General features: G+C 74.1%; 56 protein-coding genes and 3 pseudogenes (2 of these 59 only partly in view). 34 read left to right on the top strand and 25 right to left on the bottom strand.

All coding sequences use genetic code 11. The features are described from left to right. Window positions 1–595, top strand: partial view of an alkaline phosphatase family protein gene (locus ACZ6Z8_RS18095; RefSeq protein ID WP_465610844.1) — the 3' portion only. 314 nt of this gene lie to the left of the window's left edge; 595 of the gene's 909 nt are visible here — the last part of the coding sequence; its start codon lies off the left edge, out of view; its stop codon occupies window positions 593–595. Between the two features lie 11 nt (window positions 596–606). Here the strand turns inward: ACZ6Z8_RS18095 and ACZ6Z8_RS18100 are convergent, their stop codons facing one another. Continuing rightward, window positions 607–1,857, bottom strand: a complete 1,251-nt coding sequence (locus tag ACZ6Z8_RS18100) for an MFS transporter (protein WP_465611139.1) — start codon at window positions 1,855–1,857, stop codon at window positions 607–609. A gap of 171 nt (window positions 1,858–2,028) precedes the next feature. Between ACZ6Z8_RS18100 and ACZ6Z8_RS18105 the strand changes: the two genes are divergently transcribed. Then, a complete protein-coding gene (locus tag ACZ6Z8_RS18105; RefSeq protein WP_465610846.1) occupies window positions 2,029–2,553 on the top strand; it encodes a MarR family winged helix-turn-helix transcriptional regulator in 525 nt (174 codons plus the stop codon). Between the two features lie 240 nt (window positions 2,554–2,793). Further along, window positions 2,794–3,396, top strand: coding sequence for a hypothetical protein (locus tag ACZ6Z8_RS18110; protein ID WP_465610848.1), 603 nt, complete (start codon window positions 2,794–2,796; stop codon window positions 3,394–3,396). Here the strand turns inward: ACZ6Z8_RS18110 and ACZ6Z8_RS18115 are convergent. Together ACZ6Z8_RS18115 and ACZ6Z8_RS18120 are read right to left on the bottom strand one after the other, a co-directional pair. Next, window positions 3,384–4,448, bottom strand: a complete 1,065-nt coding sequence (locus ACZ6Z8_RS18115; RefSeq protein WP_465610850.1) for a TolB family protein — start codon at window positions 4,446–4,448, stop codon at window positions 3,384–3,386. The genes ACZ6Z8_RS18110 and ACZ6Z8_RS18115 overlap by 13 nt on opposite strands. A 158-nt stretch (window positions 4,449–4,606) precedes the next feature. Next, a complete protein-coding gene (locus tag ACZ6Z8_RS18120) occupies window positions 4,607–5,077 on the bottom strand; it encodes a nuclear transport factor 2 family protein (RefSeq protein ID WP_465610851.1) in 471 nt (156 codons plus the stop codon). Between the two features lie 102 nt (window positions 5,078–5,179). Between ACZ6Z8_RS18120 and ACZ6Z8_RS18125 the strand changes: the two genes are divergently transcribed. Beyond that, window positions 5,180–5,758: a TetR/AcrR family transcriptional regulator gene (locus tag ACZ6Z8_RS18125; protein WP_465610853.1), complete on the top strand. Its 579-nt coding sequence runs from the start codon at window positions 5,180–5,182 to the stop codon at window positions 5,756–5,758. 28 nt (window positions 5,759–5,786) lie between these two features. Here the strand turns inward: ACZ6Z8_RS18125 and ACZ6Z8_RS18130 are convergent, their stop codons facing one another. Together ACZ6Z8_RS18130 and ACZ6Z8_RS18135 are read right to left on the bottom strand one after the other, a co-directional pair. Then, on the bottom strand, window positions 5,787–6,272 hold the full coding sequence (locus tag ACZ6Z8_RS18130) for a chitosanase (protein WP_465611141.1): 486 nt from the start codon (window positions 6,270–6,272) through the stop codon (window positions 5,787–5,789). Further along, on the bottom strand, window positions 6,239–7,450 hold the full coding sequence (locus ACZ6Z8_RS18135; protein ID WP_465610855.1) for an alginate lyase family protein: 1,212 nt from the start codon (window positions 7,448–7,450) through the stop codon (window positions 6,239–6,241). Before ACZ6Z8_RS18135 ends, ACZ6Z8_RS18130 begins: the two co-directional genes overlap by 34 nt. Window positions 7,451–7,647: 197 nt before the next feature. Between ACZ6Z8_RS18135 and ACZ6Z8_RS18140 the strand changes: the two genes are divergently transcribed. Together ACZ6Z8_RS18140 and ACZ6Z8_RS18145 are read left to right on the top strand one after the other, a co-directional pair. After that, entirely contained in the window at window positions 7,648–7,791 is a 144-nt protein-coding gene (locus ACZ6Z8_RS18140; protein ID WP_157846596.1) for a hypothetical protein, read from the top strand. Further along, window positions 7,781–7,978: a hypothetical protein gene (locus tag ACZ6Z8_RS18145; RefSeq protein WP_465610857.1), complete on the top strand. Its 198-nt coding sequence runs from the start codon at window positions 7,781–7,783 to the stop codon at window positions 7,976–7,978. The genes ACZ6Z8_RS18140 and ACZ6Z8_RS18145 overlap by 11 nt, the downstream gene beginning before the upstream one ends. A gap of 4 nt (window positions 7,979–7,982) precedes the next feature. Here the strand turns inward: ACZ6Z8_RS18145 and ACZ6Z8_RS18150 are convergent, their stop codons facing one another. Further along, window positions 7,983–9,296 (bottom strand): DUF5685 family protein, encoded by a 1,314-nt coding sequence (locus ACZ6Z8_RS18150; RefSeq protein ID WP_465610859.1) that lies wholly within the window; start codon window positions 9,294–9,296, stop codon window positions 7,983–7,985. 178 nt (window positions 9,297–9,474) lie between these two features. Between ACZ6Z8_RS18150 and ACZ6Z8_RS18155 the strand changes: the two genes are divergently transcribed. The 3 genes from ACZ6Z8_RS18155 to ACZ6Z8_RS18165 are packed head-to-tail and all read left to right on the top strand — an operon-like array spanning window position 9,475 to window position 12,225. Beyond that, a complete protein-coding gene (locus tag ACZ6Z8_RS18155) occupies window positions 9,475–10,038 on the top strand; it encodes a helix-turn-helix domain-containing protein (RefSeq protein ID WP_465610861.1) in 564 nt (187 codons plus the stop codon). Beyond that, window positions 10,035–11,510, top strand: coding sequence for an MFS transporter (locus ACZ6Z8_RS18160; protein WP_465610863.1), 1,476 nt, complete (start codon window positions 10,035–10,037; stop codon window positions 11,508–11,510). Before ACZ6Z8_RS18155 ends, ACZ6Z8_RS18160 begins: the two co-directional genes overlap by 4 nt. Before the next feature lie 28 nt (window positions 11,511–11,538). Next, window positions 11,539–12,225 (top strand): alpha/beta fold hydrolase, encoded by a 687-nt coding sequence (locus tag ACZ6Z8_RS18165; protein ID WP_465610865.1) that lies wholly within the window; start codon window positions 11,539–11,541, stop codon window positions 12,223–12,225. Window positions 12,226–12,320: 95 nt separating this feature from the next. Here ACZ6Z8_RS18165 and ACZ6Z8_RS18170 read toward each other — a convergent pair whose 3' ends face one another. Both ACZ6Z8_RS18170 and ACZ6Z8_RS18175 read right to left on the bottom strand, forming a co-directional pair. Then, window positions 12,321–12,944 (bottom strand): hypothetical protein, encoded by a 624-nt coding sequence (locus ACZ6Z8_RS18170; protein WP_465610867.1) that lies wholly within the window; start codon window positions 12,942–12,944, stop codon window positions 12,321–12,323. A gap of 5 nt (window positions 12,945–12,949) precedes the next feature. Next, window positions 12,950–14,362 carry a DUF2252 domain-containing protein gene (locus ACZ6Z8_RS18175; protein WP_465610869.1) on the bottom strand — a complete coding sequence of 471 codons (1,413 nt, stop codon included), beginning with the start codon at window positions 14,360–14,362 and terminating at the stop codon, window positions 12,950–12,952. A 143-nt stretch (window positions 14,363–14,505) separates the two neighbouring features. Here ACZ6Z8_RS18175 and ACZ6Z8_RS18180 point away from each other — a divergent pair, with 143 nt between their 5' ends. Further along, window positions 14,506–14,919 carry a ribosomal maturation YjgA family protein gene (locus tag ACZ6Z8_RS18180; RefSeq protein WP_465610871.1) on the top strand — a complete coding sequence of 138 codons (414 nt, stop codon included), beginning with the start codon at window positions 14,506–14,508 and terminating at the stop codon, window positions 14,917–14,919. Window positions 14,920–14,926: 7 nt separating this feature from the next. Here ACZ6Z8_RS18180 and ACZ6Z8_RS18185 read toward each other — a convergent pair whose 3' ends face one another. Then, on the bottom strand, window positions 14,927–15,709 hold the full coding sequence (locus ACZ6Z8_RS18185; RefSeq protein WP_465610873.1) for an SGNH/GDSL hydrolase family protein: 783 nt from the start codon (window positions 15,707–15,709) through the stop codon (window positions 14,927–14,929). 302 nt (window positions 15,710–16,011) lie between these two features. On the opposite strand from ACZ6Z8_RS18185, the gene ACZ6Z8_RS18190 reads away from it, so the two are divergent. Further along, complete coding sequence (locus ACZ6Z8_RS18190) at window positions 16,012–16,893, top strand: MBL fold metallo-hydrolase (RefSeq protein ID WP_465610875.1); 882 nt, start codon at window positions 16,012–16,014, stop codon at window positions 16,891–16,893. A gap of 178 nt (window positions 16,894–17,071) precedes the next feature. After that, on the top strand, window positions 17,072–17,896 hold the full coding sequence (gene ddaH / locus ACZ6Z8_RS18195; protein WP_465610877.1) for a dimethylargininase: 825 nt from the start codon (window positions 17,072–17,074) through the stop codon (window positions 17,894–17,896). A 9-nt stretch (window positions 17,897–17,905) separates the two neighbouring features. Here the strand turns inward: ddaH and ACZ6Z8_RS18200 are convergent. The 4 genes and pseudogenes from ACZ6Z8_RS18200 to ACZ6Z8_RS18215 form a co-directional block, all read right to left on the bottom strand. After that, a pseudogene (locus tag ACZ6Z8_RS18200) lies at window positions 17,906–17,998 on the bottom strand (LUD domain-containing protein); the annotation flags it as partial. Window positions 17,999–18,029: 31 nt separating this feature from the next. Beyond that, window positions 18,030–18,149, bottom strand: a pseudogene (locus ACZ6Z8_RS18205) (heterodisulfide reductase-related iron-sulfur binding cluster); the annotation flags it as partial. A 44-nt stretch (window positions 18,150–18,193) separates the two neighbouring features. Beyond that, on the bottom strand, window positions 18,194–19,375 hold the full coding sequence (locus tag ACZ6Z8_RS18210) for a globin domain-containing protein (RefSeq protein WP_465610879.1): 1,182 nt from the start codon (window positions 19,373–19,375) through the stop codon (window positions 18,194–18,196). 88 nt (window positions 19,376–19,463) lie between these two features. Further along, entirely contained in the window at window positions 19,464–19,907 is a 444-nt protein-coding gene (locus tag ACZ6Z8_RS18215; protein ID WP_465610881.1) for an RrF2 family transcriptional regulator, read from the bottom strand. 282 nt (window positions 19,908–20,189) lie between these two features. Here ACZ6Z8_RS18215 and ACZ6Z8_RS18220 point away from each other — a divergent pair, with 282 nt between their 5' ends. The 3 genes from ACZ6Z8_RS18220 to ACZ6Z8_RS18230 all read left to right on the top strand — a co-directional run bounded on the left by ACZ6Z8_RS18220 (window position 20,190) and on the right by ACZ6Z8_RS18230 (window position 23,735). After that, window positions 20,190–21,839: a YVTN family beta-propeller repeat protein gene (locus ACZ6Z8_RS18220; protein WP_465610883.1), complete on the top strand. Its 1,650-nt coding sequence runs from the start codon at window positions 20,190–20,192 to the stop codon at window positions 21,837–21,839. Between the two features lie 114 nt (window positions 21,840–21,953). Then, window positions 21,954–22,598, top strand: coding sequence for a helix-turn-helix transcriptional regulator (locus ACZ6Z8_RS18225; protein ID WP_465610885.1), 645 nt, complete (start codon window positions 21,954–21,956; stop codon window positions 22,596–22,598). 6 nt (window positions 22,599–22,604) lie between these two features. After that, window positions 22,605–23,735 (top strand): aminotransferase class I/II-fold pyridoxal phosphate-dependent enzyme, encoded by a 1,131-nt coding sequence (locus ACZ6Z8_RS18230; RefSeq protein ID WP_465610887.1) that lies wholly within the window; start codon window positions 22,605–22,607, stop codon window positions 23,733–23,735. 76 nt (window positions 23,736–23,811) lie between these two features. On the opposite strand, the gene nagB is transcribed toward ACZ6Z8_RS18230, so the two are convergent. Both nagB and ACZ6Z8_RS18240 read right to left on the bottom strand, forming a co-directional pair. After that, the gene (nagB, locus tag ACZ6Z8_RS18235; protein WP_465610889.1) at window positions 23,812–24,594 is read right to left on the bottom strand and encodes a glucosamine-6-phosphate deaminase; all 783 of its coding nucleotides are present in this window, start codon (window positions 24,592–24,594) and stop codon (window positions 23,812–23,814) included. 280 nt (window positions 24,595–24,874) lie between these two features. Then, entirely contained in the window at window positions 24,875–25,282 is a 408-nt protein-coding gene (locus tag ACZ6Z8_RS18240; RefSeq protein WP_465610891.1) for a hypothetical protein, read from the bottom strand. A 660-nt stretch (window positions 25,283–25,942) separates the two neighbouring features. Here ACZ6Z8_RS18240 and ACZ6Z8_RS18245 point away from each other — a divergent pair. From ACZ6Z8_RS18245 to ACZ6Z8_RS18255, 3 genes are all read left to right on the top strand, one after another. Beyond that, complete coding sequence (locus ACZ6Z8_RS18245) at window positions 25,943–26,704, top strand: serine/threonine protein kinase (RefSeq protein WP_465610893.1); 762 nt, start codon at window positions 25,943–25,945, stop codon at window positions 26,702–26,704. After that, complete coding sequence (locus ACZ6Z8_RS18250) at window positions 26,701–28,230, top strand: serine/threonine-protein kinase (protein ID WP_465610895.1); 1,530 nt, start codon at window positions 26,701–26,703, stop codon at window positions 28,228–28,230. The genes ACZ6Z8_RS18245 and ACZ6Z8_RS18250 overlap by 4 nt, the downstream gene beginning before the upstream one ends. A 91-nt stretch (window positions 28,231–28,321) precedes the next feature. Further along, entirely contained in the window at window positions 28,322–29,428 is a 1,107-nt protein-coding gene (locus ACZ6Z8_RS18255; protein ID WP_465610897.1) for a calcium:cation antiporter, read from the top strand. Window positions 29,429–29,727: 299 nt separating this feature from the next. On the opposite strand, the gene ACZ6Z8_RS18260 is transcribed toward ACZ6Z8_RS18255, so the two are convergent. Continuing rightward, a complete protein-coding gene (locus tag ACZ6Z8_RS18260; RefSeq protein WP_465610899.1) occupies window positions 29,728–30,783 on the bottom strand; it encodes an LPXTG cell wall anchor domain-containing protein in 1,056 nt (351 codons plus the stop codon). A gap of 359 nt (window positions 30,784–31,142) precedes the next feature. On the opposite strand from ACZ6Z8_RS18260, the gene ACZ6Z8_RS18265 reads away from it, so the two are divergent. The 4 genes from ACZ6Z8_RS18265 to ACZ6Z8_RS18280 all read left to right on the top strand — a co-directional run bounded on the left by ACZ6Z8_RS18265 (window position 31,143) and on the right by ACZ6Z8_RS18280 (window position 35,346). Next, a complete protein-coding gene (locus ACZ6Z8_RS18265) occupies window positions 31,143–32,456 on the top strand; it encodes a geranylgeranyl reductase family protein (RefSeq protein ID WP_465610901.1) in 1,314 nt (437 codons plus the stop codon). 302 nt (window positions 32,457–32,758) lie between these two features. After that, the gene (locus ACZ6Z8_RS18270; protein ID WP_465610903.1) at window positions 32,759–34,150 is read left to right on the top strand and encodes a sialidase family protein; all 1,392 of its coding nucleotides are present in this window, start codon (window positions 32,759–32,761) and stop codon (window positions 34,148–34,150) included. A gap of 100 nt (window positions 34,151–34,250) precedes the next feature. Continuing rightward, window positions 34,251–34,847: a GNAT family N-acetyltransferase gene (locus ACZ6Z8_RS18275; protein WP_465610905.1), complete on the top strand. Its 597-nt coding sequence runs from the start codon at window positions 34,251–34,253 to the stop codon at window positions 34,845–34,847. 106 nt (window positions 34,848–34,953) lie between these two features. Further along, window positions 34,954–35,346, top strand: coding sequence for a DUF6896 domain-containing protein (locus ACZ6Z8_RS18280; RefSeq protein ID WP_465610909.1), 393 nt, complete (start codon window positions 34,954–34,956; stop codon window positions 35,344–35,346). On the opposite strand, the gene ACZ6Z8_RS18285 is transcribed toward ACZ6Z8_RS18280, so the two are convergent. Both ACZ6Z8_RS18285 and ACZ6Z8_RS18290 read right to left on the bottom strand, forming a co-directional pair. Beyond that, window positions 35,343–35,732, bottom strand: coding sequence for a VOC family protein (locus ACZ6Z8_RS18285; RefSeq protein WP_465610911.1), 390 nt, complete (start codon window positions 35,730–35,732; stop codon window positions 35,343–35,345). The genes ACZ6Z8_RS18280 and ACZ6Z8_RS18285 overlap by 4 nt on opposite strands. Continuing rightward, entirely contained in the window at window positions 35,729–36,769 is a 1,041-nt protein-coding gene (locus ACZ6Z8_RS18290; protein ID WP_465610913.1) for a hypothetical protein, read from the bottom strand. Before ACZ6Z8_RS18290 ends, ACZ6Z8_RS18285 begins: the two co-directional genes overlap by 4 nt. Before the next feature lie 197 nt (window positions 36,770–36,966). Between ACZ6Z8_RS18290 and ACZ6Z8_RS18295 the strand changes: the two genes are divergently transcribed. The 4 genes from ACZ6Z8_RS18295 (at window position 36,967) to ACZ6Z8_RS18310 (ending at window position 38,789) form a co-directional block, all read left to right on the top strand. Beyond that, window positions 36,967–37,410: an HAD family hydrolase gene (locus tag ACZ6Z8_RS18295; RefSeq protein ID WP_465610915.1), complete on the top strand. Its 444-nt coding sequence runs from the start codon at window positions 36,967–36,969 to the stop codon at window positions 37,408–37,410. Window positions 37,411–37,475: 65 nt separating this feature from the next. Further along, window positions 37,476–37,883, top strand: a complete 408-nt coding sequence (locus ACZ6Z8_RS18300) for a hypothetical protein (RefSeq protein WP_465610917.1) — start codon at window positions 37,476–37,478, stop codon at window positions 37,881–37,883. 21 nt (window positions 37,884–37,904) lie between these two features. Further along, a complete protein-coding gene (locus ACZ6Z8_RS18305; RefSeq protein WP_465610919.1) occupies window positions 37,905–38,201 on the top strand; it encodes a PRC-barrel domain containing protein in 297 nt (98 codons plus the stop codon). Between the two features lie 3 nt (window positions 38,202–38,204). After that, a complete protein-coding gene (locus ACZ6Z8_RS18310) occupies window positions 38,205–38,789 on the top strand; it encodes a type 1 glutamine amidotransferase domain-containing protein (protein WP_465610921.1) in 585 nt (194 codons plus the stop codon). A gap of 48 nt (window positions 38,790–38,837) precedes the next feature. Here ACZ6Z8_RS18310 and ACZ6Z8_RS18315 read toward each other — a convergent pair whose 3' ends face one another. From ACZ6Z8_RS18315 to ACZ6Z8_RS18330, 4 genes and pseudogenes are all read right to left on the bottom strand, one after another. After that, a complete protein-coding gene (locus ACZ6Z8_RS18315; RefSeq protein WP_465611143.1) occupies window positions 38,838–39,692 on the bottom strand; it encodes an ATP-dependent DNA ligase in 855 nt (284 codons plus the stop codon). Window positions 39,693–39,788: 96 nt separating this feature from the next. Then, window positions 39,789–40,670, bottom strand: a pseudogene (gene ligD, locus ACZ6Z8_RS18320) (non-homologous end-joining DNA ligase); the annotation flags it as partial. 89 nt (window positions 40,671–40,759) lie between these two features. Then, entirely contained in the window at window positions 40,760–41,194 is a 435-nt protein-coding gene (locus ACZ6Z8_RS18325) for a VOC family protein (RefSeq protein WP_465610923.1), read from the bottom strand. 26 nt (window positions 41,195–41,220) lie between these two features. After that, complete coding sequence (locus ACZ6Z8_RS18330; protein WP_465610925.1) at window positions 41,221–42,105, bottom strand: AraC family transcriptional regulator; 885 nt, start codon at window positions 42,103–42,105, stop codon at window positions 41,221–41,223. A 137-nt stretch (window positions 42,106–42,242) separates the two neighbouring features. Here ACZ6Z8_RS18330 and ACZ6Z8_RS18335 point away from each other — a divergent pair, with 137 nt between their 5' ends. After that, the gene (locus ACZ6Z8_RS18335; RefSeq protein ID WP_465610927.1) at window positions 42,243–42,677 is read left to right on the top strand and encodes a CBS domain-containing protein; all 435 of its coding nucleotides are present in this window, start codon (window positions 42,243–42,245) and stop codon (window positions 42,675–42,677) included. 210 nt (window positions 42,678–42,887) lie between these two features. Here ACZ6Z8_RS18335 and ACZ6Z8_RS18340 read toward each other — a convergent pair whose 3' ends face one another. Both ACZ6Z8_RS18340 and ACZ6Z8_RS18345 read right to left on the bottom strand, forming a co-directional pair. Continuing rightward, window positions 42,888–44,054: an alanine--tRNA ligase-related protein gene (locus ACZ6Z8_RS18340; protein WP_465610929.1), complete on the bottom strand. Its 1,167-nt coding sequence runs from the start codon at window positions 44,052–44,054 to the stop codon at window positions 42,888–42,890. A 376-nt stretch (window positions 44,055–44,430) separates the two neighbouring features. Continuing rightward, a complete protein-coding gene (locus tag ACZ6Z8_RS18345) occupies window positions 44,431–45,336 on the bottom strand; it encodes a helix-turn-helix domain-containing protein (protein ID WP_465610931.1) in 906 nt (301 codons plus the stop codon). Between the two features lie 131 nt (window positions 45,337–45,467). Here ACZ6Z8_RS18345 and ACZ6Z8_RS18350 point away from each other — a divergent pair, with 131 nt between their 5' ends. Next, window positions 45,468–46,052 carry a pyridoxamine 5'-phosphate oxidase family protein gene (locus tag ACZ6Z8_RS18350; RefSeq protein WP_465610933.1) on the top strand — a complete coding sequence of 195 codons (585 nt, stop codon included), beginning with the start codon at window positions 45,468–45,470 and terminating at the stop codon, window positions 46,050–46,052. 619 nt (window positions 46,053–46,671) lie between these two features. Here ACZ6Z8_RS18350 and ACZ6Z8_RS18355 read toward each other — a convergent pair. Continuing rightward, window positions 46,672–47,067, bottom strand: coding sequence for a transglycosylase family protein (locus ACZ6Z8_RS18355; RefSeq protein WP_402822172.1), 396 nt, complete (start codon window positions 47,065–47,067; stop codon window positions 46,672–46,674). A gap of 477 nt (window positions 47,068–47,544) precedes the next feature. On the opposite strand from ACZ6Z8_RS18355, the gene ACZ6Z8_RS18360 reads away from it, so the two are divergent. The 6 genes from ACZ6Z8_RS18360 to ACZ6Z8_RS18385 form a co-directional block, all read left to right on the top strand. Then, window positions 47,545–48,075, top strand: a complete 531-nt coding sequence (locus tag ACZ6Z8_RS18360) for a universal stress protein (protein ID WP_402822175.1) — start codon at window positions 47,545–47,547, stop codon at window positions 48,073–48,075. Window positions 48,076–48,251: 176 nt separating this feature from the next. Continuing rightward, on the top strand, window positions 48,252–49,706 hold the full coding sequence (gene pdxR, locus ACZ6Z8_RS18365; protein WP_465610936.1) for a MocR-like pyridoxine biosynthesis transcription factor PdxR: 1,455 nt from the start codon (window positions 48,252–48,254) through the stop codon (window positions 49,704–49,706). 560 nt (window positions 49,707–50,266) lie between these two features. Further along, the gene (locus tag ACZ6Z8_RS18370) at window positions 50,267–51,643 is read left to right on the top strand and encodes a hypothetical protein (RefSeq protein ID WP_465610938.1); all 1,377 of its coding nucleotides are present in this window, start codon (window positions 50,267–50,269) and stop codon (window positions 51,641–51,643) included. Further along, the gene (locus tag ACZ6Z8_RS18375; RefSeq protein WP_465610940.1) at window positions 51,534–52,286 is read left to right on the top strand and encodes a bestrophin-like domain; all 753 of its coding nucleotides are present in this window, start codon (window positions 51,534–51,536) and stop codon (window positions 52,284–52,286) included. Before ACZ6Z8_RS18370 ends, ACZ6Z8_RS18375 begins: the two co-directional genes overlap by 110 nt. A 204-nt stretch (window positions 52,287–52,490) precedes the next feature. Next, a complete protein-coding gene (locus ACZ6Z8_RS18380) occupies window positions 52,491–53,297 on the top strand; it encodes a DUF1963 domain-containing protein (protein WP_465610942.1) in 807 nt (268 codons plus the stop codon). A gap of 378 nt (window positions 53,298–53,675) precedes the next feature. Next, on the top strand, window positions 53,676–54,585 hold the 5' portion of the coding sequence (locus tag ACZ6Z8_RS18385; protein WP_465610944.1) for a family 2B encapsulin nanocompartment shell protein. Its footprint extends 497 nt past the window's final position; 910 of the gene's 1,407 nt are visible here — the first part of the coding sequence; its start codon is at window positions 53,676–53,678; the stop codon falls past the right edge of the window.

A 54,585-nucleotide genomic window follows, 5' to 3' on the forward strand; every position in this document is an offset into this window, starting at 1 on the left:
GTTCTCCGGCTCCACCCAGGGCCGGGTCGACGACAGCTGCGTGACGGTCGGTGGATTCCAGGCGCCGAACCTGGCCTCCGAGGTGCTCGCGGCCGGGAAGACCTGGGCCAGCTACAACGAGACCCTGCCGGGCCAGGGCAGCACGGTCTGCAGCAGCGGCAAGTACGCCCAGAAGCACAACCCCTGGTTCGGCTTCGGCAACGTGCCGCTGAACAGCGCCAAGACCTTCGCGCAGTTCCCGACCGACTACACCACCCTGCCCAACGTCTCCTTCGTGATCCCGAACCTGTGCAGCGACATGCACGACTGCTCGATCAGCACGGGTGACACCTGGATCAAGAACAACCTGGGCGCCTACGCCACCTGGGCGCAGAGCCACAACAGCCTGCTGGTCGTCACCTTCGACGAGGACAACAGCCTGTCCGGCAACCGCATCCCGACCGTGGTCTACGGCGCCCATGTCACCCCGGGCAGCAGCTCGGCCACCACCTACAACCACTACAACGTCCTGCGCACCCTGGAGGACCTCTCCGGAGCGAGCGGCCACGCGGGCAACGCGGCGACCGCGACGGACATCACCGGCATCTGGAACTGACCCCCTGACGGTCAGGAGCCGACGGGGGCCGGCGGCCGTTCGACGGCCGCCGGCTCCGCCGCTCCCGGCCCGGTGCCGAGCCGGCGCACCCCCGGCACCATCGCGGTGGCCGTGCACACCAGGGTCACCAGGGCGGCCGCGGCCAGCAGCGGCACCCGGCTGCCCCAGGCGTCGGCGGCCAGCGGCGCCAGCACGTAGCCGAGCGGCGCGGCGGCCAGCGAGAGCAGCCAGTCGTACGAGGTGACCCGGGCCAGCACCTGCGGCGGGAACTCCTCCTGCACCACCGTCTCCCACACCGGGTTGAGGTACCCCAGCCCGGCCATCGCCACCCCGTACGCCGCCACCGTGACGGGCGCGGGTGCCGGAACGGCGAGTGCCAGCAGCGGCAGCCCGTACAGCGCCAGGGCCAGGTTGCCCACCAGCACCGGGCGCCGGGGGCGGAGCCGGCCGGCCGCCAGTGAGCCGAGCAGCAGGCCGACGGCCCCGGCCTGGGTGACGGCCACCCAGACGCCGTCCCCGCCGAGGCGGGTGGCGGCGATCAGCGGGCCGAGGGTGAGCGCGACCGCGCTCGCGCCGTTCCACACCCCGTGGGCGACCAGGCTCGTCCAGTACCAGTCCCGGGTGCGCACCTCGCGCCAGCCCTCGGCGAGGTCCCGGCGCAGCGGGCGCGCTCCGGCGGCCGCGAGCGGATCGCGGGCCGCGGGGGTGAGGCGGACGCGGCTGAGCAGGGCGGCGCTCAGCAGGAACGAGACGCCGTCCGCCACGAAGGCCCAGCCGGGCCCCGCGGTGTACACCAGGAGCCCCGCGAGCGCGGGACCGCCGAGCCGGGCCGCGCTGGTGGCCGAGCCGAGCAGGGAGTTGGCGCGCAGCCGGTGCTCGGCCGGGACGGCGGCCCGGACCAGCGGCGAGGTGGTCGGCATGGCGAAGGCGGAGGCGAGGCCGCCGGCCGCCGAGGCGATCGCGATGTGGGTCAGGTCCGGCCGGCCGCCGAGGAGTTCGAGTCCGACGAGCAGCTGGGTGGCGGCGCGCAGCAGGTCGGTGGTGAGCGCGACCAGGCGCGGGTCGAGGCGGTCGCCGGCCACTCCGCCGAAGGGCAGCAGGAGCAGTCGCGGCACCATCGCGCAACCCAGGACGAGGGCGAGCGCGGCGGAGGAGCCGGTCGCGCGGGTGATGGCGATGGCGAGGGCGGCCGGGACGACGGCGTCGCCGAGGGTGGAGACCGTGCGGCCGAGGAAGAGCAGGCGGAAGTCACGCAGGCCCAAGGGGTGCCGGGGCGCCGGGCGTTGGGGCTCGGCTCCGGGGGATGCGGGTCGTCGGGGCGCGGGTCGTTCGGAGGCGGGTCGTTGGGTCACCCGCGGAACTGTATTTCGGTGACGAAATTTTGGCAACGAATATTTTGGCGCCGACGTATCGGCTCTTTGTAGACTCCTCCCATGCCCGAGCACCCCCACCAGCAGCCGATCCCGCCCCGCGACTGGACGGACGGCCACCTCGACCGCTGGCTCCCGGTGCTCCCCGAACTCGACCCGGACATCGAGGGCGCGGTGACCCGGATGTCCCGGCTCACCCGCCACCTCGGCCGGGTCCGCGAACAGGGCGTCGCCGACTACGGCCTGCACAAGCACGAGTTCGACACCCTGCACGTCCTGGCCGGCCGCGGCGGCCACGCCGCCCCCTCCGACCTGCGCGCCGACCTCAACCTCGCCCCCGCCTCCGTCACCGGCCGGCTGGAGGCCCTGGAACGCCGCGGCTTCGTCCTGCGCACCCCCTCGACCGAGGACCGCCGCAAGGTCGACATCGTGCTGACCGAGGCCGGCCGCGCAGCCTGGCAGGAGGCCCTGGACGTGGTCGGCCGCGAGGAGCGCCGGCTGCTCGGCGTGCTCTCCGAGGACGAGCGGCGCACGCTCTCGGACCTGCTGCGGAAGGTGATGCTGACCCAGGAGTCGGCGGCGGAGTAGCGCGCCGCCCGGCGCACGGAGGACCGGCGCCCCGTCGGGCCGAGGAACTCCGAACGGCACCGACGCGAGGATCGCCGCCTCGGCCGGCCCCGGCGGCAGCCGGTTCTTCGTCGACCTGCACGGCGACGACCAGGACGAGCACGAACCGGCCGCCAGGGTCCTGGAACGCCCGCCGCCGGGTGGCGGACGGTCAGGCCGGTGGCTCGACCGGCGGCACGTCCGGCTGGTATCGATAGGGGCGTGCGATTCGAACTAGTGCCGATGCCGGACGAGGTGGGGGAGCGGCCCCGGGACGGGCGCGGGTACCCGGTGCCGGCGATCACGCCGTGGCAGGACGGGCAGCCGCAGTTCGCGCTCACCGACCACGGCCGCAGCGCCGACTGCGCGCTGGAGCGCCGGTGTTCGGTGTGCGGGGTGTTCATGGCGCGCGGGCCGGTGTGGCGGGTGGTCGGGCCGGCCGAGAGCGCGGCGATCGCCGAGGCGATCGCCGCGGGGCGCCCGTACCGCAATCTCGCGCCGACCATGGAGGGACCCGGGCACCGTGCCTGCATGCTGTACGCGTCGATGGTGTGCCCGTACCTGGCCCGGCCCAACGCCCGCCGCAAGGTGACCGCCGAGGGCGGGGAGGACCGGCTGACCTCCGCCGTCGTCCGCGGGGCGGCGCGCGGCGGGACGGGCGCGGTGGTCGGCTTCGGCGACTACGAGTACGCGGTCACCGAGACCCGGGTGCTGTTCCGCTTCCTCGACCTGGTCGAGTTCCTGCCGCACGAGTCCGCCGACGAGCACCTGGCCGAGCTGCGGGCCGAGTTGGCCCGCAGCTCGGCGCGGGATCAGGGCCGGTAGACCGGCAGGCCGGAGAGGGTGGAGACCTGGGTCGGCGCGGCGGAGCCGTCGGCCGGCACGGTGTCGATGCCCTCGGGGGTGCGGGCGGCGACGGTCTTGCCGTCGGGGGACCAAGCGGGCTCGGTGAAGTCCGTGGTGGCCGAGGGGGTGAGGTCCTTCTCGGCCTTCTGCTCGTACTCGGTGGAGCGGGTGAACAGGTGGTCGTGGCCGTTCACCGCGCGGACGAAGACGATCTTCCCGCCGTCCGGGGACAGGGCCGGCTGGGAGCCCTTGCCGATGTCCTGGGTGCTCGCGCGGAGGTAGTCGTCGTAGATGTACACCTCGTTCGTCGGGGTGTTGGCGTACGCGATCTTGGCGCGCCCGCCGCCCGCGTTGGCCCAGGTGTTGCCGGTCTGCGGCGGCTGCGGGACGTTCGCGCTGTCGCCGCCCTCGGAGTTGGACGGGGTGACGTCCTCGACGCTGCCGCCCTTGGCGGGGACCTTCGCCAGTCGCAGCACGCCGGCCTTCTTGGCGGTGAACACGATGTTGTTGTAACGCTCGGTCTCGTTGGGGACGACGCCGCCGCTCGGCCCCTTCGCGGCGTGCTGCCAGGTCGGGTGGGACCACTCCTCGCCGTCCGGGTGCTTGGCGAGGGTGGTCCTGCCGGTGCCGTCCGGGTCGGCGGTCATCAGGTCGCCGCTCTCGCCGATGTAGACGACCTTCTTGCCGTCCGGCGACCAGGCGAGGTCGCGCACCACGGAGCCGAAGTCGACCAGGGTGCCGTTCATCGCGACGTTCCTGGTGCCCGTGCTGATGGTCAGGTGGTTGGCGACGGTGGTCCCGTTGACCTCCTTGCCGCCGTGGGCCGGGCTGCCGGAGTGCGAGGCGCCGCCGGGTGCCGGCGTGCCGGGCGCTGCCGATCCGGGTGCCGCCGATCCGGGTGCGCTGCTGCCGGACGCCGCGGTGGCGCCGGAGCCGGCGTTGTCGGGGCCGCAGGCGGAGAGCAGGACCGCGCTGACGGTGGTCATCAGCGCGATCGCGGCGGCGCTGCCGAATCGGTTGCGTACGGACATGTCGAGATCCCCCTTGGTGGTGCTGTTCGTTTCGTCAACGAGATTCCCAGCCCGAGGTCAGCGCCAGGTGCCCGATCCGTCACAGCCCTGGAACAGCGCGATCCGATGTGCCGTCAGTTCGTGTGCACGCCAGCGCCGATGCGGCTCCTGGCGTGCGCTCAGAGGCCGAGTTCGGTGAGGCCCGGGTGGTCGTCGGGGCGGCGGCCGAGCGGCCAGTGGAACAGGCGCTGCCCGGGGGTGATCGGCAGGTCGTTGATCGAGGCGAGGCGGCGGGCCATCAGGCCGTGCTCGTCGAACTCCCAGTTCTCGTTGCCGTAGGAGCGGTGCCACTGCCCGTCGTCGTCGTGCCACTCGTAGGCGAAGCGGACGGCGATCCGCTCACCGCCGAACGCCCAGAGCTCCTTGGCCAGGCGGTAGTCGTGCTCACGCTGCCATTTGCGGGTGAGGAAGTCGGCGATCCGCTCGCGACCGGTGAGGAACTCGGCGCGGTTGCGCCAGCGACTGTCCGGGGTGTAGGCGAGGGCGACGCGCCGGGGGTCGCGGGTGTTCCAGGCGTCCTCGGCGGCCCGGACCTTCCGGCGGGCGGTCTCCTCGGTGAAGGGCGGGACGGGCGGGCGCTGCTCGGGCATGGGTGTCTCCTTGAGAACAGAGGTTCCGCCGGCGAGAACGATCGTTCTCGCGTCGTTCGCTACCCTAGGAGAACCATCGTTCTCACGCAAAGGGCACGGCAGATGGAACAGGCGGACCAGATCGACCCGCGGACCCGGATCCTCGACGCGGCCGAGGAACTGTTCTACGGGCAGGGCGTCCAGGCGGTCGGGATGGACGCCGTCCGGGCCGCCTGCGGTCTGACGATGCGTCGCGTCTACCAGCACTTCCCGTCCAAGAACGACCTGGTCGAGGCCTATCTGCGGCGCCGCGACGCGCGCTGGCGGGCGAGCCTGGCCGTCCACGTCTCGCGGGCCGGCGGCACCCCCCGGGACCAGGTGCTCTCGGTCTTCGACTGGCTCGGCCGGTGGTTCGCCGAGCCCGGCTTCCGTGGCTGCGCCTTCGTGAACTCCTTCGGCGAGCTCGGCGCCACCACACCGGCCGTCGCGGCCGCCGCCCGGCACCACAAGGCCGAGTTCGCCGGCTACCTGGCCGGATTGGTCGAGGCCGCCGGCGCCCCGCCCGCCACCGCCGCCCAGTTGGCCCTGCTGGCGGAGGGAGCGATCACCACCGCGGCCGTGCACGGGGACCCGAGCGCCGCCGCCGACGCCGGGGCGGCGGCCCGGCTGCTCCTGGACGCCGCGCTGGACGCCCGGAGCTGAACCGGGCCGCCGCCCCGGCCCCGGCGGTTCAGCCGATGGTGTAGTCGGAGCCGAAGGCGGTGATGCCGAACGGGCCGTCCAGGTCGTAGTTGCCGGTCGCGGCGATCCGGCGCAGGCATTCGACGCGGTCGACGGACTTGCGCCACTCGTCCGCGGTGGAGGAGTTGGCCGGGTTGTTCAGGTCGTCGATCCGGATGTCGAAGAAGGCGTCCAGCCAGGCGCGTTCACCGGCGGCCGAAGGCAGGCCGACCTTGGCGTCGGTACGGCTGATCAGCGCGGGCAGGGCGTCGTACTCGCTGCCGTTGCCGTGCTGGATGGAGGCGTCGTAGAGCTCGGCGCGGGCCAGCGCGGTGGTCAGGCCGAGCTGGTCGGCCTGGTTCATGGCCGGGGTGAAGTAGCGCTGGTCGACCTGGTCGTCCTGGACCTGCCGGAAGGCCGGGTCCTGGGCGGCCTGCTTCCAGGCGGCGATGTGGGTGCCGGTCAGGGTGCGTCGGTGTGGGTCAGGGTCTCCCAGCCGATGAAGTAGTTCGCCCCGAACGGGCTGTGCGCGGCGACGTACCGCTCGGTCTGCGGCATCGGGAGGCCCTCGCGCAGGTGGTACTCGTCGTACGCGAGTTGTACCGCCGGCCCGAGGCCGGTGTTCACCGAGCCGTCGCACAGCCAGTCCGGCACGCTCGCTCCGTTGTCGTACCCGGTGTGGAACTCCAGCGCCTTGACCAGTCGTTCGCGGCCCTCGCCCCACAGGTCGACGCCCTGCAGCCGGGCGGTCTCGGCGGCCTGGGCGGCGGCCTCCAGGCCCCAGCCGGTGTGGCCGAAGTCCCGGCAGGTCTCCTGGGCGAGTCCGTCGACAAAGGTGGACTGGCCGTTCCAGTACGTGACCAGCGCGGAGCCGCCCTCGATCCCGGCGTTCCGCGGGGGCACCGGCAGGTCGCCGTCCGAGGAGAGGTAGACGTACGCGGGCAGCCGGTGCCGCCACAGGTCGACGGCGCGGTCGAACAGGCCGCGGTCGTCCAGGAAGACCGCGATGCCCATCAGGGCGTCGGTCTCGATCAGTTCCCAGTTGCCGTTCTTGCGCGGGCTGCCGGGGGTCAGCAGCGGCACGTACACGGTGCGCAGCATGGTGGCGAAGCGGTCGACGGAGCCGGCCGGCCAGCCCGCGCCGGAGTGGCGGATCAGCTCGGCGGCGCGGCCCCAGTTGTTGCCCGACCAGCCGGTCTGCAGCGGGGCGTTGGTGTTGGTGTGCTCGCGGATGACGCCCGACCAGGCGTCCATGATGGAGATCGCCTTGTCGGCGTCGCGCTGGTCGTGGGTGAGAACCCACTTCAGGGCGTGGGCGTAGGCGGCCAGCGAGTCGTCGCGCTCGTCGGAGCAGCCGTTGTTCGGGTGCGAGCTGGATCCGCACTCCACGGTGGCGCGCGGCCTGGGCTGCCAGTCGAGCGAGGCGTACCTGCTCGCCCGCAGGTCGGCGAGGGCCGAGCTCCACGGTTCGGAGCCGGCGGCCAACTTGGCTTTCACGAAGTCGAGTTGCTGGGCACCGACCAGCACGCCGGGGTGCTGGAACGGCACGGTGCTTCGGCCGGCGGCCGAGGGCCGGGCTTCGGCGGGGACGGCGACGGCGGGCAGGAGGAGGGCGGCGAGGGCGGCCCCGGTGATCAGTGTCCTGAGGGTGTTCCTGGCGCTGCAACGAGCCATGGGGAAGTCGTCCTCTCGGTGGGGGAGGAGGTCGTGCTCAGGTGCCGCTGTTAGGAAACCTTCCTAACGAGTCGCATTGAACCACCAACCCATGTCCACGCCAAGTCGTCCTCCGGAGTCGGGCGCGTCGCGGTCCCTCCCGTCCCACCAGTCCCTCGTTTATCGCCCGTTGATCGTCGACGCCTAGCGTCGGGCCCATGGACGACAGGACGGCCGAGTGGCCGGGGGCGGCGCCCGAGGGGCGGATCACGGAGCAGGACGCCGAGCGGTTCCGGCAGTTGCTGGCCGGGCTGGAGAGCTCGCTGGCGGCGGACCGGGAGGTGGCGGGGCGTGAGGCCTGAAGCGGCCGAACCGCGCGGGCCGGTGCCGGGGGCGGAGGAACCGCGCGGCCCGGTGGCGGTGCTGCCGCTCTGGCGGCGCGGGGAGGGCGGGCAGGAGTGCCGGGAGGCGGACCGGCCCGGGGTGCCGCGGGGGCACCCCGGGCCGGTGGCGTCCGGTCAGCCGGGGGCCGCACCGGACGGGGCGTGACGGCTCACGAGCAGTCGCAGCCGCAGTCGCAGCCGTCACAGCCGCAGCCGTCGCAGCAATCGCACCCGCACTTGCAGCAGTCGCAGCAGTTCGGGTCGCAGGAACTGCAGCAGTCGCCGCAGTCGCAGCAGTCGTGCCGCTCGCAGAAGCCCTTGCGGCGCTCGCGGGTGAACGGATCGTTGTGCTCGCAGCAGAGCAACTGGCAGGTGCAGGCCATCAACGCCCACACCGCGCACCCGGCGAGCAGGTTGCGCGGGTGCGGAGGCTTTCCGCCGGGCGGGCCGAAGCCGGGGCCCTGCGGCACCCACGGCGGGACCGGCGCCCGGTTCGGGTCCTGGCCGGGGTGCGGGCCGCCCGGGTAGCCCGGCGGCACCTGACGCGGCGGCGCGTCCTGGGGGTGGTCGGCGGTGGCGCCGTGGGTGGCGCCGTGCTCGCCGCTGCGGCAGCTCGCGCCGTGCCCGGCCCGGCCGAAGACCCGGTCCACCGCGCTCTCCGTCTCGTGCCCGAGCAGCACGTGCACCAGCGCCCGGTCGGTCAGTTCGACCTCGCGCAGCGCGAGCCGGATGCCGTGGACGGCGTCGCGGCAGAGCCGTTCGGCCTCGGCGCGGTCGGTGCCGGTGGCGGTCAGCGGGTTCCAGGCGCCCGAGGCGGCGTCGGCGGCCTGGTCCTCGGCGGCGTCGAGGAGGTGGGCGAGCCGGCCGAACAGCCGTCCCGCCTCGGCGAGCGGTGCGGCGTTGCCGGGGCGGCCGGCGATCACGGCGGTGTGGGCGAAGGCCGCCGAGGTGGCGGTCTCGGTGGGCTCGGTGACCAGCAGCACGGAGCTGCCGGGCAGCAGCGAGCGCTCCAACTCGCCCTGCCGGGAGGCGGCGTCGAGCAGCACGGCGGTGTCGAAGCCGACCGTGGAGGCGCTGCCCGCGCTCTGGCGGTCCCAACGGCGGGTCACCGCGCGGGCCCCGACGGCGACCGGGCGGCGGGCGAACACGCCGTCCCGGTCCTCGACGTGGTCGCGGATCTTCACCGAGGCGAGCGCGAGCGAGACGGCGGCCGCCAGCCGGGCGCCCTCGCCCTTGGCGACGGAGGCGGTCCGCATGCCGCGCAGCGGGCAGGGCCCGGCGGTGCGCCGCCGGCTGGAGTCCTCGCGGGCGGTCTGGGCCTCGACCAGGACGGAGATGATCAGCCCGTCGTAGTTGGTGGCGGTGCGGGCGAGCTGCCCGTGGTCGTCCCGCAGCGCGAGGCAGAGCCCGCACAGGTGCGCCATCCAGGAGGCCTGGAGCCGTTCGGACAGCCGGTGCCTGCACGGTCTGATGATGCCGAACACGATCCTCGTCCCCCTCGCCGGTGGCCGCTGACCGGCCACTTTGTCGCCGGACATCATATGATCACCGGCTCGCTGAAGGGACCGGTCGGCGGAACCGGAGCCGGAGCTGTCGTCGAACCGTCACCAGCCCGTGAGAAGCGCGGGAAGGCGATCTCATATCAGGGATAGCATCCTGGATATGGGAATCGACACGGCTGCCGACGAGCGGCTGGCACAACGGATCGCCGAACTGCGGGTCGAACGCGGCTGGACCCTGGAGGAGTTGGCCCGGCGGGCCGACGTCAGCCGGTCCACGCTCTCGCGGGTGGAGCGGGCCGAGGTCAGCCCGACCGCCGCGCTGCTGGGGCGCCTGTGCGCCGTGTACGGGCGGACCATGTCCCGGCTGCTCGCCGAGGTGGAGTCCGGACCGGCCCCGCTGGTGCGCGCCGGCGAGCAGCAGGTGTGGCAGGACGAGGCGAGCGGCTTCGTCCGCCGCTCCGTCTCCCCGCCGCACAGCTCGCTGCACGCCGAGATCATCGAGGGCCGGCTCCCGGCCGGAGCCGACATCGCCTACGACCGCCCCTGCCTGCCCGGCCTGGAACACCACCTCTGGCTGTTCGAGGGGCAGTTGGAACTGAGCCTGGACGGCCGGCCGCACCTGCTCGGCCCCGGCGACTGCCTGCGCTACCGCTCCGGCACCAGCCGCTTCCGCAGCCTCGGCCCGGCCGAGGCCCGCTACGCCCTCGTGGTGGTCGAGCCGTGAGCGCCGCCCCCGGTTCCGTACCGGAGAAGGAGCGCTTCGACGCCGCCGGACGCCGCGTCCTGCTGGTCTGCGTCGCGGGCGGCTTCACCACCCTGATCGACCAGTCCGTCCTCAACACCTCCGTCCCCGCCCTGCGCGAGACCCTGCACGCCCAGCCCGCCCACCTGCAGTGGATCGTCGCCGGGTACTCCCTCGCCTTCGGCCTCGCGCTGATACCCGGCGGGCGGCTCGGCGACGTCAAGGGCCGCAAGTGGTTCTTCGTCACCGGGCTCGCCCTGTTCACCCTGGTCAGCCTGGTCTCCGCGACCGCCACCGATCCGACGGTGCTGATCGCCGCCCGGCTCGTCCAGGGCGCCGGCGCGGGCCTGGTCAACTCCCAGATGATCGGCACCCTCCAGGACGTCTTCGACGGGCAGTTGCGCGCCCGCGCCCTCGGCATGTACGCCGTCACCGGCAGCCTCGCCTTCGCCCTCGGCCCGCCGATCGGCGGCCTGGTGCTCGCGGCGGCCGGCCCCGGAACGGGCTGGCGGCTCACCTTCCTGCTCAACGTCCCGTTCGGCCTGGCCACCCTCGCCCTGGCCGTCCGCCACCTGCCGAAGCCCCGCCCCGCCACCCGGCACGCCGACCTCGACCTGCTCGGCCTGCTCCTGGTCGGCGCGCTCACCCTGGCCCTGATGCTGCCCTTCGTCCAGCCGCCCGGCTGGGCCGGCTGGGCCGCCTTCGCCGCCGGCGCCCTGGCGCTGCTCGGCGCGCTCGTCGGCTGGCAGCGCCGCTACGCCCGCACCGGCGGTCACCCGCTGATCCATCCCGCGCTCACCCGCTCCGCGCCGTACGCGCTGGGAACGGCCACCGCGATGGCCCAGTTCGGCTCCTCGCTGGCCGCCTCCCTGGTGCTGACCATGTTCCTCCAGGACGGCCTGGGCCTGTCCCCGATGGGCGCCGCCCTGGTCTCGCTGCCCTCGGCGCTGGCCATGGCCGGCGCCTCCGCGCTCGCCTGGCGCGTGGTGCGGCGGCTCGGCCGACGCACCGTCACCATCGGGATGGCCGGCTCCGCGCTGGCCATGCTGCTCAGCGGGTTCGTCGCCCACTGGGCGCCCGTCGCCGTACTGCCCTGGCTGCTCGCCCTGCTCCAACTGCTCAGCGGCGCCTCGGTCGGGCTGATGGGCTCCACCAACCAGGCCTACGTGCTGCGCCACGCGCCCGCCGAGGCGGCCGGGGTGAGCGGGGCGATCCTGCAGATGGCACAGCGGATCGCGGCGGCCGTCGCGGTCTCCGCGCTGTCCGGGGTCTACCTGCGGGCGACGGCCGGGGGCGGCGGCCACCGCTCCGCCTACCTGACCGCCAGTCTGGTCTGCGCGGCGGTGGCCGGACTCGCCGTGCTCGCCTCGGTGTTCGCCGGCCGGGTCGGCGGGCCGGAGCGGCCGGCGGAGCAGCCGGTCACGGTGAGCCGAGGGCGAACAGCCGTCCGGTGAGGGCCGCCCCGCGCGTACGGTGGCGGGCATGACGACAGTACGGACGGTGCGGCTGCCCGACCTCACCCTGGCCTACCGCGAGAGCGGACGCCCCGACGGCCCGCCGCTGGTGCTGCTGCACGGCCTGGGCGAGCGCGCCGCCGACTGGGACACGGTGCTGCCCGACCTCGCCCCCCGCCACCACGTGTACGCGCTCGACCTGCGCGGCCACGGCGACAGCGGACGCACCGCCGCGTACGGCCTGGAGGAGATGAGCGAGGACGTGCTCGCCTTCCTCGACGCGACCGGTCTCGACCGGATCGCCCTGGTCGGCCACTCGATGGGCGGCGCCGTCGCCTACCTGCTGGCCCAGTCCGCGCCCGAGCGGATCGACCGGCTGGTCCTGGAGGAGATCCCCGCCCTCCACCCGCGCCCGTCGAGCGTGCCGCCCGAGGGAGCGGACGAACCGGCGCACTTCGACTGGTCGATGGTCCGGGCCGTCAAGGCGCAGCTCGACGCCCCGGACCCGGCCTGGCGGGAGGGGCTGACCCGGATCACCGCCCCCACCCTGGCCATCGCGGGCGGGCCCACCAGCCACGTCCCCCAGGAGCGGATCGCCGAACTCGCCCGGCTGATCGCGGACTGCCGACTGGTCACCATCGAGGCCGGTCACCTCGTGCACAGCGCCCGCCCGGCCGAGTTCATCGCCGCCGTCGCCCCGTTCCTGGAGGCCTGAGCCGGGACGCCGGGACGCCGGGGCGCCAGGACGAAGGGAAGAAGGGACAGGGACGAAGGGCTGCCGGGTCACCGGAACGGCTCCCGGCCCGGCCGTCACCCGAAGACGACGGCGTGGCCGGTGGCGAGACCGGCCCGGCAGGCCCGGTACAGCGCGTGCCAGGCGAAGACCTCCGGCTCGAACGGGTCGTCGCCCGGCAGTGCGTCCAGCCGGGCCGACTCCTCCGGGTCCAGCGAGCCGTCGGCCGCCAGCCGGATCCCGATGGCCGCGGCGAAGCCCTGCAGCTCCGCCAGCAGCGGGCCGCAGGAACCCACCATGCCGGCGCCGGGCACACCCGCCTCCTCCGGGAGAAAGAGTGGATCCCCGAACGGGAGCTCCGCCGGCACGTAGTAGCCCTCGTGGTCGGCGTGGCAGAGCAGGTGGGAGTCGAACATGGCCGTCTCGTCGTCGACCAGCGCCAGGTCTTCGTCGTACTGCTCGCTGCTGACCCCGCGCGCCCCGGTGACCGGCTCGCCCAGCCGGTGCAGCACGTACACCCGCCGCAGCCCGGACAGGTAGCTGTACGGGAAGCCCGCCCCGAAGACCTCGGCGGGGCCTCCCGGTGCGGTGGCCGGCTCCCGCCAGGCCACGCCCTCGGCGGCCAGCGCCCGGTGGAGCACCTCGGCCTCGTCCCGCAGGTCCGGGGTGCCGAGCAGCCCCACACTGATCGCGAGTCCCATGCCCGTCACACCCCCCGCTCGGCCGGCAGCCGCCCGCTGCGCACGGCGGCGACCAGCTCCGCGTGGTCGGCCTCGGTGCGGTCCGCGTAGGCGACGGCGAAGGCGGCGACCGCGTCGTCCAGCGCCTCGCTCTTGCCGCAGTACCCGGCCAGCAGGCCCGGGTCGGCGGTGTGGGCGTGGGCGCGGGCCAGCAGGGCGCCGGTGATCCGGGCGTAGTCGTCCAACTGGGCGGGCAGCAGCGCGGCCGGGTCGACGCTGCCCTTGCGGTTGCGGAACTGCCGTACCTGGTAGGGGAGTCCGTCGACGGTGGTCCAGCCGAGCAGGGTGTCGCTGACCACCTGCATGTGCTTCTGGCCGAGCACCACCCGCCGGCCCTCGTGCTCCTCCTCCGTGCGCGGCCCGTGGCCGCCGAGGTACGGCAGCAGCACGGACGGCCGGGCCTCCTTCACCTGGAGCACCAGCGGCTGGTCCCGGTGGTCGGTGAGCAGCACCACGTACGAGCGGGTGCCGACGCTGCCGGTGCCGACCACCCGGAACGCCACGTCCTGCACCCGGTAGCGGGACAGCAGGGTGCGGACCTCGGCGGGCACCGTCGCCACGTACGGGCCGAGCGCCTCGGCCACCGCCCGGGCGGTCGCGTCGGTGACCGGGGTGAGCACCGGTGGAGCGGCCGTGAACCGCCAACCGCCGTCCGCGGTACGGGCGGTGCTGCGGGCGGCGAACCGGGCGCTGGTGTTGCCGAGCGCCTTCGCGCCGACCTTCCGCAGCACCTCGGTGAGGTCGTGCGCCTCGGCGAAGGACACCAACTGCTCGTCCGCCACGGCGTTCCAGGCGTCCAGGGCGGGCAGCTTGGCGAGCGTGCGCACGGTGCGCCGGTAGGAGCCGGCCGCGTGGCGGGCGGCCGCGCGGGCGGTGGTCTCGCTCGCCCCGGCCTCCCGGCCCGCCAGGACCAGACTGGCGGCGAGCCGCTTGAGGTCCCACTCCCAGGGGCCGGGCACGGTCTCGTCGAAGTCGTTGATGTCCATGACCAGTTGGCCGCGCGCATCGCCGTACAGCCCGAAGTTCGCCGCGTGCGCGTCCCCGCACAGTTGCGCCGTCACGCCGGTCACCGGCGTTCCCGCGAGGTCGGCGGCCATCAGGCCGGCCGAGCCGCGCAGGAAGGCGAACGGAGTGGCGGCCATCCGGCCGATCCTGATCGGCACCAGGCCCGCGATCCGGCCCGCATTGGACGCCTCCAGCGCCGCCACCGCGGTGGGCCGGTCGGCCGCGGGCGTGAACTCCGCGTGCCGCTCCCGGGGGACCCGGCCCCGCAGGGCCTTCCCTTGCTCGCGCGCCCGCTGCGCCCGGCCGTCCGGCCCGGTCGCGAACCCGGGGACGGTGAACTTCCGCCGCCCGGTGGTGGTTCCGATGTCCGTCACTGGTTCCCCGCCCGCCCTGCTCGAACTCCCGCCCGTGACCTGCACGGATGGCTCATCAGGGGGAGTGACGTCCGGCGTCGCGCGGTGGTTCCTGGGGCGGGGGTGGGGATGTGACGGGCGGGGCCGCACGTAGTCTGGGCCGCGTGAACGATCTTCGGACGGGCCTGGCGCCCCGACTCCCCGCCGCCGCGGCCGCGTTGCTCACGGTGGCGGCCGGCCTGGGCGTGCGCGCCGCGATGACCGGTGACCCGGCCAAGTACGCGGGCGACGCGCTCTACACCGTCCTGGTCTACGCCCTGGTGGTGCTGGTCGTGCCCGGGGTACGGCCGGTGCGGGCCGCGCTGGTGGCGGCCGGGGTGAGCTGGGCGGTCGAGCTGTTCCAGGCGACCGGGCTGCCGGACGCGTGGGGGCGGCACAGCGGGCTGGTGCACCTGGTGCTCGGGTCGACCTTCAACCCGCCGGACCTGTTCTGGTACCTGGTCGGCGCGGCCGGCGCCGCACTGCTGCACCGGGTGCTGCGGTCCGGTGGGACCGCAGCACCCGTCGAAGCGGACTGACGCGCCGTCAGAGGGGGAGCAGTTCGGGCCGCTTGGCCTCGACGTGGTCGCCCGAGGACTCGCCGCGCAGGCGGCGGCCGACCCAGGGGATCAGGTGCTCGCGGGCCCACTGGAGGTTCTCGCGCCGCTGGTCGGCGGGGGTGAGGGCGCGGGCGGTCGGCCACGGGGCCTCCGGGTCGTCCGCGGTGCGCAGACCCAGCGAGCGGGCGGCGAGCAGGGCGACCCGCTGGTGCCCCTCGGGGGAGAGGTGCAGCCGGTCCTCGCTCCAGGCGCGGCGGTCCTGCACCGCGCGCAGCGACCACAGGTCGGCCACCTTGCAGTCGTAGCGGTCGGCGACCGCGCGCATGTGGCCGTTGTAGGTGGCGATCTTGCCGCGCAGGTGCTTGAGCAGCGGCACCTCGCGGGTGTCGAACCCGGTGCAGATCAGCACCGTCCCGGCGTTCTCGGCGAGTTGGGCGACGGCGGCCTCGAAGCGACCGGCCACCTCGTCCGGGTCGCTGCCGGGCCGCAGGATGTCGTTGCCGCCGGCACAGAAGGTGACCAGGTCGGGCTGCAGCCGGCGGACCTGCGGCACCTGCTCCGCCACGATCTGGTCCAGCAGCCGTCCGCGCACCGCCAGGTTGGCGTAGCGGAAGCCGCCCGGCGGCCGGCCCTCGGCGAGCATCCCGGCCAGGCGGTCGGCCCAGCCGGCGAAGGCGCCGTCGGCACCGGGGTCGTTCAGACCCTCGGTGAAGCTGTCCCCGAGGGCGGCGTACGAACTGAGGTCAAGGGTCTCCTGGAGGTTCGGCATGAAAGAGATAGTTCACCCATTCAAGTGACCTACGCCACCGTAGGTGACCCTGGCGGCACGTGAGATGGGCCACGTACCCTGCGCGGCCGGTCTCCCGGCCGGTCGCCACGCCGTGGAGGCCGCGGTCGCACCGCCCCGCCGCAGAATGCCGTACCGCAGCCGTACCGCAGCCCTACCGCAGAGCGCCGCTCCCCGGAAAGCACAAGATCCGTGCCCCCTTCCGCTTTCCGGCCCGCCCGGCCCATGCTCGGAGTACGGCGCGCCGCACCGGCCGCCGTTCTTCCTGGGGGAACAACGGGACCATGAACCTCTCCGAGAACTGGACCGTCGACGACCGCTGCACCAACTGCGACGTGGCCCGGCAGCTCGCGCCCGACCTGATCCGCGAGCACGCCCGCAAGTCCGAGCTGATCCGCCAGCCGCGCGACGAGGCCGAGCGGCGGCAGCTGCTCGCCGCCGCCCACGCCTGCCCGACCCGCTCGATCCGCCCCGGCACCGGCCGGCTCGACCCGGCCACCGACCCCTTCCCGCTAGCCCTCGACGAGCACGGCGAGGTGCTGCTGCTCGGCCACAACTCCCGGCAGACCGCGGGCGCCAACTCCTACCTGTGCCGCCGGCCCACCGGCTGGGTGATGGTCGACACGCCCCGCTACAGCGAGGCGCTCGCCGCCCGCTACCAGGCGCTCGGCCCGGTCACCGACGTCCTGCTCACCCACCGCGACCACGCGGCGCACGGCCGGGAGTACGCCGACCGGCTGGGCGCCCGGCTCTGGATCCACGAGGGCGACCTCGCCGCCGCCCCCGACGCCGACGAAGTGCTGCGCGGCACCGACCCGGTGGAGATCTCGCCCGGACTGGTGGCCCATCCCTTCCCCGGCCACACCCTGGGCAGCGTGCTGTACGTCGCCGACCGGCGCTACTGCTTCAGCGGCGACAGCCTGTACTGGTCCCGCACCAACCGGGACATCGAAGTGCAGGAGGCGGTGACCTGGTACTCGATCGAGGAGCAGTCCGCCTCGCTGGACCGCAGCCTGGACGCCCTGCGCTTCGAGTGGCTGCTGCCGGGCCACGGCGACAAGCAGCGGATGCCCGTCGAGGAGGCGCAGCGCCGGCTGCGCGCCCTCGCCGTCCGCGCCCGGGAGCTGCGGACCGAGCCGGTGGACTTCACCGCCGTGCGCTGGTAGCCCCGGCGGCCGTGCGCGGGTAGCCCCCGGCGGCAAGGCCGTGCGCCGGGGCTCGCGCCGGTGCGCGGGGGGTTGCGCCCGCCGGGAACGCCCGTGCGGGTGTGCGAACGGGATCAGCGGGGCAGCCGCCTCTGGAGCGACGCGTACCCCAACCCCGCGATCCGAGGACGGTCGACCGATGTCCACGCACACCCAGGCGCGCACGGCGCGGCCCCGGCGCTACCTGATGTGCCGGCCCACCCACTTCACGGTGGACTACGCGATCAACCCGTGGATGGACCCGGCGCAGCCCACCGACACCGAGCTCGCCGTCCGCCAGTGGGAGCGGCTGCACCGCACCTACCGGAGCCTCGGCCACACCGTCGAGCTGATCGACCCGGTGCCGGGCCTGCCCGACATGGTCTACGCCGCCAACGGCGCGACCGTGCTGGACGGCCGCGCACTGGTGGCCACCTTCCGCTACCCGGAGCGGGCCGCCGAGTCCGAGGCCTACCAGTCCTGGTTCCGCCTGCGCGGCTACCGCGCGGTGCGCCGCGCCGGGCACGTCAACGAGGGCGAGGGCGACCACCTGGTGGTCGGCCACCGGGTGCTCGCCGGGACGGGCTTCCGCACCTCACGGGCCGCGCACGCCGAGGCGGAGCAGCTGTTCGGGGTGCCGGTGGTCAGCCTGACCCTGGTCGACCCGCGCTTCTACCACCTGGACACCGCGCTGGCCGTCCTCGCCGACGACCACGTCATGTACTACCCGGAGGCCTTCGACGCCGACAGCCGCTCGGTGCTGCGCACCCTCTACCCGGACGCGATCCTCGCCGACCGGGCCGACGCCGAGGTGTTCGGGCTGAACGCGGTCTCGGACGGGCGCCGGGTGCTGCTCCCGGAGGCGGCCAAGAACCTGGCGGGGCGGCTCGCCGAGCACGGCTACGAGCCGATCCCGGTGGACGTCTCCGAGTTGCTGAAGGGCGGCGGCGGGGCGAAGTGCTGCACCCTCGAACTCAGGCCGTGACCGCCGGCATCACCCGGTGACCAGCAGCACCTCCAGGGTGCGCGGCCCGTGCACCCCCTCGACCCGGTCCAGCTCGATGTCGCTGGTCGCCGAAGGCCCGGAGGTCCGCTAGGAACGGTACGACCACGTGGTGACGCCCGCAGCAGGTCTGCCCGGCGGGGAAGTCCACCGTCACGCCCAGGCGTTCCAGCAGCCGCACGGTGGCGACCGCCGTGGCGGGGAACAGCGCGTCGTTGACGCAGGTGGCGAACAGCGCGGCTCACAACCCGAGTTGCCGCGAAGGAACGTCCGTGGGGCTCAGGCGCCGGCGCCGAGCCAGAGGTCCGGGCCGAACACCTCGTAGTGGATGTCCGCCGCGGGGACGCCCGCCTCGATCAGCTGGCCGCGCACGGCGCGCAGGAAGGGCAGCGGGCCGCAGAGGTAGGCGGTGGTGCCGGCGGGGACCTCGACGGTCGACAGGTCGACCAGGCCGGTGCGCTCGGCCGGCCACTCGCCGAGCGGCCGCTCGTAGAAGACGTGGGCGGTGGCGTCGGCCAGCTTGGCGGTCAGCTGCTCCAGGTCGGCGCGGAAGGCGTGGCTGAGCTGGTCGCGGTCGCCGTGCACCGAGATGACCTGCCGGGTGGAGCCGGTGGCGGCCAGGTGGTCGAGCATCGCGGTCATCGGGGTGTTGCCGATGCCGGCCGAGGCGAGCAGCACCGGGCCGTCGCCCTCGGCGAGGAAGACGTCGCCCAGCGGGGGAGACAGCTCGACGGTGTCACCGGCGTTCAGGGTGTCGTGCAGGTGTCCGGAGACCTCGCCGTCGCGCTTGACGCTGAAGCGCAGCGCGTTGTCGGCGCCGCCGGACAGGCTGTACTGGCGGATCTGGTGGGCGCCGTCGGGCAGCTCGGTGCGCACCGAGACGTACTGGCCGGGGCGGGAGGCCGGCAGGGGGCGGCCGTCGGCCGGGCGGACCAGGTAGGTGGTGACGGTGTCGGTCTCCTGGTGGCGGGCGACCACGGTGTACGGACGCCACAGATCGGCCTGGTCGCCGCCGGCCGCGGCCTCGGCGCGCAGCCGCTCCTCGATGGCCATCAGGGCGTTGGCCATCAGCCAGTAGACCTCGTCCCAGGCGGCGGCCACCTCGGGGGTGACGGCCTCGCCGAGCACCTCGACGATCGCGGCGAGCAGGTGCTCGTGGACGACCCTGTACTGCTCGTTGTTGATGCCGACCGAGACGTGCTTGTGGGCGATCCGCGCGAGCATCGCGTCCGGGCGCTGGTCGGGGTGGGCGATCAGCGCGGAGGCGAAGGCGGCTATCGAGCCGGCCAGCGCCTCGCGCTGGGTGCCGTTGGCCTGGTTGCCCCGGTTGAACAGGTCGCGCAGCAGCTCGGGGTGCGCGGCGAACAGCCGGTCGTAGAAGCGCGGGGTGATGTCACCGATCGCGCCGCCCACGACGGGCAGGGTGGCCTCGACGACCTCGGCGGACTTCGCGGACAGCATCAGGGAAGCTCCTGACTCGTAGCTGAGAACTGGTATCTGAGATTCGTATTAAAGGCTGTGGGCGCCGACTGACCCCCGGGGGGAAGGGTCAGTCGGCGGGTCCGGCGGTGAGGCTGAGCAGCACCGGACCGGTGGGGGAGGCCACCAGGTCGTCGATGCTGAGCGGGTCGAGCGCCGCGAAGAACGCCTCCTGTGCCGTGCGCAGTGCCCCGCGCAGCCGACAGGCGGCCCGCAGTGGGCACGGCGGGTCGTCCTCGCAGCCGACCACGTCGCCGACGCCCTCCAGCTCGCGCAGCAGCAGGCCGAGCGAACCGGTCCGCCCGGCGAAGGTGATCATCAGCCCGCCGCCGCGTCCGCGCCGGGCCTCCACCACTCCGAGGTGCTGCAGCCTGCTGACCACCTTCGCCGCGTGGGTGTACGGCACACCGACCGACTCGGCCACCTCGCGGGTGGTCGGGTTCTCGCCCTCGCCGAGCACGGCGAGCCGCATCGTGATGCGGAGGGCGATGTCGGTGCTCTTGGTCAGCCTCACACGCGAACGCTAGACGAATACGACTCCAGAACTCCAATTTCCCGGCCGAATCGGCCTGAGACCCCGGTCACGTCGCCGTGGGGGCGTGGTCGGGCCGGGTTCGCACAGCCGGTGGATCCGGGGAGAGGAACGGCTTCGGTGACCGCATCCCGGTCGAATCCGAACAGTTGGCGACATTACCGATCAGGTCCTGATCCGCCATCAGCGGTCGATCTACGCTTCCCCCGGCTCCGGAAGCCACGTCAGGCACCACACCCCGCCGCCGACTCCCCTGGAGATTCCGTGAGATCACGTCGTACACCCCGGCGCACCTGGACGGCCGTGGCGGCGATATCGGCCGCCACGGCCGCACTACTCTCCCAGCCCGCCACCGCCGTGGCCGCCGCGCCCGCGCCGACCGTGGCCGCCCACGTGCCGGTGGCGCCCTACCCGGCCGGGGTCGCGCTCACCCCGGACGGCGCCCGGGCCTACGTGACCAGCCAGAGCAGCGGCACGGTGAGCGTCCTGGACACCGGCGGCAAGGCGGTGACCGGCAGCTTCACCGCCGGGACGGGCTCCTATGCGGTCGCCGTCTCGCCCGACGGGCACCGCGCCTACCTGACCCACCACCTCGACAACACGGTCAGCGTGGTGGACACCGCGAGCAACACCGTCACCGCGACCGTCCCGGTCGGCGTCCAACCCTGGGGCCTGGCCCTGTCGCCGGACGGCACGCGCGTCTACGTCAGCAACGCCGGGGCCGGCACGGTGAGCGTGCTGGACACTTCGTCCGGCACCGTCGCGGCCACGATCCCGGTCGGCGCCGAGCCGCACGGGCTCGCTGTCTCGCCCGACGGCAAGCACCTGTACGTCGCGGCCTCCGGCGCCAAGGCGGTGAACGTGGTCGACACCGTGAGCAGCACGGTGAGCGCCACCGTTCCGGTCGGCCACAGCGCCTTCGGCCTCGCGCTCAGCCCCGACGGCAGCCGGCTGTGGGCCGCCGACGGCGACGACACCACGGCCGCCGTGCTCGACACCGGAGCCGGCACCCTGCTCGGCACCGTCGCCGTCGGCAACGGCCCGTACTCGGTCAGCCTCGCCCCGGACGGCTCCACCGCGTACGTGTCCAACTACGGCGACAACACCCTGAGCGTGATCGACGCGGCGAGCCGGACCGTCACCGCGACGGTGCCGGTCGGCGCCGCCCCGTACACCCTGGCGCTGAGCGCCGACGGGCGGCGCGGCTACCTGGCCGACTTCACCGGCAACGCCGTCGACGTGCTGGACTTCCCGCTGCCGGTTCCCGTGGTCACCGGGATCAGCCCGAACGGCGGCTCCGGGGTGGGCGGCACCACGGTGACCGTCACGGGCACCGACCTGAACGGTGCCACCGGCGTCACCTTCGGCGCGGCCGGCCCGGCCACCTCCTTCAGCTGCACGAGGACCAGCTGCACCGCCACCGCCCCGGCCACCACGGTGACCGGACCGGTCGACGTCCAGGTCACCACCCCCGGCGGCACCAGCGCGGCCGTCGCCGCCGACCGCTTCAGCTACACCGCGCCCAGCGCGCACCTGGGCGTCGCGCTCGCCGCGACCCCGGTGACCAGTCTGTTGGCGAGCCGGGTCGACTACACCGTCACCCTCACCGGCCAGGGCCCCGACCCGGTCGCGGCGGCCACCGTCTCCGCCACCCTGCCCGCCGGGCTGACCGCCACCTCCAGCGACTGCACCGTCGCCGGGGGCAAGGTCACCTGCGCCCTGACCGCCCCGCTCGCCAAGGGCGCGAGCACCACCCGGCACTTCTCCGTCGGGGGTGCCGGGCTGAACGTGCTCGCCTCCTGGAGCATCACGGCGGCCCGTACGGCCGGTGCCCCTGCCGACCCCTCGCCCGCCACCAGCAAGGACAGCCGCAGCTGCACCTCCGTGCTCGGCCTGCTGATCACCTGCAGCTGAGCGGCCCGTCCACCGGGCCCGGGCCCCACCGGAGAGCCCCGGCCGGACACCCGGTCGGGGCTCGCCCGCACACCGCGCTGGACGAAGTGTCCGATCCGGACGTACAGTCCATCCATGCCTGCCGAAACCCCTGACCCGCGCGTGCGGACCTGGTCACCGGTCTGCCGCGCGGTGTCGCTGCTGCTCGGGCCCTACGCCGAGGTGGTGCTGCACGACCCCGCCACCGACCGGGTGCTGGCAATCTGGAACCCGATGACCGCCCGCGCCCCCGGAGACCCGTCGCTGCTCGGCGAACTGGACGAGCTCGGCCCGTCCGCGCCCGACGTCTACGGGCCGTACGAGAAGCTGCTGCCGGACGGCCGACGGCTCTCCTCGGTCAGCGCGGTGCTGCGGGACGAGTCCGGCCGGGCCGCGGCGGTGCTCTGCGTCAACCTGGACCGCGGACCGCTGGAGCAGGCCGCCGCCCTGCTGGCGAACTTCGCCGCGCCCACCGCCCCCCGCCCCGAGCCGCTGTTCGAACGCGACTGGACGGAGCGGATGAACGACGTGATCGGCGGCCACGTCCGCGCGCAGGGCCGGCCGCTGGAACGCTTCACCCGCGAGGACCGGCTCGCCGTCCTGCGCGAGCTGGACGAGGCCGGGGTGTTCGCCGTCCGCCGCGCCGTCCCCGCCGTCGCCACCGCACTGCGGATCTCCCGCTCCACCGCCTACGCCCTGCTCGCCGAGCTCAAGCACCCGGCCGGCCCGAGGAAGGACTGAGAACAGATGACCAGGCTGCCCGACTTCCGGCTCGAAACCTACTTCAGCCGCTGGGAGTTCACCGCCCGCCACCACCTCACCGCCTCCGACGCCCAGACCATGACGATGGCCGAACTCCTCGCCCTGGCCGGGCCCGAGGACCGCGAGGCCTGGGACACCCTCGCGCTCGGCTACACCGAGACCTACGGCGATCCGGGCCTGCGGGAGGCGATCGCCGGCATGTACGAGCAGGTCGGGGCGGACGACGTGATCTGCTTCGGCGGCGCCCAGGAGGGCATCAACCTCGCCATGCAGGTGCTGCTCGAACCGGGCGACCACGCGGTGGTGCTGACCCCCAACTACCAGTCGGCGGAGACCATTCCGCTCTCCCTCTGCGAGGTCACCGGCGTCGCGCTGGACGAGCGGCAGGACTGGGCGCTCGACCTGGACGCCGTCGAGGCGGCCCTGCGGCCGAACACCAAGCTGCTCTCGGTCAACTTCCCGAACAACCCGACCGGCGCGCTGATCCCCGCCGCCGACTTCGCCCGCCTCGCCGAACTCTGCGAGGAGCGCGGCATCCGGCTGTTCTCGGACGAGGTCTACCGCGGCCTGGAACGCGACCCGGACCGCACCCTGCCGCAGGCCGCCGACCTCTCCACCACGGCCCTCTCGCTCAACGTGACCTCCAAGTCCCTCGGCCTGCCCGGCCTGCGGATCGGCTGGATCGCCTGCCGGGACCGCGAGCTGCGCACCCGCCTGGAGCGGGCCAAGCACTACACCACCATCTGCAACTCGGCGCCCAGCGAGGTGCTGGCCCGGATCGCGATCACCGCACGCGAGCGGATCCTGGCGCGCAACCGGGGCATCATCGCCGAGAACCTGCCGGCCTTCGACGCCTTCTTCGCCGAGTTCCCCGAGCTCTTCGAATGGCGGGCCCCGGAGGGCGGCTGCGTGGCCTACCCGCGCTACCTCGGGCCGGACGGTGTGGAGGACTTCTGCACCGCCCTGGTCGAGCAGGCCGGCGTGCTGCTGATGCCCGCGAGCATGTTCCGCTCCGACCTCACCCCCACCCCCACCGACCGCTTCCGGATCGGCGTCGGCCGCCGCGACCCCGGCCCCGCCCTGGAGGCCTTCGCCGACTGGCTGCGCAAGCGGTAGCGCACACCGACGGCCGGGGCGCCGATCTCGGCGATCGGCGTCCCGGCCGTCGTGCGCGTCACTGCGACCGCAGGGGTCAGAGCTTCTGCCAGGCCGGCTTGGCCGCGTAGGTGTCGCGGAAGTAGTCGGCGAGCTTGAGGCGGGAGGCGGCGGCCTCGTCGACCACCACGGTGGCGTGCGGGTGGAGCTGCAGCGCCGAGGCGGGGACGGCCGCGGCCAGCGGGCCCTCGACGGCCAGGGCGACGGCCTCGGCCTTGGCCTCGCCGGTGGCCAGCAGGACCAGGTGGCGGGCCTCCAGGATGGTGCCGATGCCCTGGGTGATGACGTGGTGCGGGACCTCGTCGATGCTGTCGAAGAAGCGGGCGTTGTCCACCCGGGTCTGCCGGGTCAGGGTCTTGATCCGGGTCCGGGAGGCGAGCGAGGAGCAGGGCTCGTTGAAGCCGATGTGGCCGTCCGTGCCGATGCCGAGCAGCTGGAGGTCCACGCCGCCGGCCTCGGCCAGCGCGCGGTCGTAGGCGGTGGCGGCCGCGGCGATGTCGGCCGCGTTGCCGTCCGGGCCCAGGAAGGAGTCCTCGGTCAGGCCGAGCGGCTCGACGACCTCGCGCAGCACCACCGAGCGGTAGGACTCCGGGTGGCCGGCCGGCAGGCCGACGTACTCGTCCAGCTGGCAGACGCGCGCCCGGGAGGCGTCCAGGCGGCCGTCCCGGACCCGCTCGGCGAGGGACTGGTAGATCGGCAGCGGGGTCGAGCCGGTCGCGACACCGAGCAGGGCGTCGGGCTTGTCGGTCAGCAGATCGGTGATCGCCGCGGCGATGAGCTCGCCGGCCGCTGAGGCGTCAGGGACGATCACGATTTCCATACTGGGTCCACCGTTCTGAGGCGAGGCTGAGGTCTAGACCTCCGAGGTCTAGACCAGTTTGCCGTGAACGGGGCCCTCCGGTCCACCCGGGGCCGCCGGTGCCGGGGCTCGCCGACAGTTCTCCGACAGTTCTCCGTCAGTTCTCCGGCGATTGTCCGGTGCGGAACATGCGAGGAGCCGGGGCCCGTGAAGGCCCCGGCTCCCTGCGCCCTGTCGTACGGGCTGCCCTGTCTTACGGATGCCGTTCCACGGGTGAACGGCCGGGGTCCTGACCGTGGGGTCAGAACGGGTTGGTACAGGTGGTCACCTGCTTGCTGGCGTCCGTCGCCGGGCCGGCGGTGGCGCAGATGATGTGGGGGGCGGGGCCGGTGACCTTCGGGGTGGCGGCCTGGACGGAGCCCAGTCGGACGGCGGACGCGCTGGCGACCGGCTCCCACGGGCTGCCCCAGGCCTGCTGGGCGCGCACCTCTACCTGAACCATCGTCAACTGGGTGGGGTCCGCGTTGACCTGGGCTATGCCGACGATGCCGTCACCGTCGACCTGGTGCGTGATGCAGGGGCGGTTGAGCACCGTGGCGCAGGCGACGGTGCCGGCCTCGGACGTCGCCGTGGCGGCCATGGCGGGAGCAGCCGAAAGCGCTGCGATCCCTGCCGCCGCCATCATCACGGCTGCAATCCGAGTGCGCATGATACGAACCTCCTTGGAAATGAAGGGAATCTCACTGGGTGAGATGAGTCTTGCACACATCCTGGGATTCGCATGTGTGCGTTGCGTCACACTCATGGTGACCGTTCAACTACTGGCTGCAATCGTTCGCCGAATGTTCAGCGTGCGGACAGGTCGCAGCCTGACGGAGGATCAGTCGGCGGGGCGGCGGAGCCGTCCGCCACCGGACCGTCGTGCCGCCGTGCGCGGGTGCCGACGCCGGGGCCCGGCGACCGAAGTCGTCCGAGGTCAGCGCCGGGATCGCCCGGACGGGCCCCTCCGGTTGGGCCGTCTGTTCCAACCCCTCGGCCTGCAAAGGGTCGTGGGCCTTCTTGAACTGTACCCAAGCCCCGTCCGGGTCGCCTGCCGGGCGGAGCCCGGCGGTGTCCGTGGTGCAGAAGAGGGCCGAGTTGGGCCTGATGCGTCGCGCCCCGTACGCCAACACCGCTTCTTTGACCAGGGCTTGAATCACCCTTTTACCGGCCGGGCACCGCGCCCAGCCGTCCGGCCGGGGCCGCTCCTCCGGGCAACTCACGGTCGGACGCCCGGGGTTGGCCGTGTTCCTTCACTCGTCCGGGTGGCGCCTTGCCACCCGCGCGAATCGGACGGATACCATCGAGCCGATCCCACGGAGGTGGCTGCGTGGACACGGTCATCGTGCAACTGCCCGGCCCGGGGCCGGATCCGGCGCCCGGCGCGGCGCCCGGACTGCTGCGGATGGGCCCCGGCGAGGCCGCGGTGTTCGGACGCGGCGCGCCCGGGCGACCGGTCGCCATCCCGCTGCCCGACCAGGGCGTCTCCCGGCGCGCCGGCGAGGTGGTCGCCGCCGAGGACTACTGGCGGCTGTCCAACTTCAGCGCCACCGCGACCTATGTGGTGGAGAACCTCGAAGGCGCCGGGGAGCACATCAAGGTGGCCCCTGGGCGCCTCGGCGCGCCCGTCCCGTTCGAGCTCTCCCGCGTCCTGCTGCCCGCCCTCGGCGAGCCCGCCGCCTTCAAGGTCTTCGCCCCCCAGCACGCCTACCTGGACGGCCACCCGGGCGGCGCCGACGGCGAGCGCACCGTCAGCCCCTTCGCCCTGGACCCGACCGCCAAGTACTTCCTGGTGCTGCTCGCGCTCTGCGAGCCCCGGCTGCGCTCGCCCTCCACCGCCGCCGTCCCCGGCGCGACCGAGGTGCTCGCCCGGCTGCGCGCCCTGCCCTCCTGCCGGGGGCTGACCCGCTCGGCGGTGAACTACCACATCGACTACCTGGTCGGCACCAAGCTGCGGCTGCGCGAGCCGTACGAGGAGGGCCCGGCGGGCGGCAAGCGCGAGGAACTGGTCGCCCTGGCCCTGCGGTTCGACCTCGTCCGGGAGGAGCACCTGGCCCTCCTCCCGCCCCGGCGCCCGGTCGCGCGGCCGTGACGCCGCCCAGGGAGCACGGCGCCGCCCCCGGTGCCGAGCCCCCGCAGGAGCGGCCCGCCGCCGCGCCGCCGCCCTTCGAGGTGCCCGACGGCTACCCGCTGGCGGGCTACCGCACCGGCGCCTTCCTCGGCGCGGGCGCCTGGGGCAGCGTCTACGCCGCCGAGGGCCCGGACGGCACCCCGGTCGCCGTCAAGCTCCTCGGCCCGGCCCGCTCCAGCCCCGGTCAGCGCCGCACCCTGGCCCAGATGGCCGCCGGCGAGCTGCGGTTCAGCCGCCGCGCCGACCACCCCCACCTGATCCGCACCCTCGCCGTGGTCACCGTCGAGGACCCCGACCACCCCGAACTGGACGGCGCCGTCGCCCTGGTGATGGAGCGCGCCGCCCGCAGCCTGCAGGACGTCCTGGCCGCCGCCCGCCCCGGAACACCGGTGCCCGGAGCCGAGCGGATCCTCACCGAGGTCTGCGCCGGACTGACCCACATGCACCGCGCGGGCTGGGTCCACGGAGACCTCAAACCGGCCAACATCCTGCTGATGCCCGACGGCACCGCCAAGATCGCCGACTTCGGCCTCACCGCCGAACTGGAGGGCACCCACGCCTACGCCCCGCCGCTCGGCTCGCCGGACCACGTCCCGCCCGAGTGGTGGTCCCAGCGCACCGGGGCGCGCGGGGTCGCGCTGCGCCCCAGCGCCGACGTCTGGGCCTTCGGGGTGATCGCCCACCAGCTGTTCACCGGCGGGCTGCACCCCTTCCTCGGAGCCACCGCCCGGGCCAGGTCACTGGCCGCCCAGGCGTACGCGCGCGGCGCCGCCCCGCTGCGGCCGGACCCGGCGCTGCCCGCCCGCTGGCGGCCGATGGTGGCGGCCTGCCTGACCGCCGACCGGGATGAACGCGCCCGCACCGACCTCGCCGCGCTGGTCGCCCGTGCCACCGCCCGCCCGGCCGGGCGCCGGGAGGCCGTCCGGGCCGGCGCCGGCCTGCTGGCCTGCGCGGCCGTCCTGCTCGCCCTGACCGGCGGTCCCGAACCACGCGCCCCGGGCGCGCACCGCACCGTGCCGCCGCCGCCCGGGGCGATCCCGGCCGGCTCCGACGTCCCGGTGGCCTACCGGGGCATGATCGAGGACGCCGCCCGGCGCTGCCCCGAACCGGAGATCACCCCGGTCCTGCTGGCCGCGATGCTCAAGGCGGAGAGCGGCTTCGACCCGAACGCGGCCCGCCCGGAGACCGGTGAGTACGGCATCGCCTTGTGGACGCCCGCGGTCTTCGAAGCCTGGGCCAAGGCCGCCAACCACGACGGACCGAAGTCCTACCTGGACCCGGGCGACGCGATCGCCGCGATGGGCAACTACGTCTGCTGGCTCGACCAGCAGATAAAGCGCCGCGGCTTCACCCGGGACCTGCCCGCCCTGGTGGCCGCCGCCTACCGCACCAGCGACAAGTCGGTGGCGGCCGCCGGGGGAGTCCCGGAGCGGGTCCGCCCGCACGTCGACAAGGTCCTCCGCTACCTCGCCGACTACGGAGGGTGATTGGGCAAAGCGGGATGAGTTGTGCCATATCCGTACGGATCCCGGCGCGGGCGCCCGGGTGACCGGCCCGCGGTCTGGGATCCTCGGGCGCATGATCACGAAGCTCCGCGCGGCCTCCGCGCAATGGACCCTCGTCGTCCCGGTGGCGGCGTTCGTCGTCCTCGTCCTGACCTGGCACGAGAACCTGCCGGGCTGGGTGGTCGGCGTGGTCGCCCTGTTCCTGATCGGCGCGGTGCTGGCGGCCGTGCACCACGCCGAGGTCATCGCCCACTGGACCGGGGAGCCGTTCGGATCGCTGGTGCTCGCGGTGGCGGTCACCGTGATCGAGGTCGCGCTGATCGTGACGCTGATGGCCGACGGCGGGGACAAGTCCGCGACCCTCGCCCGGGACACCGTGTTCGCCGCCGTCATGATCACCTGCAACGGGATCATGGGCCTGTCCATCATCGTGGCCGCGCTCAAGTACCGCACCGCCGTGTTCAACGCCGAGGGAACCGGCACGGCGCTCGCCTGCATCGCCACCCTCGCCACGCTCAGCATGGTGCTGCCGACCTTCACCACCAGCACCCCCGGGCCGCAGTTCTCCACCACCCAGCTCGGCTACGCGGCCACCGCCTCGCTCGTGGTGTACGGGCTGTTCGTGACCACCCAGACCCTGCGGCACCGGGACTACTTCCTTCCCGTCACCCCCGAGGGCAGGATCCGCCGGGACGAGGACGACGACCACGCGAGCCCGCCCACCCTCCGGGCCGCCGGGGTCAGCCTGCTGCTGCTCGCCGTCGCGCTGGTGTCGGTGGTGGGCCTGGCCAAGGGCGTCTCGCCGACCATCGAGTCCGCGGTGGAGGGCGCCGGGCTGCCGCACGCGGTGGTCGGCGTGGTGATCGCCATGATGGTGCTGCTGCCGGAGACCATCGCGGCGCTGCGCTCGGCCGTGCGCAACCGGGTGCAGACCAGCCTCAACCTGGCCCTGGGCTCCGCGCTGGCCAGCATCGGCCTGACCATCCCGGCGGTCGCGATCGCCTCCACCTGGCTCGCCGGCCCGCTCGTCCTCGGCCTCGAACCGTCGCACATGGTGCTGCTGACCCTCACGGTCGTGCTCGGCACGCTGACCGTCATCCCGCGCCGGGCGACCCTGCTGCAGGGCGCGCTGCACCTCGGGGTGCTGGCGGAGTTCGTGGTGCTGGCGGTGAACCCGTGACAAGGGTGAACCACTGAGGCCCAGGTGGCCGTGGTGAAGAACGGAAGCCCCTGGCACGTCCCCCCCGTGCGGCCAGGGGCTTCCGTCGTCTACGGCCGGGCCCGCTGGGAGGGGCGGGCCACGGCCGGGAGCCCATGGCGCCGACGCTGCTGCGGGCGGGTCAGGGGCTCCGTGGTGCCGCGCCAGGGGCGCGGCCCTGCGGCCTCCGGAGGGCTCAGACCTCCGGAGGCGGCGTCATCGGTTCCCCGCGGCACCCAGGGCCTGTCCGGCCAGGCGGTGCCGCGGGCTCCTGGGGACCGTCAGGAGGAGGTGCGGCGACGGCGGGTGTAGACCACCGCGCCCGCGCCGGCGACCAGCAGGGCGGTGCCCGCGCCCGCGTACAGCAGGGTGCCGTCGCTACCGGTGGAGGCCAGCTTCTTGCCGTCCGTGGCGCCCGGGATCGGGGTCGGGACGCTGACCTTGGCCGGGACGACCAGCGGCTGGTCCGGGGTGACCTTGGTGCCCGCGCCGGGGTGCACCGGGACGGTGGCGGTCGGCGGGGTGGACGGGCCGGCGCTCGGGGCGTCGCTGGGCGCGCCGGTCGGGACCTCGGCGGCCGGGGTGGTGGGCGCGGGGGTCTTCGCGGGCTCCGTGGCCGGGGTGGTCGGCGCGGGGGTCTTGGCCGGCTCGGTCGCCGGGGTGGTCGGCGCCGGGGTGGTGGACGGCGTGGCCGAGTGCGACGGGGTGGGGGTCTGCGACGGCGTGGCCGAGTGCGACGGCGTGGGCGTCTGCGACGGGGTCGGGGTGTGGGAGGGGGTCGGGGTGTGCGAGGGGGTGGTGCTCGGCACGGCGGTCGGGCCGGCCGACGGGGTCTTGGTCGGCTTGCCGGTCGGGGTCGGGGTGGCGGTCTGGCCGCCGCAGTCGACCTTGAAGACCTTGTGCTTGGGGTTGCTGACGTCCGGGTGCTCCGGCAGCTCGCCGTCGACCAGCGGGACGGCCTTCCAGAACAGCTTGTAGTGGCCGTCCGGCAGGTTGATGTCCTCGGTGCGGATGTGGCCGCTTTCGTCGACCGGGAGGTCACCGAACACGACCGGCTCGGTCATGTCGCTGTCCATGTCGAAGATCGCCCAGAGCACGTCCTGGTTCGGGTCGAAGCCGAAGGAGTCCAGGTAGAAGGTGCAGACCTTGGGCTCGTTGCGCACGTCCTCCTGGCCGGTGGCGGCGTCGTGGATCTTCACGGTGCCGTTGTTGCCGGGGTGGCCCTTGCCGTTGCCGTTGCCGCCGGCGGCGGCGTGCGCGACGGGGGCGAGCAGCATCAGGGCGGCGGCGGTCGGGACGGCCACCAGGGAGCGTGCGGCGGTGGAGCGGATGTGCATGCGTGTTCCATCGGGTAACGGCAGGCCGGGACGAGCCTGTGGGGTGGGAGGGGCTCTCGGTCGGCCGCCGGTCCGGCGGGCCGGATGCGTACGACGTGAGGGGCACAAAAGTTCCCGTAGTAGGAAACATGACGCAAGGGAGGTTTGGCCGAAATGCGGCGCTGAGGGCGATTGGTCCGGCTAGTCCCTAGCAACAATCTGATCACCCGATTGTGTTGGACTCGTGCGTGCCGCAGGCATGTCATCCGTTGGCCGGTATTGGCCGGTCCGGGCGCCGGGCCCGCGTGTCGGGGCGGCGGGCGGAAGGCGGGGTTCTCTATCGTCCGTCTGGAACCGATCCGACCCAGGGGGAGTGCTCGATGCCCGGCCCAGAGCAGCAGGTGCGACCGGAGCGGCAGTCGGCCGCCCCGACCGAGGACAGTGCCGACGTGATCGTGGTCGGCGCCGGCCCGGCCGGCTCCACCGCCGCCTACCATCTCGCCCGCACCGGCCTGGACGTGCTGCTGCTGGAGAAGTCCGCCTTCCCACGGGAGAAGGTCTGCGGCGACGGCCTCACCCCGCGGACCGTCAAGCAGCTGGTCGACATGGGCATCGACGTCTCCGAGGAGGCAGGCTGGCTGCACAACCGCGGTCTGCGGCTGATCTCCGGGCACCGCACGATGGAGTTCGACTGGCCCGAACTCTCCGCCTTCCCCGGCCACGGACTGGTGCGCCGCCGCGCGGACTTCGACGAACTGCTCGCCCGCAAGGCCGCCGCGGCCGGCGCCCGGCTGATCGAACGGGCCAACGTGGCGGGCCCGTTGACGGACGAGCGGTCCGGCCGGATCACCGGTGTCAGTGCCAAGCTCGGCGAGGAGCGCAAGCCCGTCGAGTACCGGGCCCCGATCGTGGTCGCCGCCGACGGGAACTCCACCCGGCTGTCGGTCGCGATGAAGCGCTACCGGCGCACCGACCGCGCGATGGGCGTGGCCTACCGCACCTACTTCACCACCCCGCGCCACGACGACCGCTACCTGGAGGCCTGGCTCGACCTGCGCGACCCCAACGACCCCGCCCACCGCCTCCTGCCCGGCTACGCCTGGGTGTTCGGCATGGGCGACGGCACCGCCAACGTCGGCCTCGGCGTCCTCGACACCGCCGGCACCGACCTGGACTGGCGCGACCTGCTGCGGCGCTGGTGCGTCGACCTGCCGCCCGGCTACGCCTACACCCCCGAGGCCGTCACCGAGCCGATCCGCGGCTCCGCCCTCCCGATGGGCCTCAACCGCCAACCCCACTACGCCGACGGCCTGTTGCTGATCGGCGACGCGGGCGGCACGGTCAGCCCCGGCACCGGCGAGGGCATCGCCTACGCGATGGAATCCGGCCGCTACGCCGCCGAGACGATCGTCCAGGCGCACGCCCGCCGCACCGACCGCGGCCGCGAACTCGCCCTGCGCGCCTACCCGCAGAAGCTGCGCTCCGCCTACGCGGGCTACTTCGCCCTCGGCCGGCTGGCCGCCGACCTGCTCGGCCGCCCCCGGCTGCTCGGTGCCGCGGGCGCCGCCGGACTCGGCCACCCGGCGCTGCTGAAGGTGGCGTTCCGACTGATGGTCAACCTGACCGAGCCCAACTCCAAGGACGCCCTGGACCGGTTGCTCCACCTGATCGGCCGGGTCGCGCCGGGGCGCTGAGGCCGGTGCGCCGATGCCGGTGCGCTGGGGCCGGTGGGCCGGAACCTGGCGTTCGGATGACCGGACGATCCGACCGCCAGGCCCATATCCAGCCACGCAGGTGCGGCACAAGACCCCTGCGTGGCTTTCCGGGATCTGAACCGGCTCCGCACACGACGTCCGAGCTGTCTCCACAGCCGCGCGGCTTCGCGATCGGCGCCCGGGGGAATCCGTCCCGAGGCGGGACGTGGCACCACCGCTGACGGCCCGCCACCCCAGGCAAGGTTCCTCCAGGCTCCCTTCCACCCTGAGGAGATCAGCCCGTGCGCGCACGTCCCGGCAGGCTCAGATCCCTGCTCGTCGGCCTCTGTGCCGGAGCCACCGTCCTCGCCCTCACCGCCGGACCGGCCCAGGCCGCACCGGCCGGCGCCCCCGTCGCCGCGGGCCCGGCCGCCCGCGCGGCCACCGCCTCCTACACGATCAGCACCCCGACGAACGTGTCGGCCTCCTGCTCCGGACAGAACGCCGAGGCCATCCAGGCCGTCGACCCGGCGGTGAACGCCGTGTACGCCATCTGGATGGGCTGCAAGGGCATCGGCTTCGCCGGCTCACGCGACGGCGGCTCCACCTTCGGCCCGCCGCTCACACTGCCGGGCAGCACCGGACAGAACGGCAGCCGGTCCTGGGACCCGGCGATCACCGTCGCCCCCGACGGCGCGATCTACGCGGCGTTCATGGTCGCCCGCTCCGGCCTGACCTACCCCGTCGTCGACGTCAGCACCGACCACGGCGCCAGCTTCAAGACCGTCGGCCAGGCCCTCCCGCCGGACGCGAACAACTGGGGCGACCGGGAGTTCATCACCGCCGGCCCGGACGGGACGCTCTACCTGACCTGGGACTACGGTCCGAGCGCGGCCGCGGTGACCTTCCTCTGCGCGGCGTCCGGCAGTTGCTCCTTCGCCACCGGCGACGTCAACGCGGTGCTGCAGAAGTCCACCGACGGCGGCCGGACCTGGAGCGCGATGTCGCACATCAGCCCCGGGTACCCGAACAGCGGGGCCGACAGCGCGCCCGTCACGGTCGAGCCGGACGGCTCGATCGACGTGCTCTACCAGGGTTACGTCGTCACCGACGTCCCGACCGACAACCTGACCGTGGCCTACACCTACGCGACCCGCTCCACCGACGGCGGCGCCACCTGGTCCCCGCCGGTGCGGGTCGGCGGCGGCGCCGGGTCGATGAACAACAGTGAGTGGTGGATCGACGGCAGCGAGGCGCTCGGCCCGGACGGGACGCTGTACGCCACCTGGGACACCCAGGACTCGAACAGCGACACCGGCTGGCTGTCGTACTCGCGCGACCACGGGGCGACCTGGTCCACCCCGCTCCAAGTGCCCTCCGACCGGCTGAACGTCCCGCACGTCATGCAGGTGGTCGCCGGACCGCCCGGGATCGCCTACGTGGGCTGGCTGTCGAGCAGCGACCCGCGCGGCTACGCGCAGTACCTCCGGACCTTCTCGACCACCCGGGGCTGGCTGTCCGCCCCGGTCCAGGTCTCACGGGACTTCGGCACCGGCTCGGTGTGGCCCGGCGACACCTTCGGGTTCTCCGCACTGGCGCCCGACCGGCTGGTGCTGGCCTGGGGCAGCGCGGTGGCGCCCTCGGCCTCGAACGACAGCATCTGGACCGCGACGGTCGGCGTGGCGCTGTCCTAGCGCGTGCCCCGGCGGCTGTCCGCGGGCGGCGCGCCGGGTTGCTCGCCGGCACCGGGATATTCGCTGGCGGCGGTGGGGGAGGCGAGGGTAGGAAGGCAGGGTGACGACCAGTGACCCGGCGACCGACCAGCGCCTCCTCCGCCCCGAAGTCCTCGACCTGGGCGACGTGCTGCTCCGCCCCTGGGGCCGCCGCCTCGACCTGCCGGGCGGCACCGCCGCGGCGGTGATGGCGGCCGCGGTCGATCCGGAGATCGCCCGCTGGAACCCGCTGCGCGACGCCACCCACCGGGCCGGCGCCGAGGCCTACCTCGAACGCGCCGACTCCCGCTGGGCCGAGGGCGGCACGGCCGCCTTCGCCATCACCGACGCCGCCGACGGCAGGCTGTGCGGCAACGTCGTGCTGCGCTGGACCGACCGGGACGAGGGCGTCGCCATGGTCGGCTACTGGCTGCTCACCGCCGCCCGAGGCCGCGGCCTCGCCACCCGCGCCACCACCGCCGTCACCGCCTGGGGCGTCCGCACCGCCGGAGTCCGCCGCATCGAGCTCTACCACGCCGTCGGCAACGAGGCCTCCTGCCGGGTCGCCACCCGCGCCGGCTTCCCGTACGAGGGCACCCTGCGCGCCTCCTACCGCTACGGCGACGGCCCGTACACCGACGAGCACCTGCACGCCCGGCTGGCGTCCGACCCCGCGTAGCGCGCAGGACCGTCCGAGGAAGCGCGCAGCTCGGTCCTGCCGGGCGCCGGCCACCTCGTTCCCGAGGAGCGTCTGCCCGAACTCGATCGGCCCCCGGCGGTGTCCGGTGACCACGGCCCGTGAGCTGGTGCTCGGCTACCTCGCGGAACTGACCTGGATCCTCGGCGAGTTGGGCCGCAATGATCCGCCGGCCGGGTGTCTGACGGAGTGGCTGGTCCTCGCCCGCACCCGCCGGATCCCCCGGGTGGGCGTGGTCGGCGGCCGGTTGTACCTGGTACACGGCGCGGGCTGCCGGTTCACCGGCCCGGACGGTGTCGAGGTCGAGGTCGACACCACCGGACCGGGCACGGTGACCTTCGACGCCTGGCGGCTGCAGCGCTACGGCGCCGGCCTGCCCGAGGCCTTCGTCGCGGCGCAGCACGAGCTGCGGGCCGCCGCCGGGGCGCTGCCGCAGCTCACCGGCGGAGGGCGGGCCGGCTGGTTCGTCCTGCCGGGCTAGCGGTGGAACTGGGCGAGCTGGATGAGGTTGCCGCAGGTGTCGTCCAGCACCGCGACGGTGACCGGGCCGAGGGCCGTCGGCTCCTGCGTGAAGCGGACGCCGAGCCGGTGGAGGCGGTCGTACTCGGCGTGCACGTTGTCCACGGCGAACTGGGCGGCCGGGATGCCGTCCTCGACGAGCGCCGTCTTGTAGGGCTTGACGGCCCGGTGCTTGTCGGGTTCCAGCAGCAGTTCGGTGCCGTCGGGCTGTTCGGGGGAGACCACCGTGAGCCAGCGGTACTCGCCGAGCGGGACCTCCTCCTTCTTCACGAAACCCAGCACCTCGGTGTAGAACCGCAGCGCCTTGTCCTGGTCGTCGACGAACACGGTGGTCAGGTTGATCCTCATGGGGTGCCCTCCGAAGCGGCCCGGTGGTAGTGGCGGTCGCCGAGCCGATCGTAGATCGCGCGCAGCCAGGGCTGCCGGACGGCGGGCAGCCGGGCGAGGCGGTGGCGCAGCAGGCGCCGGTCGGGCTCGAACAGCCGGGTCGGGCGCAGCGGCAGCGGGTCGTCGCGTTCCTCCCCGGCGGGCAGCCGGGTGGTGGGACGGAGCGGTGGGAAGGCGAGGTACGTCCACACCGCGGAGTCCAGCGGGACGGGTACCGCGCCGCCGGAGGGCGGCTGCCAGGTGGCGCCGTTCCACGGGTGGCGGGGGACGAGGGCGATCTCCGGCACTGGGGCGGGGGTGACCCCGGGGCCGGCCACGCCCAGGGTGCGGACCGGGTCGCCGGTCGGGAGCAGCCGGTGCAGGGTGCGGCCGAAGGTCTCGGAGAGCAGGCCCGGGGGCACCGCCACCGGCGCGCCGCCGGAGGCCGCCAGGACCTCGGCCAGAGCCGCTCCGACCGCGGCGCTCCACCGGTCACTCCACCAGCCGTCGGGCTCGACGGGTGGCGCCGGGGGCGCCGTCCAGCCGTCTCCGTCCGGACGGGCCGGGCCCTCGACCGGGAGCCGCCGTACGGCCCGCGGGTCGAGCCGGACCGCCTGCCAGAGGTAGCAGTCGTCGATCCGGGCGCCCACCGTCCGACCGCACCGCTCGCAGGCCAGATTGGAGTCTCCGGCGCAGGCGCAGCACCCGTCGCACCGCTCCGCGATCAGCGCGGTGCCGCGGGTGTCGCCCGGGGCCAGCAGGACGGTGCCGCCGGGGCCGGACCACAGCCCGTCGACCGGCGCGTACACGCCCAGGGCGGCGGCCTCCGCCGGGGTGATCGCGGACCAGGGGCGCCAGGGTTGCTCGAAGGGTTCCGGGTCGACGGCGAAGGTCCCGGGCTCCAGCAGCGGCGGCAGGTAGCGGTCGGCGCCCTCGCGGTGCGCGTGCGGTGGCAGCGCCACCTCCGTCACCGGCGTGGTCAGCTCCGCACCGCACCCCGCGCACGCGAACACCGCCACGCGTTCTCCCCCCGCTCGCCAGTGAACGTCCGGAGTATGGCCGCCCGCGCGACGGACGCCAAGCGGTTTTCGCCGGTGCGGGCGCCCGTACCCCGGCAGGCAGCGCGCGGGGCCGGGGACCGTCCTAACCTGGAAGGGCGCGCACGGTGCGTGGCCTGCGACGGAGGCGCGGAAGCACGGCAACGGGAGCGGTGACGATGACGGTGATCTCGGCGGCCCTCTTCGGTACCGACTGGCGGCCGCGGCTGCCCGGCGGCGCCGAGTTGCTGCGCGAGTGCGCCGCGCGCGGCTGGACGGTCGTGCTGACCGGGCCCGGGCCGGCCGGGGCACCGGTCCTGACCGTGACCGCCCCCGGGGGTGACCCCGTGCGGGCCGCCCTGGAGCTGGTGGACGGCGAGCCCTCGCACGCCGTGGCCGTCGCCGGGAGCGTGCGCGAGGTGCTGGCGGCGCGGCGGGCCGGGGTGCCCTGCGTCGCCCTGGAGACCGGCGGGGACGCCGGTCCCGAGCTGCGGGTGGCCGGCGCGGTCGAGGTCCACCGCGACGCCGCCGCCCTGCTGCGTGTCCTGGACGACAGCCTGCTGGCCCGTCCCCGTGCCTTCGGGCGCGTGGACGCCGGAACAGGCGGTCCCCGGAACGGTTGACGCCAGCCCGTACCGGGCATCCGCCCGGGTGCGAGCACGTCACCGGAACGTCGGAGGTGACCGAGATGGACGGACCCGCGTTGAGCGGATGGGAGCGGCGGCTCCTTGAGGAGATCGAGTCCGACCTGCGCCAGGACACGCGCCTCGACCGGAAGTTGAGCACGATGGGGGCGAAGCCGCCGAACCGGGTCGTCGGGGCGCTGCGCGCCGCCGGGCGCCGGATCTCGGCCGGGGTGCTGCTGACCGTCCTGGTGATGACGTCCATCTGTCTCGGCATCGGGGTTCGCACTCCGACGACGGCGGTGCTGATCGCCCTCGGGGTGGTCTGGGCCGCATCGGTGGCGGGCGCGGTGGCCGCCACGGAGCTGCTGCGGCGGCGCCGCGGGTCCCGCGGGCCCGCGTCTGCCGGTCCGGCGCGGGAGGAGCGGCGCGAGCGCCGCGAGCGTCGCCCCTGGGACCGCCCCGAGGCGTGAGGCGATGAGAGGCGAGACCTGATGAGTACCGACCTGTGGGAGTACCGCCCGGGCTCCCACCCCGCCGCCGACCTCGCCCTGGTGGGATACGAGGTGGACGCGACCGACGGCCCGCTCGGCCGGATCGAGCAGGACGGCGGCGACCACCTGATGGTCGACGCCGCGCCGTGGGTGCCGGGTGCCCGGGTGCTCGTCCCGGTCGGCCTGGTCGCCCGGATCGACCACCTGGACCGCACCGTCCACCTCGACTGCCCCCGGGCCCGGGTCGGCACCACCCCGCCGCCCGCCGAGGACCTCACCACCCGGCGCCCGCGCTGAGCCATGGGCTGGCCGCTGATCACCCTGACCGGCCGGACGATCGCCTTCCTGGTCGCCCCGTACGGCGTCGAGCAGCAGGAGCTCACCTCGCCCTGGCAGGCGGTCGCCGAGGCCGGCGGCAGCCCGCGCCTGCTGTCCACGGCCCCCGGCCGGGTGCAGGCCGTCCGGCACCGTGAGGCCGGGGACACCTTCGCGGTGGACGTCCTGGTCGCGGAGGCGGACCCGGACGACTACGACGGGCTGGTTCTGCCGGGCGGCGTCGCCAACCCGGACCGGCTGCGGGTGGACCGGCCGGCCGTCGCCTTCGTGCACGGGTGCTGCGCCTCCGGCCGTCCGGTCGCCGCGATCTGCCACGCCGCCTGGACGCTGATCGAGGCCGATGCCGTCCGCGGCCGCACCCTCACCTCCTGGCCCAGCCTGCGGACCGACCTGGTCAACGCGGGCGCCCACTGGGTGGACGAGGAGGTGCACGTCTGCCGGGACGGTCCGGGCCCGCTGGTGACCAGCCGCAAGCCGGGGGACCTGCCGGTGTTCGAGGACGCGCTGGTCACCGAGTTCGTCCACGCGGCGCCGAAGCGGCGCAGGTGAGGCGCCCCTGCGCAGCGCAGCCCCGCTCCTTTCCGGTCCGGCCCGGGGTCAGTCCCCGCGCAGGCGGACGAAGGTGGCGGTGGGCGGGCGTCCGGTGAGGGTGAGTTCGGCGCGCAGCGGGCCGGTGAGCGGGTGCACCTGGCCGTGGTCGGGATCGGTGGCCGGAGGGCCGAGCAGCGGCCCGGCGACCTGGGCGACCTCGCGGGCCTGGACGGGGGTGAGCCGGGGGGTGCTCAGGAAGACCCGGCCGTCGTCGAGTTGGAGCACCAGCGCGTGCGGCCGGGCGGCCGAACCGGTGAGGGCGCGGACGGTGGCGTCCAGCGTGTCGCTGCGCCGGTACTTGACCCAGGCGCGGCCCGCGCCGCGCGGCCGGTAGGGGGAGGCCGCGGCCTTGCAGACCAGGCCCTCCACGCCGGTGTCGGCCAGCTGCTCCATCCACTCCAGCGCCTCCGCCCGGTCGGTGGTGGCCATCACCGGCTGGATCGGCGGCGGGACGTCGGCCAGCGCGGCCAGCAGCAGGCGGCGCCGGTCGGTGAGCGGCAGCCGCCGGACGTCGCGGCCGGGCAGGGCGAGCAGGTCGAAGGCGATCAGCCCGAGCACCACGTCCGGGGCCGCGGCCCGGGCCTGGCGGGTGTGCAGCAGTTCCTCGAAGGCGAACCGGCCGCCCCGCCAGGCGACGAGCTCGGCGTCCAGCACCAGCCCCTCCGGCAGCCGGGCGACGGCGGCGGCGATCGGCGGGAACTCGCGGGCGAGGTCGCGGCCGCTGCGGGACTGCAGGAACGCCGGGCGGTCGCCGCGGGCGAAGGCGACGCAGCGGAAGCCGTCCAGCTTCAGCTCGTACTGCACGCCGCCCCCGCCCAGCCCGTCGGCGGGCGGCACGGCGGTGACCGCGGCGGGGCGCATCACCTCGACGGGGGGCTGCAGCACCTGCCGGGGCTGCTTCGGCGCGGGCCCCGGAGCCGGGGCGGCCCCGGCGGGCGCCTTCCGGGTGGTGGGCGCGGCGGGCAGCGGCCGGGCCTGCTCCGGGTCCAGCAGCGGCGCGAACAGGTCGCCGTGCGCCGCCAGCCGTCCCGGCAGTTCGGCCAGGGTGAAGACCAGCTCCGCCTCCCCCCGCGCCCGTTCCAGCTCGCCCCAGGAGAGCGGGGTGGAGACCGTCGGCAGCGGCCGGGCGCGCAGCGTGTACGGGGCGGCGGTGGTCTTCTTGGCGTTGTTCTGCGACCAGTCGACCAGCACCCGGCCCCGGCGGCGGGCCTTGGCCATGGTGTGCACCACCAGGTCGGGGTGCTCGACCTCCAGGGCGGCGGCCAGCGCCTTCGCGTACCCGGAGACCTCGGCGCTGGGCGTGGGCTCGATCGGTACCAGCAGGTGCAGGCCCTTGGAGCCGGAGGTCTTCACCCAGGCCGCCAGCCCGTCCGCGGCCAGCCGCTCGCGCAGCAGCAGCGCGACCGCCCGGCAGGTGAGCACGTCCGAGCCCTCACCCGGGTCGAGGTCCAGGACCAGCCGGTCGGCCAGCGCCGGCGCGGCCGCGTGCCACTGCGGTACGTGCAGCTCCAGGCAGCCCAGGTTGGCGACCGCCAGCAGTGCCGCGCCGTCCTCCAGCACCACCTGGCGCAGGTCCCCGCCGCTGCTGGGCACGTCCACCGTGCGCACCCAGTCCGGGGTGCCCGGCGGCGGGTTCTTGGCGACGAACACCTCCGCCTCCACGCCGTCCGGGCAGCGCAGGAACGACACCGGGCGGTCGCGCAGGTGGGGCAGCAGGGCGGTGTGCACGGCGGCGTAGTAGCGCAGCACGTCGCCCTTCAGGGTGCCGATGCTCGGGTAGTACACCTTGTCGAGGTGGGACAGGGCGAGGGTGCGTCCGTCCACCGTCATCTGCGGCATGGGCCCTCTCCGTAGACTCCCGCGGGTGGCCCCCGCAGCCAGTCTGCCCCGGTACGGCCGTCGCCGCCCGGGGCGACCGGGGGCGTCGGTCAGGAACCCGGGGCGGGCCGGGGCGCGCCCGGGTACGTCCCGAAGTACCAGTGGTTGCCCTCGGGGTCGGCGGCGGCGAAGTCACGCGAGCCGTAGTCGGTCTCGTGCAGGTCGGTGGTGATCCGGGCCCCGGCGGCGACGGCCCGGGCGTGCACGCCGTCCGGGTCGGCGGTCACCACGTACGCGCTGAAGCTGCCCGGCAGGCCCGGCCACTCGTCCGGCGTCGTCTCGCGCACCGAGCCGAGCATCACGCCGCCGCCCTCCGGCCAGGCCAGTTCGGCGTGCCCGACGAACTCGCCCTCGCCGTAGCTGACCACCTCCCGGAAGCCGAAGGCGTCCGCCAGGAAGCGGATCAGGGCCCGGGCGTCGGTCGCGCGCAGGGTGGGCCAGACCTGCGGGGCGGGGGTTTCGGTCGCGGGGGTTCCGGTGTCCATGGCTGGTCACTCCTCGGGTGCGATGGCTACGCCTCCCACTCTGAGCCCGGCCCGGTGACCCCGCCTTGGACGTTTCGGAACTTCGCCGCCTCCGGCCCCTCCGCCGCGAGCCAGGCGCTGGGCGCGGCCCCGGCCAGCGCCCGGAACTCCCGGGCCAGGTGCGCCTGGTCGAAGTAGCCGCAGCGGACGGCCAGTTCGGCCAGCCGGGGCGGCGGGGAACCGGCCGCGAGCAGGTGCCGGGCCCGGTCGAAGCGGATCACCCGGGCGGCCGCCTTGGGGGTGAGCCCGGTCTCCCGCCGGAACCGCGACTGGAGGTGCCGGGCGCTCCAGCCGGTCTCCCGGGCCAGTTCCGCCACCGGCAGCCCGCCGCCGCTGCGGCGCAGCGCCCGCCAGGCCCAGCCCACCTCCGCCGGCACCGACCCGGACGGCCGGGCGGCCCGCAGCAGCGCCCCGTCCAGCAGGGCGAACCGCTGCGCCCAGTCGCCGGCCGCCTGCAGCCGCTCCCGCAGCTCGGCGGCGAGCCGCCCGAGGACCTCCTCCGCCGGGACGTCCAGTCCCGCCAACTCCCCTGCGGGCAGCCCGAACAGCGCCCGGGCGGCGAGCGGGTGCACGGCGATCTGCACGCCGGACTGCGCCCCCTCGTGGGTGATCAGCGCGGGGGAGGTGTGCAGCCCGCCGAGCACCGTCGAGTAGCTGCCGGGCGGCTGCGCCGGATCGGGGTGGCGGGAGACCACCAGCGGTTCGTCCAGGGTGAGGATGAAGGTCAGGTACGGGGAGGGCAGACCGCGGTGCACGGCCGGGGCCAGACCGCGCTGCCGGTACCCCGAATACCGGGCCACGTACGGGCGCAGCGCCGTCGCGGGCCGGGCGAGGACGGCCTCGTCGACCGCCCCGGTGGCTTGCGTCGTCACCCGTCCAGTATCGGTGCTCGCGGTCGCGGGCGGGCCCCGGGTCGCCTACGGTGAGGGCACGGTCACCCCGCGAGCGGCGCTGTGGGCCGCCGCGGGGGCGGACCGTCGGGGGGGGTAACACCGACGAAGGAGTCCCCGTGACCACTGCCCGAGACATCATGCACACCGGCGCCCAGTGCATCGGCGCCCACCAGACGCTGGCCGAGGCCGCGAAGATGATGCGCGACATGCACGTCGGCGCGCTGCCGATCTGCGGCGACGACCAGAAGCTCCACGGCATCATCACCGACCGCGACATCGTGCTGCGATGTGTGGCCGAGGGCAAGAACCCGGCCGAGATGACGGCCATGGACCTCGCCGGGCACCTGCACTGCGTGCGCGCCGAGGACAGCATGGACACCGTGCTGAAGAAGATGGAACAGCACCAGATCCGGCGCATCCCGGTGATCGACGGCGACCGGCTGGTCGGCATGATCAGCGAGGCCGACCTGGCGATGGGCCACCGCGAGGGCCACCGGCTGACGGACGAGCAGATCATCAAGTTCATGGACAGCGTCTACATGAAGCAGTGACATCCGCTCGGCCGCTCCTGGGCGGCCCGTGAGCGGCCTTGAGCGCAGCCCCGTCCGCCCTCGGTGACCGGCCGGTCCCCCCGCACCGGCCGGGCCTTCCGATCGTGGCGGACGGGGCCCTCACACGTCTTGTACAAATGCGCAACGCCCGCCTGGCGCCCCGGCCGTGCCTGCCTCGCGCCCGTGCCTGCCTCGCGCCCGGGCCGCCCGTCAGCGCGGGCGGAGGTCGAGGACCAGGTCGCGGGGGAGGCCGTGGGTGTCGTGGAGGTAGTGGAGGTCGTCCTCGGTGAGGGGGCCGCGGAAGCGGGGGCGGGAGAGGACCCGGCGGCCGCGGTCGAGGAGGCGGTCGAAGCGCCGCTCCTCGTCGAGCAGCACCCGGCGGACCGACCCGGGGTCGACGTCCTGGCGGAAGCGGTCCAGGGTGTGCCGGACCAACTCCTCCGGCAGGTCGCCGAGTCCGCGCTGCGGGTCGTCCCGGCGCAGTACGGTGAGCACCCGGCGCAGCAGGCGGCGCAGGACGTAGCCGCGGCCGGTGTTGGAGGGGCGGACGCCGTCGCCGATGACGACGACGGCCGAGCGCAGGTGGTCGCAGACCAGGCGCAGGGACGGTTCGTCCAGCTGCCACAGGGGCGGGACGAGGCGGCGCCAGGGGTCGAAGACGTCGCAGTCGAAGACGGAGGGGCGGCCCTGGAGTAGTGAGGAGAGGCGTTCCAGGCCGAGGCCGGTGTCGATGTTGCGCTGGGGGAGCGGCACGAGGGTGCCGTCGTCGAGGCGGCGGTGACGCATCATCACGTGGTTCCACACCTCGACCCAGCGGTCGTCCCGGGTGGGTGTGGACCGCGGCGGGGTGTCGCCGGTCCACAGGAAGATCTCCGAGTCGGGGCCGCAGGGGCCGGTCGGGCCGTTGGACCACCAGTTGTCCTCGACGGTGAGCTCGACCGGCACGCCGCGGTCCTGCCACAGCTCCAGGGAGTCGGTGTCCGGGCCGACCCGGTCGTCGCCGCCGAAGACGGTGACGTGGAGCCGGCCGGGATCGATGCCGAAGCCGTCGGTGAGCAGCCCGTAGCCCCAGTCGAGGCTCTGCCGGCTCTCGTAGTCGCCGAGGGACCAGGTGCCGAGCATCTCGAAGACGGTGAGGTGGGTGCGGTCGCCGACCTCGTCGAGGTCGGTGGTGCGCAGGCAGCGCTGGACGTTGACCAGCCGCCTGCCCAGCGGGTGCGGGCGTCCCTCCAGGTGGGGCGTGAGGGGGTGCATGCCGGAGGTGGTGAACAGCACCGGGTCGCCGGGCGGGGGCAGCAGGGTCGAGCCGGTGATCCGGCGGTGGCCGCGGTCCTCGTAGTACTCGGTGAAGGTGCGGACGAGTTGGTCGGTGTTCACGGGGGTGGCTCCTTCGCGTGTGCCGTGGTGGGAGGCACCGGACGACGAGTCCGCGCGATCGTCGGAACCGAGAGCAGAACGCCTCGGAGCCACCACCGGCGGACCGTTTCCGGTCGCCGGGGGAGGGGGTACGTCAGGCGGCGGCAACCGGCGAGCTGGTCGCTCGCGCGGTGGCGGTGAAGAGGCCGGTGACGTTCATGGGGCCGAGGGTAGCGCGGCCGGTGCCCCGGGGGCACGCGGTTTTCCGATCGCGGTCGGATGGAGGAGGACGGTGCCACCGAGGTCCTGCCAGGGGCCGTAGCCGGAGTGCGGGGCGGTCCGGCCGGTGGTGCTGACGATCGGGTCGGCTTCTCACGGCAACGGAGCCCGGCTCGGTTCAGCTCCGGTCGGCGTCGAGCACGGCGCTGGTGATCCGGCCGACGATCCGGTCGGGCGGTTCGAGGTCGGTGGCGGTGGCGGTGGCGGCCCGGCGGGAGGCCAGGAACTCGCGGGGCGAGCAGCCGACCATGCCGCGGAAGGTCCGGTCGAGGTGGGACTGGTCGTAGTAGCCGCACAGCGCCGCGAGGTCGGCGCGGGCGAACCGCCCGTCCGGGGCGGTCAGCAGCCGGAGGGTGCGCTGCAGTCGTAGGATTCCGGCGGCCTGCTTGGGCGCCAGCCCGAGCTGTTCCCCGAAGCGCTGCTCCAGTCGGCGGCGGCTCCAGCCGGTGCCCTCCACCAGGGCGCGCACCGGCACCAGTCCCCGGGAGCGCCGGAGTTGGTGCCAGGCCCAGAGGACGTCCGGCTCCCAGAGCGGCCCGTCGGCGAGCAGTGCGGTGAAGTAGCCGTCCAGCAGGGCGAATCGGGCCCGCCAGGTCGGGGCGTCGGCCAGCCGGGCGGCCAGCCGGCCCAGCCGGGGGCCCAGCACCTCCCCGGCCTCAGCCCACTGCCCGCCGAGCTCCGCGGCCACCGGACCGAAGGCCCGGAAGGCGCCCTGCGGGGTGAGCGAGACCGCCAGTCCGTGCAGCACACCGGCGTGTTCGGCGATCGTCGCGGTGCGGCGCAGCCCGGCGGCGATCGAGCCGAAGGAGATTCCGGGGGCGGGCGACACGGCGTCGGTGAGCCGCATCGTGCCCTCGAAGGCGAGCGCCACCGTCACCACGTCCGTCGGCACCTCCAGCCGCCGGCGCGGGCGGTCGAGGCTCATCCGGTAACCGCGGTAGTCGAGGACGTAGCGGCGCAGTGGAGCGGCGGGCAGGGCGACCGCCATCACCGGTCCGGCGGTCGGAAGGGTGTCCTGGACCAACTCAACTCCCTTGCTCGGCCCGGTGGGTGGCAGGTACGGAAATCATCCTAGGCGGATCGGTCAGTGCGCCGACCGTCTCATTGCGTGGATTTTCCGTTCTCGGGGAGCGAGATGCGGGCACACTTGCGCACATGGGAAAGCAGTACGAAAGCATCGACGGCCGGCTGCGGCAGTTCATCGAACGCCAGCCCGTCTACTTCGTCGCCACCGCGCCGCTGGCGGGCGACGGACACGTCAACCTCTCGCCCAAGGGCCGCTCCGGCACCCTCGCCATCATCGACGAACTGACCCTCGCCTACCTGGACTTCGGCGGCTCGCAGGCCGAGACCATCGCCCACCTCCGGGAGAACGGCCGGATCACCCTGATGTGGTGCGCCTTCGACGGCCCGCCCACCGTGGCCCGGGTGCACGGCCGCGGCGAGCCCGTCTTCCGCGACGACCCGCGCTTCGCCGACCTGCTCGGCCGCTTCGAACCCGGCGCGGACGGCGCTGGACTGCGCGCGATCGTGCTGGTCCACGCCGAGCGGGTCAGCGACTCCTGCGGCTACGCGGTGCCGTTCATGGACTACCGGGCCGACCGCGACCTGCACGCCCAGTACTTCGACCGCAAGGGCGAGGAGCAGTTCAGCGCCTACTGCGAGGGCAAGCCGCTCGTCCGGACCAGCATCGACGGCCTGCCCGCCCTCCCGCTGCCGGTCCCGGCCCGGCCGGCCTGACGGCACGCCGGTGCGGTCCGAGATGGGCGCCGGGGGCGATCTCGGTCACACGGTGGGAGTGCCGGCCGGTGTCGGCGTCCTCCTCCGGCTGCTCCATTGAGTACGGAGACCCGTGCACCGCGTTCGAGCCTGTTCTCGTAGGGTCTGTCCGGTGGGTTGATCACCTGAGGAAGGGGTCCTGTTGGAGGAGAGCGAGGCAAGGCTGCTCGCGGAGGAGTTCGGCCGTGGCTTGACCGAGCGATGGGATGAATGGGCCTTTGAGCTCAGCCTGTGGGCGCCCCCGGCTCGCACGGGCATGTTCGGCTTCACCTGGTGTCCCACTGCGAAGGGCAAGGACGGGCGTCCGATCCGAGTCGGCGGAAACTGGCCCATTCTCGTGGACCAGGACACCGGTGCCTGCCGACTCGTGCAGGGGCCGAACGAGTTCGCGGCCCTCAGGGGCGCGTCGGCGGCTCGCCATGCCCACCAGGCCGCTGCCCGTGGGAATCGACCGCCCAGGTAGCTGTGGCGACCCGTCAACCGGGGGTGGGGCTGCGTCTGTCCGTACGCCGACACCGTGACGCGACGAAGCCGCCGCACCCCGGGCGAGGGGTGCGGCGGCTTGCGTGCGGGGGTGGGCCTACTTGCCCAGGCCGGCCTTGCCGGAGCAGATCGGCCAGGCGCCGGGGCCCTGGGCGGCGAGGACCTTCTCGCCGATGGAGATCTGCTGCTCCTTGGTGGCCAGGTCGGCGCGCGGGGCGAAGGAGGTGCCGCCGAAGGCCGCCCAGGTGCTGGAGGTGAACTGCAGGCCGCCGTAGAAGCCGTTGCCGGAGTTGATGGCCCAGTTGCCGGTGGCCTCGCAGGAGGCGACCTTGTCCCAGACCGACGCCGGCGCGGCGGAGGCGCTGTTGGCCGTGACGAGGCCGGCCACCGGCAGGGCGGTGAGCGCCCCGGCCGCCAGAGCCATCCGGACGCGGTTGCGGCGCTTCGGGGTGGCGGTGGTGGTGGCAGCGGCGGTCTCGTTACGGAAGGTCATGCGGTTCCTTTCGGAGGGGGTTTGCGGGCGCGCGGAACCAGGCCCTCGGAAGGCCGTCGGTTTCGGGGACGCGTCGCTCGCGTGGTCCGGCACCGTTCCTGCTCGGGGGCGGTGAGGCCCGGCCGGAGCGGAATCGCTCGGTGCAACGGGTTCGAAGTTACGGGGCTGTTCGTGTCGGTTTCAAGGATTCGCAGGTTCGAGCACGTCAGGGGCTTGTTACCGCAGGTATCGATCACGAAAATGAGGTGATTTCGCATCATTTCGCCGCATTTTCAAGATCAAACCACCGCTCGAAGTGGCCGCCGTCACCCGGGAGGCCGTGTGAAGCCGCGCACATCGTCGACAGCGGGTGACGGCCCACCCGGCCCCGGGTACCGGATCGGCGCGCCCGCGCACCCGTCCGGGTGGCCCGCACCACAGCCCTCACCCGGAGTGCCCACTGCCGCCACTCCCCGTGGCGGGCATAGCCTTCGGCCCATGAGCAACGAGAGCGATGCGGCGGACGCAGGGGCCGTCGACGGCGGCGGGGAACGTCCGGTCCACGAGCCGGCCGTCGCACCCAGCGGCTTCGAGCTGGGGACCGACGGGCCCAAGGTGATCCTCGCGGGCCTGGACGGCTCAGACTCCTCCTGGCGCGCCACCGCCTACGCCGCCGGACTGGCCCGTCGGCAGGGCGCACTCCTCGCCGTCGCCTACATCCAGCCGATACTCGGCGCCGCGACCGCCCTGGCCGGCGCCGCCGTGGAGGAGACCACCCAGGAGATCGCCGACGAGCTGCTGGCCGCGCTGCGCGACGCCGAGCACCGGATGCGCGAGGTCTGGCGGGTGGAGTGGCGCTTCCTCACGGTGCGCGGCGACCCCTATACGGGCCTCGCCAGGCTCGCGGACGAACTGCGCGCCGACGCCGTGGTGGTCGGCGTCTCCGAACAGGCCGGGCACAAGGTGATCGGATCGGTCGCGGTCCGACTGGTCAAGGCGGGCCGCTGGCCGGTCACCGTCGTGCCGTAGGTGTCCACGGGCGTCCGTAGGACTCCGTAGGAATCCGTAGGAGTCCGTGGGCAGGCGCGGGGCCCCGCCATCGTTCCGTGGCCGAACCGGCGCCGGCCCACCGGGGCCCGGCAGCGGCTCGACCGGCCACCGCCCGCCCGCCGGTGGCCGGTGAGCGGCGGGTAGGGTGCGGGGCCATGACGGAAACGCCGGGCGCGCACACCACCGAGCCGGGCCACCCGACCGGCAACGACCTCCACCTCGACCTGCCCGCCACCGGCGGCCGCCGATCCGCGCTGATGGCCGCCCTGCGCGAGGCGATCCACACCGGCCGGCTCGCCCCCGGCACCCGGCTGCCGCCCTACCGGGCGCTCGCCGCCGACCTCGGCGTGGCCCGCAACACCGCCGCCGAGGCCTACGCCGAACTCGTCGCCGAGGGCTGGCTCACCGCCCGCCAGGGCTCCGGCACCACCGTCGCCGAACGCGCCGCACCCGTCCGGTCCGACCGCGCCCGCCGCCCCACCCGCCGGTCCGGGCCCGTGCACGACCTGCGCCAGGGCCAACCCGACGCCGCCTCCTTCCCCCGGACCGCCTGGCTGGCCGCCGCCCGCCGGGCCCTCACCGCCGCACCCAACGAGGCCTTCGGGCCCGGCGACCCGCAGGGCCGGCCCGAACTGCGCACCGTCCTCGCCGACTACCTCGCCCGCGCCCGCGGGGTGCGCACCGACCCCGACCGGATCGTGGTCTGCTCCGGCTTCGCCCACGCGCTGCGGCTGCTCTTCGACGGCGCCGCGCCCGTCCTGCCCTCCGCCGACCGGGGGCCGCTGGCCGTCGAGGCGTACGGGCTGGGCTTCCACCGCGGGCTGCTGGCCGCCGCCGGGGTGCCCGTGGTGCCGCTGCCGATCGACGAACAGGGCGCCCGGGTCGAGGAGTTGGCGCGGCACCCGGACGTCCGGACGGTCCTGCTCACCCCCGCCCACCAGTTCCCGACCGGAGGCCCGCTGCACGCCGGGCGCCGCGCCGCCGTGATCGACTGGGCGCGCGGCCGCGGCGGACTCGTCCTGGAGGACGACTACGACGGGGAGTTCCGCTACGACCGCCAACCGGTCGGCGCCGTCCAGGGGCTCGACCCCGACCGGGTCCTCTACCTCGGCAGCGTCAGCAAGAGCCTCAGCCCGGCGCTGCGCCTCGGCTGGATGGTCCTGCCGGACCACCTGGTCGACCGGGTGCTCGCGGCCAAGGGCGAACGCGAGGCCTGGGCCAGCGCCCCGGACCAGCTGACCCTCGCGGAGTTCATCGACTCCGGGGGCTACGACCGGCACGTGCGGCGGATGCGGCGCCGCTACCGGGACCGCCGGGACCAGCTGGTGGCCGCGCTGGCCGCCCATGCTCCGCACATCGAGGTGTCCGGCATCGCGGCCGGTCTGCACGCCGTCCTGCGGCTCGCCCCCGGCACCGAACGCTCGATCCTCAAGGCCGCCGTCTACCGGGGCCTGGCCGTCGAGGGGCTCGCCGACTACCGCCACCCGGCGGTCCCGGCGGAGGCGATGCCCGCCGTCGACGGCCTGGTGGTCGGCTACGCCACCCCGCCCGACCACGCCTACCCGGCGGCCCTCCAGGCGCTCTGCGACATCCTCCCGCCGCCGGCCTGAGCCGGCCTGAGCCGTCGCGGAGCGACCGCTGGCAGGCGAGTCGGGTGATCTCCCTGGAACCGGGAGGGCGTTCGACGGGATCGCGCCCTGCGGCATGGACCTGCGCGAGCGGGCGCAGGCGATGAAGAAGCTGAAGGCATGCGCGTTCCCCACAACGGCCCCGCTGCCGTTACCCCTGTCGTGTGATCAGAGCGGCTCAATACCCACCGGAGAGCGTGTCGGAGGGGGACAGGCCGCCCCGAGGCCATAACTAGATCATATGGCTGGCTGGAAACTGTCCTTCTTCTCGGCTGTCGCTGGCCTGGTACTGGCCGGCTCGGTCGCTGGTCCGCCGATGACCTCTTCAGTCGCCAGCCTTCCTCCCAGCGGGCCGGAGCCGGGAGCGCGGGGAGAAGCATTCGGAGTGCCCCCCACCTGCGGAACCGGGGTTCCCGTACCCAGCGCTTCCCCGCCTGGGACTCCCGGAGGAGGAACACCCAGGCCCAGTGCTTCCCCGCCCGGTCCTCCCGGGGGAGGAACACCCAGGCCCAGCGCTTCCCCGCCCGGGACTCCTAGGCCCAGTGCTTCGCCGCCCGGTGTTCCTGCACCTGGTGTTCCTGCACCTGGTGTTCCTGCGCCTGGTGTTCCTGCGCCTGGTGTTCCTGCGCCTGGTGTTCCCGTACCTGGTGTTCCCGCGCCTGGTGTTCCCGCGCCTGGTGTTCCTGCGCCTGGTGTTCCTGCGCCTGGTGTTCCCGCGCCCGGTGTTCCTGCGCCTGGTGTTCCCGCGCCCGGTGTTCCTGCGCCCGGTGTTCCCGCACCTGGTGCTCCTGCACCTGGTGCTCCTGCGCCCGGTGTTCCCGCGCCCGGTGTTCCCGCACCTGGTGCCCCTGGGCCCGGGGCCCCCGGGCCTGGTGCTCCCGCACCCGGGGCTCCCGCAGGCGGTGCGAGAGTGCCTGCACCCGCAGCTCCCGCGCCCGGTGCTCCTGGGGCTGGTGCTGCTGCGCCAGGTGCTCCCGCAGTCGGGGCTGCCGGTGCCGGCGCCGGTGCTGGTGTTGCTGGGGCTGGTGCTGCTGGGCCGGGGGCTGCCGGTGCCGGTGCTGTTGCGCCGGGTGCTCCTGCGGCTGGTGCTCCAGGTGCCGGTGGTGCTGGTGCTGGTGCTGGTGCTGCTGGGCCGGGGGCTGCCGGTGCTGGTGCTGCTGCGCCGGGTGCTCCCGCCGCTGGTGCTCCAGGTGCTGGTGCCGGTGGTGCTGGGGCTGGTGCTGCTGCGCCGGGGGCTGCCGGTGCTGGTGCTGTTGCGCCGGGTGCTCCTGCGGCTGGTGCTCCAGGTGCTGGTGCCGGTGGTGCTGGTGCTGGTGCCGGTGGTGCTGGTGCTGCTGGGCCGGGGGCTGCCGGTGCCGGTGCTGTTGCGCCGGGTGCTCCTGCCGCTGGTGCTCCAGGTGCTGGTGCTCCCGGTGCCGGTGCTGCCGGGCCTGGTGCTCCCGGGGGCGGAGCGAAAGCGCCCGGAGCCGGGGGACCTGGCGCACCTGGCGCACCTGGCGCGCCCGGGGCACCTGGCGCCGGTGCGCCCGGCAAGGGGCGCAAGCCCGAGAAGGCCAAGCCAGGCGGCGCGAGTCCTGCGGCCTCCACGAGTCCCTCCGCTTCCCCCGGGCCGCAGGCAGGGGCGAGCCGGGTGCCCTCACCCCGTCTCCACTCCGGCCGTTCCGGCGAGAGGGCGACCCGGCTGTTGCACAACGTCGTCCTGTACTTCCTGGTCCTGTTCGTTCCCGCGATCGTCGCCGCAGCCATCGCGTGGCGTCGCCGCAAGTCTCGCCGGCAGACCGACCAAAGCTCAGGGACACCATGGAACACGTGATCGCAGTGATCGGGATCATCGCCGGATTCGTCGCCATCGCCGGGGGTGCTGCCGTGTTCAACAGCCGCAGGGCCAAGCGAGCGGCGTCGGGGGAGGAGTCGCGTGACGACACCGCCGAGTACCTGACGATGATGGTCGGCGTGTTGTACGCCTTGGTGCTGGGCGTCGCGCTGGTTTCGGTGTGGGAGGCCAAGGACGACGCCGACACCAATATCAGCACCGAGGCAGGGGCGCTGCACCAGACGTATCTGCTGGCCGACGGGCTGCCGCCCGACGCCGCCCAGCGGGCCCGCTCTGCGGTGGACACCTACGCCGCCTACGTCCGGAACACCGAGTGGCCCCTGATGGGGCAGGACAAACCGCTGGGCGCTCGTGGCTGGACGCTCCTGCACGAGGTGCAGAACGCATGGGTGTCGTTCGAGCCCACCACCAACGCCCAACAGCAGGTGGACCAGCTGGCGTTCGGGCAGATCTCCGTCGCCTACGAGGCGCGCCACGGCCGTGAGGAGAGCAGAGGCCGGGGCATGTCGGGCGTCATGTGGTTCGGTTTGCTCGCCGGCGGCGTGCTCACGTTGGCCCTGATGTTCCTCTTCGGGATCGAGCGCACCGGCACCCACCTGGTGCTGGCCCTCGGCTTCACCAGCCTCATCGCCTTCATGGTGGTCCTCATCTATGCCCTGAACTCCCCCTTCGGAGGCCCGCTCGGCCTGAGTCCCGCGCCTTTCGCCGACGTCGGTCTCGGCGTCTGAGGGCGTGTCGGAGCCGGGGGACCGGATCACCGGTCGTTGTCGCGGGACCAGGAGATGAACGGACGTCCGCGCGGACAGATCGGCACGTCACCCCGCAGCGCTTTACGTCCGGCCCAGGAGGGCAGCGGTCCGGGGCCGGCCGCCCCCGTACCGGCAGCTGACGGGCGTTCCCCGCCTGTCGGCGCCGGGTGACAGGATCGGGCCATGTACGCATGGACGCCGAACGATCCCGCCCGCCCCGCCGAGTTCCCCGCCCTGCCGTTGCCGTACGGGCTCCACGCCGCCCTCCTGGAGCGGGTGGGCGCGGAGGCGGCCGCACGGGTCGGCGGGCTGGTGCGCCCCTCTCTGGAGATCGGCCCTGACGTCCCGGCGGGGGAGCCCGGCTGGACGCCGGTCGGACGGACCGGCGGGCCGGCCGCCCTGCCCGAGGAGTTCGACTGGCCCGAGGGCGACGGGCACCCCATGGAGCTGCTCGCCCAACTCGACTGCGCGGCGATGGCGGAGGCCTTCCGGGCGGGCGGCGGCGGGCACTGGCCGCTGCCGGCCGAGGGCCTGCTGCTGTTCTTCCACGACTCCATGCCCGCCGACCTCGACGGCGAGAGCTGCCGCGTGCTGCACGTCCCGGCGGGGACGCCGGAGCGCCCGGCCCCGCCGGACCCGGACGGGTTGGCGCCGCTCGCCGGGCGGCCGGTCCGGGCGCGCTGGGCGCTGTCGGCACCCTCCTACCTCGACGACGAGCTGGTGGCGCTCCTGCCCGGCGACTACCTGGCTGCCATGGGCGTCTCGGACGACTTCTGCGAGCACCTCGGCACGCCCGTGATCCGTCTCCTCGGCTGGTGCGACAGCCACAACACCACCCGCCCGGACGGCCACCGGCCGCTGCTGCAGGTCGAGGGGTCGGCGGCGGACGCGGCCTGGGGCGAGCTCGTCAACGTCTCGGTCTGGATCACCGATGAGGACCTGGCGGCGGGTCGGTTCGACCGGGTGCGGCACGGGCTGGAGGTCGCCTGACCGGTGTGCCGGGTTGACGCCCGACCGCCGCCGTGGAGTCGCCGGGCCGGTCGCGGGTGCGGATCGGAGAGGCCTTGCGGGGCGGGGATCGCGGGCGCGAACGGATGTTCCGGTGGTGGAAGGGGCGCTCGGGGGCAGATGGGGGCGGAAAGCGGGAGATTCACCCTATCGGGGGGTAGTCGGCCGCCGTGCGAGCTCGGTCGTGTTCTGGTGATCTAGGGTTCCGGATGGGCCGCCGGGCGATGGCGGCCGAACTCCCCACAGTCACCAACTTCCCCACCAGTCAGCGGATCTGATGATCCGTTGTGGCTCGCGCCCAGGGCGGAGCGGTTCGGCCCTGACCGCGTGATCCGACCACACGAATGGAGACCCCTGCCGATGCCCGTGGACACGAGCCCGGAGACACAGCAGGACCGGCAGCAGAGCCTCGCGACGGCAGCTGCCCGCAATCTTGCCACCACGACCAAGTCCGCACCGCAGATGCAGGAGATCACCTCCCGCTGGCTGCTCAGGGTGCTCCCGTGGGTCGAGGCCCACGGTGGCGCGTACCGGGTGAACCGACGGCTCACGTACACCGTGGGCAACGGCGTGGTGGAGTTCATCAAGACCGGCTCCCAGGTCCGCGTCATCCCGGCGGAGCTGGGCGAACTCGCCCTGCTGCGCGGCTACGAGGACGAGGAGGTGCTGACCGCCCTCGCCGACCGCTGCCATCAGCGCGACTTCGGCCCGGGCGAGGTGCTCACCACCCAGGGCGAGGCGGCCGACCGGATCTTCCTGATCGCGCACGGCAAGATCAACAAGATCGGCACCGGCAAGTACGGCGACGAGACCGTGGTGGGCGTGGCCGGTGACGGTGACCGCTTCGGCGACGACTCGCTGCTGAACCCGGACGCCGTCTGGGAGTACACCGCGAAGACCACCACCTCGGGTGTCGCGCTCACCCTGAGCCGGGACGACTTCGCCCGCATCCGGGACAACGCGCCGAGCCTCCAGGAGCACCTGCGGGGGTTCCTCGCCCTGCCGCTGCAGGCCCAGAACGAGCGTGGCGAGGCCGAGATCGCCATGTCGGCCGGCCACCACGGCGAGTACGAACTCCCCGGCGCCTTCGTGGACTACGAGCTCAAGCCGCGCGAGTACGAGCTGAGCGTCGCCCAGACCATCCTCAAGGTCCACACCCGCGTCGCGGACCTGTACAACGAGCCGATGAACCAGATCGAGCACCAGCTCCGGCTGACCATCGAGGCCCTGCGCGAGCGCCAGGAGCACGAGATGATCAACAACCCGGAGT

Source organism: Kitasatospora sp. NPDC101108 (genome assembly GCF_055584725.1).

Coding starts and splice junctions, on each gene's coding strand:
- pdxR (WP_465610936.1), top strand. CDS start 48,252: ATGACGGAAACGCCGGGCGCGCACACCACCGAGCCGGGCCACCCGACC.
- ACZ6Z8_RS18185 (WP_465610873.1), bottom strand. CDS start 15,709: ATGCCGAACCTCCAGGAGACCCTTGACCTCAGTTCGTACGCCGCCCTC.
- ACZ6Z8_RS18255 (WP_465610897.1), top strand. CDS start 28,322: ATGATCACGAAGCTCCGCGCGGCCTCCGCGCAATGGACCCTCGTCGTC.
- ACZ6Z8_RS18135 (WP_465610855.1), bottom strand. CDS start 7,450: ATGGCTCGTTGCAGCGCCAGGAACACCCTCAGGACACTGATCACCGGG.
- ACZ6Z8_RS18285 (WP_465610911.1), bottom strand. CDS start 35,732: ATGAGGATCAACCTGACCACCGTGTTCGTCGACGACCAGGACAAGGCG.
- ACZ6Z8_RS18315 (WP_465611143.1), bottom strand. CDS start 39,692: ATGCGCCCCGCCGCGGTCACCGCCGTGCCGCCCGCCGACGGGCTGGGC.
- ACZ6Z8_RS18230 (WP_465610887.1), top strand. CDS start 22,605: ATGACCAGGCTGCCCGACTTCCGGCTCGAAACCTACTTCAGCCGCTGG.
- ACZ6Z8_RS18165 (WP_465610865.1), top strand. CDS start 11,539: ATGACGACAGTACGGACGGTGCGGCTGCCCGACCTCACCCTGGCCTAC.
- ACZ6Z8_RS18310 (WP_465610921.1), top strand. CDS start 38,205: ATGGGCTGGCCGCTGATCACCCTGACCGGCCGGACGATCGCCTTCCTG.
- ACZ6Z8_RS18170 (WP_465610867.1), bottom strand. CDS start 12,944: ATGGGACTCGCGATCAGTGTGGGGCTGCTCGGCACCCCGGACCTGCGG.
- nagB (WP_465610889.1), bottom strand. CDS start 24,594: ATGGAAATCGTGATCGTCCCTGACGCCTCAGCGGCCGGCGAGCTCATC.
- ACZ6Z8_RS18260 (WP_465610899.1), bottom strand. CDS start 30,783: ATGCACATCCGCTCCACCGCCGCACGCTCCCTGGTGGCCGTCCCGACC.
- ACZ6Z8_RS18155 (WP_465610861.1), top strand. CDS start 9,475: ATGGGAATCGACACGGCTGCCGACGAGCGGCTGGCACAACGGATCGCC.
- ACZ6Z8_RS18140 (WP_157846596.1), top strand. CDS start 7,648: ATGGACGACAGGACGGCCGAGTGGCCGGGGGCGGCGCCCGAGGGGCGG.
- ddaH (WP_465610877.1), top strand. CDS start 17,072: ATGTCCACGCACACCCAGGCGCGCACGGCGCGGCCCCGGCGCTACCTG.
- ACZ6Z8_RS18350 (WP_465610933.1), top strand. CDS start 45,468: ATGGGAAAGCAGTACGAAAGCATCGACGGCCGGCTGCGGCAGTTCATC.
- ACZ6Z8_RS18360 (WP_402822175.1), top strand. CDS start 47,545: ATGAGCAACGAGAGCGATGCGGCGGACGCAGGGGCCGTCGACGGCGGC.
- ACZ6Z8_RS18300 (WP_465610917.1), top strand. CDS start 37,476: ATGGACGGACCCGCGTTGAGCGGATGGGAGCGGCGGCTCCTTGAGGAG.
- ACZ6Z8_RS18240 (WP_465610891.1), bottom strand. CDS start 25,282: ATGCGCACTCGGATTGCAGCCGTGATGATGGCGGCGGCAGGGATCGCA.
- ACZ6Z8_RS18305 (WP_465610919.1), top strand. CDS start 37,905: ATGAGTACCGACCTGTGGGAGTACCGCCCGGGCTCCCACCCCGCCGCC.
- ACZ6Z8_RS18355 (WP_402822172.1), bottom strand. CDS start 47,067: ATGACCTTCCGTAACGAGACCGCCGCTGCCACCACCACCGCCACCCCG.
- ACZ6Z8_RS18115 (WP_465610850.1), bottom strand. CDS start 4,448: ATGTCCGTACGCAACCGATTCGGCAGCGCCGCCGCGATCGCGCTGATG.
- ACZ6Z8_RS18325 (WP_465610923.1), bottom strand. CDS start 41,194: ATGGACACCGGAACCCCCGCGACCGAAACCCCCGCCCCGCAGGTCTGG.
- ACZ6Z8_RS18120 (WP_465610851.1), bottom strand. CDS start 5,077: ATGCCCGAGCAGCGCCCGCCCGTCCCGCCCTTCACCGAGGAGACCGCC.
- ACZ6Z8_RS18210 (WP_465610879.1), bottom strand. CDS start 19,375: ATGCTGTCCGCGAAGTCCGCCGAGGTCGTCGAGGCCACCCTGCCCGTC.
- ACZ6Z8_RS18105 (WP_465610846.1), top strand. CDS start 2,029: ATGCCCGAGCACCCCCACCAGCAGCCGATCCCGCCCCGCGACTGGACG.
- ACZ6Z8_RS18295 (WP_465610915.1), top strand. CDS start 36,967: ATGACGGTGATCTCGGCGGCCCTCTTCGGTACCGACTGGCGGCCGCGG.
- ACZ6Z8_RS18125 (WP_465610853.1), top strand. CDS start 5,180: ATGGAACAGGCGGACCAGATCGACCCGCGGACCCGGATCCTCGACGCG.
- ACZ6Z8_RS18225 (WP_465610885.1), top strand. CDS start 21,954: ATGCCTGCCGAAACCCCTGACCCGCGCGTGCGGACCTGGTCACCGGTC.
- ACZ6Z8_RS18380 (WP_465610942.1), top strand. CDS start 52,491: ATGTACGCATGGACGCCGAACGATCCCGCCCGCCCCGCCGAGTTCCCC.
- ACZ6Z8_RS18265 (WP_465610901.1), top strand. CDS start 31,143: ATGCCCGGCCCAGAGCAGCAGGTGCGACCGGAGCGGCAGTCGGCCGCC.
- ACZ6Z8_RS18190 (WP_465610875.1), top strand. CDS start 16,012: ATGAACCTCTCCGAGAACTGGACCGTCGACGACCGCTGCACCAACTGC.